This is a genomic window from Xanthobacter agilis (assembly GCF_021730435.1).
Lineage (GTDB): Bacteria > Pseudomonadota > Alphaproteobacteria > Rhizobiales > Xanthobacteraceae > Xanthobacter > Xanthobacter agilis.
In genome coordinates this window covers 113,511-170,051 of the sequence record NZ_JABWGX010000003.1, presented here as the reverse complement: position 1 = coordinate 170,051, position 56,541 = coordinate 113,511, and the positions used below count along the sequence as shown (strand labels likewise).

Sequence of the window (56,541 nt, the reverse complement as noted above, 5' to 3'; positions counted from 1 at the left end):
GCCGCCTCTGCCTGTCCGGCGGCGTCTTCATGAACGTGAAGGCCAACAAGCGGATCATGGAGATGGAGGAGGTGGACAGCCTGTTCGTCTTCCCCTCCTGCGGCGACGAGACCAACGCCATCGGCGCCGCCTATCTCGCCCGTGCGGAGCGGCAGGGCGGCGGCAGCGTGCCGGCCCTGAGCACCATGTATCTGGGCCCCGAGTGGGCGGACGAGGAGATCCGCGCCGATCTCGCCGAATGGATCGAGCGTGGCGACATCATCCTGTCGCAGCCGGACGCCATCAACGATGCCGTGGCCGATCTGCTGGTCGAGGGCCATGTGGTGGGCCGCTTCGCCGGGCGCGAGGAGTTCGGTGCCCGCTCGCTGGGCAACCGGGCCATTCTGGCCGATCCGCGCAATCCCGACGTCATCCGCGAGATCAACGAGATGGTGAAGAGCCGCGATTTCTGGATGCCGTTCGCGGCCTCCATCGCGGCCGAGCACGCCGACCTTTACCTGCGCAATCCCAAGCAGGTGTCCGCGCCCTACATGATCTTGTCCTTCGACACCACCGGTGCCGGCGCCGAGCAGTTGAAGGCCGGCACCCACCCCTACGACCGCACTTGCCGGCCACAGGTGGTGACGCAGGAGACGAACGCCGATTATTGGGATCTGATCCAGCGCTTCGCGTCCCGCTCCGGGGTCGGCGGCCTCCTCAACACTTCACTCAATCTTCACGGCCTGCCGCTGGTGCACCGCCCGCGGGACGCCGTGCATGTCCTGCTGAACTCGGGCCTCAATTGGGTGGCCATCGGGCCGTTCCTGGTGACGAAGCCGAAATAGAACTTCAGGTCCGGCCTCCATTTTTCAGGGGTGCGCAGACCTCGGCGTTTCCGCGCCGCGCCGTTCGCACCATTCGGCATGGTCAATGGGGGGCAGGGAGATCCGTCCCCCTCCATGACGAGAACGCCAGCCCCGGCGGCGCTTTTCTCGCCCTTCGGGCAAGAGATAGGCCCGGCCTGATTTTCGTCCGTGGGCGGGCTCTACATGCAGCGGCGGTCCAGGCCTGTGTTTTGGGTGTACCGCGCATGTCGGCAACATGTCATTCTCAGGTCCGCGCGCGGATGGGTCCGTGCTTTCCGTGGTCTTGACATCGCTGGGTTCTTCCCCTGTCTTCCTGCGGAGCGACCGCGGCGCCAATCTGGCGCCGCTCGCCCGCCCCACCCCGGCGTCGGAGGAGCCTCAGCAGGCCGCTCCCGCCGACACACCCACCCGAACACGACGTTCAAGCCGGAAAAGAGCGCAGGAGCGATGATGCTAAAGAGGATCAGGAAGCTTCTGAACGAGCCCGCGTTCCAGGAGGCGCCACTGGTGGTGCTGGCCCGCGTGGCACGGCTTGCCGTTCTGGTGGGCCTCGGCCGCAAGCCGGAGTTCGAACTCGTCTCCGGAGGCGCCCGCATGCAGGTGCCGGCGGACCTGCGCTACACCACCGTATCGGCCTTTCTGCTGCGCGATCAGGTGGAGCCGGAGCTGAAGCATCTCGACCAGTTCGTCGCCAAGGGCGACATCTTCGTGGATGTGGGCGCCAACATCGGCCTGTTCTCCTTGAAGATGGCGCCGCGCGCCGCCCGGATCGTGGCGGTGGAGCCGGGCAAGGAGGCGGGGGACCTGCTGCAGGAGAATGTCGGCCTCAACCGGTTCCAGAACGTGACGCTGGTGCGCAAGGGCCTCGCTGATGCGCCCGGCCGGGCCGCGCTGTTCCACAACCCGGTCGGCGACGACCCGCAGGCCTTCTCGCTGGTGAACGATGGCGCGGCGACCGAGGCCGAGGACGTGGAGATCACCACCCTTGACGCCCTCGTGGCGGAGCTTGGTCTGCCACGGGTGGACAGCATCAAGATCGACGTGGAAGGGGCCGAGCAGCGCGTGCTGGCCGGCGGGCTGAAGACCATTTCGGCTTATCACCCGCTCATCATCTTCGAGATGAACTGCCCGGCCTTGCTCTCCAGCGGCGGCGACCCGGCCGCGCCGTGGAACACGCTGGCCGGTCTCGGCTATCATTTCTTCCGGCTGAAATGGGATGGCACCCTGACCCCGCTCGGCGCCCGGCCCACGGAATTCTGCAACATCATCGCCCGCCACCCCCAGGGCCGCGCCACGGCAGCCTGAGCGGGAGGCCACAGGGTTCACGAAAAAGGCCGGAGGGTGGATCCACCCTCCGGCCTTTTTATTGCGCGGTCCAAAGCCCAGGAGCGAATGCCGCAGGCTCACATATTCGGATAGTTCGGGCCGCCGCCGCCCTCGGGGGCGGTCCAGGTGATGTTCTGGTTCGGATCCTTGATGTCGCAGGTCTTGCAGTGCACGCAATTCTGCGCGTTGATCTGGAAGCGCGGACCTTCGCCGCCCTCCTCCACCCATTCGTACACGCCGGCCGGGCAATAGCGGTTGGAAGGCCCCCCGAACACGTCGAGTTCCGATGACTTCTGCAGGCCCAGATCCTTCACTTTGAGGTGCACCGGCTGGTCTTCCTCGTGATTGGTGTTGGAAATGAACACCGAGGAGAGCTTGTCGAAGGTCAGCACGCCGTCCGGCTTGGGATAGGCGATCTTCTTGCACTGGGCAGCCGGCTTCAAGGTCGCGCAATCGGGCTTGCCGTGCTTCAGGGTGCCGAACAAAGAGAAGCCGAAGGTGTTGGTCCACATGTCGAGCGCGCCGAGGGGAACGCCCACATAGGTGCCGAGCTTGGACCACAGGGGCTTCACATTGCGCACCTTCTTCAGGTCGTCGCCCACCGCCGAGCCGCGCCACGCCGCCTCGTAGCTGGCCAGCTCGTCATGGCCGCGGCCGGCGGCCAACGCCTCCGCCAGATGGTCGGCGGCCAGCATCCCGGACAGCACCGCGTTGTGGCTGCCCTTGATGCGCGGCACGTTCACGAAGCCAGCCGCGCAGCCCACCAGCACGCCGCCGGGAAAGGACAGCTTGGGCACGCTCTGGAAGCCGCCCTCGGTGATGGCGCGGGCGCCGTAGCAGATGCGCTTGGCCCCCTCGAACGTGTCGCGGAACATGGGGTGGGTCTTGAAGCGCTGGAACTCGTCGAACGGCGAGAGCCAGGGATTTTGGTAGTTCAGGTGGACCACGAAGCCCACCATCACCTGCTCATCCTCCATATGGTAGACGAAGGCGCCGCCGCCGGTCTTGGAATCCAGCGGCCAGCCAAAAGCGTGCTGCACCAGGCCGGGCTTGTGCTTCTCCGGCTTGACCTTCCACAATTCCTTGAGGCCGATGCCGAACTTCTGCGGCTCGCGGCCGTCGCCCAGGCCGAACTTGGCGATGAGCTGCTTGGAAAGCTGGCCGCGCGCGCCCTCGGCGAACACGGTGTAGCGGCCGCGCAGCTCCATGCCGCGGGTGAACTCCGCCTTCGGCTCGCCGTCCTTGCCGATCCCCATGTCACCGGTGGCGACGCCGCGCACCGCGCCGGTGGCGTCATAAAGCACCTCGTTGGCGGCGAAGCCGGGGTAGATCTCCACCTCCAGCTCTTCCGCCTTGCGGGCGAGGTAGCGGGCGACATTGCCGAGCGAACCCACGAAATTGCCGTGGTTGTTCATCAGCGGCGGCATGGCGAAATTGGGCAGCTTCGCGCCGCCGGCCGGGCCGAGCAGGTAGAAATGGTCCTCCACCACCTCGGTGACGAGGGGACGGTCCTCCTCCTCGCGCCAGCCGGGCAGCAGGGCATCGAGGCCGCTCGGATCCACCACCGCGCCCGACAGGATGTGGGCCCCGACCTCGGAGCCCTTTTCCACCACCACCACGGAAATCTCGGCGCCGCGCTCGGCCGCCTGCTGCTTCAAGCGAATGGCCGTGGCGAGACCGGCAGGCCCCGCGCCCACCACCACCACGTCATAGTCCATGCCTTCGCGTTCAGGCAGTTCGGCCGCGTTCATCCCCTCAGCTCCCGCTTACGTCATCGTGCTTTCGTTGGAGTTCTTCCACGGTTGGCGCCATCTGACAATTCGCGAGATGGCCCCAGGGTGCGACGACTTGACCGATTGGCCGGTTGTCCCCATGTCCGTGAAAGCACATACCGCAATGCACTGCTTCACCGGCAGGCGTGATCGTGCCATAGGTTCGCTGTGCGGAATGCCGCAGGGCGCCCTTGCGCCCCGCCGTGCCCGTCCTGGACCCCCATGACCGACCTTCCACCGCTCGACTGGTCCGACCTCATCGCCTTCCACCTGGAGGCGGGGGTGGACGTGGCGCTGGGCGAAGCGCCCGTGGACCGCTTTGCCGAGACCGCGGCGGAACAGAAGACCGGCCGCCCGCAACCGGAGGCCGAAGGCCGGCCGGCGGAGGCGCCGCGCGCCCCGGCCCGGTTGGAGCCCCCCCCCCGGCCGGCGCCGCACAACCCGGCGGTCGCCCCCCATTCCCCCGACGCGGCGGTGATGGCGGCACGGGAGGCCGCCCGCGGCGCGGCCAGCCTCGACGAGCTGCGCGCGCTCATGGAGGCGTTCGAGGGCTGCGCCCTGAAGCGCACCGCAAGCCGCCTCGTGTTCGCGGACGGCAATCCGCAGGCGCGGGTGATGTTCGTGGGCGAGGCGCCGGGCCGCGACGAGGACCAGCAGGGATTGCCCTTCGTCGGCCGCGCCGGGCGGCTCCTCGACCTGATGCTGGGGTCCATCGGCCTCGACCGGTCCCGCGCCTACATCGCCAACATCATTCCCTGGCGGCCGCCGGGCAACCGCGCCCCGACACCGCAGGAAACGGCCATCTGCCTGCCCTTCATCTCGCGCCAGATCGAATTGGCCGATCCCGACCTTTTGGTCTGCCTGGGCGGGCAATCGGCGCAGGCCCTGCTTGCCACCACGGAAGGCATCACCAAGCTGCGCGGCCGCGTCCAGGATTACGAAACGGGAACGCGCACCATCCGCGCGGTGGCGACCTTCCACCCGGCCTATCTGCTGCGCACGCCCATCGGCAAGCGCCTCGCGTGGCGCGACCTGCTGGCCATCGAAGCGCTGCTGGCCAAGGCGGACGCGGGCAAGCCCTGAGGGCTCAGATCTCGCAAGAGGCGTCGCCGAGGGGGGCGCTGACCAGCGATGAATTGCGGTAGCGCGGATCGGCGGTGACCTCCTCCCCGGCCCAGGACGGCAGCTCCACCACCTCATCGGGATGATCGAGCTCCACTTCCGCCACCACGAGGCCGGCGTTGTCGGCGCCGAACACGTCCACGGTCCAGAGCTTTCCGGCGTGCGTCAGCGAATAGCGGGTCTTCTCGATCAGCGGCCGGGCACACAAATCCCGCAGCATGGCTTCCCCATCGGCAAGCGGGATCTCATATTCATATTCGGCCCGCGAGATGCCCTCGGTCTTGCTCTTCACGGTGATGAAGGCGGCGGCGCCGGCGATGCGGATGCGCACCGTTGTTTCGTCGCCGAGGCACAGATAGCCCTGGCGGATCGGGCACGCCACGGCACCCTCCCGCCAAGCCTCTGACGCGACCAGGAACTTTCGCTCGACTTCGACGGCCATGATGACACGGGGAGTTCAGTTGAGAGGCCCGCATCATCGGTGCAAATGCACCTCCGAGTCCAGCCCCACCTGAGAAACAAGCCGGCGAACGTCTCGTCAAGATCAGGTTTCCGTGAAGCCTTTCCGGGCGTTATGCAGATATAGCATGCGACGATACCGCGCACATGAGGAGATGCCGGCAGGAAATACCTTTCCTGCCGGACACGGGCGGCCCCTCCGCGAGAACAAGGCAGAGGAGCCACTTGATATTCCCAAGGGAATACAGCCTCTCAGGCGTGCGCTTTCCGGCCGTGGGTGCGAGCGGCGGCCGCGTCCACGTCATAGCGGGAGGGCGGGTCATCGGCGCCGATAATGGTGATGCGCATGATGTTGGTGGTACCTGGATGGGCGAAAGGCACGCCGGCGCAGATGGCGAGGCGGTCCCCCGGCGCGCCGAGCCCGTGCTGCACCGTAGTGCGCACCGCCGTGTCCACCATGTCGCCGAAGGAGTGGATGTCCTCCTTCATCTGCACCGCGTGCACGCCATAGGAGAGCGCGAGGCGCCGGGCCGTGCCCAGCTCGGGCGTGAGGCCGAGAATGGGGATTTCAGGCCGCTCCCGCGCGGCCCTGAGGCCGGTGGTCCCGGACATGGTGAAGGCCACGAGGGCGGCGGCGTCCACCGCCACCGCCGCCTGATAGGCGGCCTTGATGACGGCATCGCCGATGGTGTTGCCCCAATCCGCCTCGGAGGCGCCGAGCACCTTGCGGTAGCCGGGATCGTGCTCCACATGGCGGATGACTTCGTCCATGACCTGCACCGCCTCCAGCGGATACTGGCCGGCGGCGGTTTCGGCGGAGAGCATCACGGCATCGGTGCCCTCATAAACGGCGGTCGCCACGTCCGAGACCTCGGCGCGGGTGGGCACCGGCGCCAGGATCATGGATTCCAGCATCTGGGTGGCGACGATGACCGGACGGCCGTATTTGCGCGCCTCGGCGATCATCCGCCGTTGCAGGGCCGGCACCTCGGCCAGCGAGATTTCCACCCCGAGATCACCGCGCGCGACCATGATGGCGTCGGACAATTCCACCAGCTCGGTGAGATGCTCCACCGCCGAGGGCTTTTCCATCTTCAGCATCACCGCCGCGCGCCCCTTGATGAGCGCGCGCGCCTCGTGGATGTCCGCCGGCTTCTGCACGAACGACAAGGCGATCCATTCCACTCCGGCGGCGCAGGCGAACTCCAGGTCCGCCCGGTCCTTCTCGGTCAGCGGGGAGAGCGGCAGCACCACATCGGGAATGTTGAAGCCCTTGGTGTTGGACAGGCGAGTGCCCGCCACCACCTTGGCCTCCAGATAGCCGGGACCCTTCTCCACCACCTTCAGGCGCACCTTGCCGTCGTCGCAGAGCACGCTCGCCCCCACCGGCAACGCCTCCAGGATGTCGGGATGGGGAATGGGCACCCGCCGACCCTCGCCGAGCCGGTCGGTGTCAGCATCGAAATGCAGGATGTCGCCGGGGGTGATGGCGATGCCGCCGTCCTTGAAGCGGCCGATGCGCAATTTCGGCCCCTGCACGTCGGCGATGACGCCGATCGGACGCCCGACCGCCTTCTCCAGTCGGCGGATGCGGTCCAGCACCACGCCATGGTCGGCCTGGGTGCCGTGGCTGAAATTGAGGCGAAAGACATCCACTCCAGCCCGGAACAGCGCCTCCAGCTTCTCCTCCGATTGGGATGCGGGGCCGACGGTCGCCACGATCTTGGTGGCGCGGTCGCGCTTGGGCAGCGCTCGCTTATGGGGCATGACGGGTTTCCTCCGGTTCCGGGGTGAGCCCTCGGATTGGCGCGCGGCAGATCCTCGCTTAGCGGCATCATGCGACGACCGCGTCTCCGCATAAAGTCGCATAAGCGGCAGCCCCACTGTCCCATTCGGGATCGAAACCCCCTCCATTCACCCCCGATAGGGCGCAAACCAGCCCAGGCCGGCGTCGGTACCGGCGGTCGGGCGGTATTCGCAACCGATCCAACCGGTGTAACCGGCCGCATCGATGGCCTTGAACAGAAAGGGAAAATTGACCTCCCCCGTGCCCGGCTCGCCGCGCGCGGGCGCATCCGCGATCTGGATATGGCCGATGCGGGGCATGTGCGCGGTGAGGGTGGCGGTGAGGTCTCCTTCCATCACCTGCATGTGGTAAACGTCGTATTGTAGGAAGGCATTGTCCGCCGCGACCTCGTCCAGCAGGTCGAGGGTCTGGCGCGAGCGGCTCAGGGCGAAGCCGGGCATGTCGCGGGTGTTGATGGGCTCCACCAGCAGATCGAGGCCGGCGGCCTTGAGTTCGGCGGCGGCGAACTTAAGGTTTCGCACCAGGGTGGCGCGCACCGCGTCGGGCGGAACCGAGGCCGGGGCGATCCCGGCAAGGCAGTTGAGCCGGCGCGCGCCCTGCGCCCGCGCATAATCGATGGCGCGCCCGACGCCGTCCTGGAATTCTCCCTCCCGCCCCGGAAGGCAGGCGATGCCACGCTCGCCCGCCGCCCAGTCGCCGGCCGGCAGATTATGCATCACCAAAGCGAGGCCCTGCGCGGCCAAAAGGTCCGCGAGCCGTTCCTTCTCGTCATCATAGGGGAACTGGTATTCCACCGCGCGGAAGCCGGCGGCCCGCGCCCGCGCGAAGCGCTCGGGAAAGGGCAGCTCGGTCCAAAGCAGGCTCAAATTGGCGTCGAATTTCGGCATGGCGTCGACCTCCCGCCTCTCTTTGAGGTGTCGCGGACGTTAGGTTAGACTGGCTTTCGCCGTCGCGGGACAAGCTGCGAACGGTGATAGCGCTGCGGAGCCGCCCGATGACGATGCCTTCAAAGACAGCGCGTGGGTTCCAGCCCCGCCTCGCCCAGCCTGCTCTCGCCTTGGCCCTCGCGGCCATCGCCGCCGGCGGCAGCCTTGCACCGGTCCCCGCGGTGGCGCAGGACCTGAGCACATTGTCGTGCCGTGCGCTCTGGTACCAGCGCAACGCCGTGTATGCCGAGCAGGGCTATTGCTTCAAGACCGCGGACGCCATCGCCACGTTCGGCGCGCGCTGCTACCCGCCCTTCGGCAAGCTGACCGCCGAGCAGCAACGCTATGTGGACGAGGTGCGCGCGTGGGAAGCGCGCAAAGGCTGCAACTGACATCATGACGCAACCCGGCGGCCGTGACTTGAACCGCGCCTGCGCCACACCGGCTGTTTCCGTATCGAGACCGGGCGTTTCATCGCAGTGAAGCGCGCCGGATTGTATGCTATGCGTCCGCATCCGAGGCATCCCCGGCGGCGAGGACGGGCTTTGGGCGCGCCTGCGCCCGGCCGGAGCCACATGCGCCTTCCTCACCGATGCCCCCAAGAGCAACCGGAGGCATCGCCATCTCCACCCCGTCCGATCTCGACCAGAAGCCCGACAAAAAGCGCCTCTCGGCCTTCCTGTCCCGCTTCCGCGGGTCCGCCCGGCGCGACCTCAACACCACCCTGCTGCTGTCGGTGGCCACCGGTCTCATCATCATCGTCCAGGCCTTCCTGGTGGCGCGCATCCTGAACGGCGTGCTGTTCCAGGGGCGGCCGGCGCTGACCTTCACACCGGAGATCACCGGGCTCGTGGCCGCCATGGCCCTGCGCTTCGCCACCCAATGGGGCACCGAGCGCTTCGGCTTCGCCGCCGCGTCCCGGGTGATGCGCGCCATGCGCGCCGCCCTCGTCGACCGGGTGGAGGCCATCGGGCCGGTGGGCCTTGCCGAGACCCGCACCGGCGATCTGGTGGCGGCCCTCGCCGAGGGGGTGCGGGCGGTCGAGCCCTATTATGCGCGCTATATCCCGGCCTCGGTGCTGGCGGTGGCGCTGCCGGTCGCCATCCTGGTGGTGGTGTTCCCGCTCGATTGGATCTCGGGCCTCGTATTCCTGCTCACCGCGCCGCTCATCCCGGTGTTCATGATCTTCATCGGCAAGGGGGCGGAACGGCTCAACCAGAAGCAATGGCGCCGGCTCGCGCGCATGTCGGGCCATCTGCTCGACGCGGTGCAGGGCCTTGCCACCCTGAAGGCCTTCAACGCCGCCGGCCGCATGGCCGCCCAGGTGGCCGCGGTGGCCGACGGCTACCGGCGCGACACCATGGCGGTGCTGCGCATCGCCTTCCTCTCGTCGCTGGTGCTGGAATTCTTCGCCACCGTGTCCATCGCCATGGTCGCTGTGTTCATCGGCTTCCGCCTGCTGTGGGGCGAGATGGACTTTTTCACCGGCCTGTTCGTGCTGCTGCTGGCGCCGGAATTCTATGCGCCGCTGCGCGCCATGGGCACCGCCTATCACGCGCGCATGGAGGCGCTGGGCGCCGCCGAACGCATGGTGGCCCTGGAGGACGTGCCCGCCCTCGCCGAGCCCGGCGGCACCACCCCCCTGCCCTCCCCCGAGCGGATCGAAGTGCGGTTCGAGGATGTGCATCTCACCTTCGCCGACGGGCGCACCGCCCTTGACGGCATCAGCTTCACCCTGGCGCCCGGCGAGACGGTGGCCCTGGTGGGACCGTCCGGTGCCGGCAAGTCCTCCCTCATCCACCTGCTGCTCGGCTTCGTGGCGCCCACATCGGGCCGGGTGCTGGTGAACGGCGTGCCGCTCAGCGCGCTCGACATGGCCCAATGGCGCCGCCACATCGGCTATGTGCCGCAGCGGCCGCGCCTGTTCGCCGGCTCCCTGGCCGCCAACATCGCCCCCGGCGAGGCGGTGCCCGACCCGGCACGGCTCAAGCGCGCCGTCGCCCAGGCCGGCTTGTCCGACGTGGTCGCGGCGGTGCCCGGCGGCCTTGAGGGCCGGGTGGGCGAAACCGGCGGCGGCCTGTCCGGCGGCGAAGCCCATCGCCTGTCGGTGGCGCGCGCCTTCTACCGCGATGCGCCCATGGTGGTGCTCGACGAGCCCACCGCCCATCTCGACGGCGAAAGCGCCGCCAAGGTGGAAGCCGCGCTGCACCGCCTCATGCCCGGCCGCACCGGGCTCATCGCCGCCCATCGCCTGGCCAGCATCTCCGGGGCCCACCGCATCGTGGTGGTCAATCACGGTCGCATCGTCGAGGAAGGGGACGCCGCGAGCCTCCTCGCCCAGGATGGCCTTTACGCCCGCCTCGCCACCAGCGGCGACGCGGATTTCTGGGAGGCGGCCCAATGACGGATTTTCTGCGCCTGATCGCGCTCATGCGGCCGCAAGCGCTCTGGATGGTCGTCGCGGTGCTGCTGTCGGCGGTCGCCAGCCTCGCCCACATGGCGCTCATGGCCGCCTCGGGATGGTTCATCACCGCCATGGCCCTTGCCGGCGCCGCGGGCATCGCCATCGACGTGTTCGCGCCGGCCGCCTATATCCGCGGCTTCGCCATTGCCCGCACCGTCTCCCGCTATGTGGAGCGGCTCGTCGGGCATCAGGCGACATTGAAGTTCGTGGCGAGCCTGCGCCCCTGGTTCTTCATCCGCCTCACGCCGCTGGCCCCGGCGGCGCTGGAGGACCAGCGCAGCGGCGACCTGCTGGCACGCCTGAAGGGCGACATCGACCGGCTGGAATTCGCCTTCCTGCGCGTGATCTCGCCTTTGGCCGCGGCGGTGGTGGTGCTGGCCGTGGGGCTCACCTTCATCAGCGCCTTCGACCACGCCATCGCGCTCGTGGTGGCGCTCGCGGCGGTCCTGTCCGGCCTCGGCCTGCCGCTCCTGGTGCAGCGCCTCGCCGCGCCCGCCGCCCGCGCCGTCACCGCCCACGGGGCGGAGCTGAACGCCGCGCTGGTCGATCATCTGGAAGGCCGCGCCGAGCTCGACATCTACGATCCCGGCCGGCGCCACCGCGCCGCGCTGGAGGCCACCAGCGACACCCTCATCGCCGCCGAGGGACGGCTCGCGGGCATCGCCGGCTTCGCGGGCGCGGGCGTCGGCCTTGCCGCGCAGGCGAGCCTGCTGGCCGTGATCCTCATCGGCGCGCCGCGCGTCCTCGGCGGCAGCCTGCCGGGACCGGACCTGCCGATGCTGGCGCTGTTCGCCCTCGCCCTGTTCGAGGTGGTGGCGCCGCTGCCCCTCGCCATCCAGACCCTGCCCGGCACGCTCGCGTCCGCCCGGCGCATCTTCACCCTGGTGGACCGGCCGCCGCCGGTGGCCGAGCCCGCCGCGCCGCGGCCGGTGCCGGCCCAAGGGGCGCTCGCCTTCGCCCATGCCGGCCTCACCTATCCCGGCGCCGGCGCCCCGGCGGTGGACGATGTGAGCTTCACCCTTGAACCGGGCCGGCGCGTCGGCGTGGTCGGCCAGAGCGGCTCGGGCAAATCGAGCCTCGTCTCCCTCGCCCTGCGGTTCCGGGCGCCCACCACCGGCGCGGTCCGCTTCGCCGGGAAGAGCGTGGCCGCCTATGACGCCGACAGCCTGCGCGCGCGCCTCGCGGTGCTGGCGCAGGGGGACCACCTGTTTTCCGCCACCATCCGCGAAAACCTGACCCTCGCGGCGCCCGATGCCAGCGACGACGCGCTGAAGGCGGCCTGCGCCAAGGCCGGCATCCTCGCCTTCATCGAAGCTCAGCCGAAGGGGCTCGACACCTTCGTCGGCGCCCATGGGGCCAAGGTCTCGGGCGGCGAGGCGCGGCGGCTCGGGCTCGCCCGCGCACTGTTGAAGGATGCCCCCATCCTCATCCTGGACGAGCCCACGGAAGGCCTCGATACCCAGACCGAGCGTGACGTCATGGCCGCGGTGCTGGAGGCGACCGAGGGGCGCGCCCTTCTGCTCATCTCCCACCGCCACGCGCGGCTCGACGCCATGGACGAGATCATCGTGATGGCCGATGGCCGGATCACCGCCCGCGGCGCACCCGCCGAAATCCTGAAGACCATCGGCGGCAGGGGTCCGGGCGCCGGCGGATGATCGGGAGGCTGGCGCCGGACATGCAACCGGCCGCGTCAAACGCCTCCACCTGAACGGGAAAAGGGGCGCAAACACCGACGGAAAAACGCCTCTTCCGCGTCAAAGTCGGCTTCGCATCCATCATTTGGGGGATGTGGCGGGCGCCGCCGCCGTGAGATGAAGGCAGCACGCGGGACGAAGAGACCTCCGGAACCGCGTTCAGCCTGACGACCTCCCCCCGCAGGTCGTCAGGCTGATTTTTTGTGGGCCCCCAACAAGGGCGGGCGCAGGCGCCTCAGCCCTCGTCCCGGAAACGGTTGGTGATGGGATAGCGCCGGTCGCGGCCAAAATTGCGGGGCGTCACCTTCACCCCTGGCGCGGCCTGACGGCGCTTGTATTCGGCGATCGCCAGCAGGCGTTCCACCCGCTTCACCACCGCCGGGTCGAAACCTTCCGCGATCACGTCGCCCACCGGCATTTCCAGCTCCACCAGGCGGAACAGGATCGCGTCGAGGGTGGCGTAGGGCGGCAGCGAATCCTCGTCCTTCTGATTCTCGCGCAGCTCGGCGGTGGGCGGCTTGTCGATGAGGCGGTCGGCGATGACGATGCCGCCCGGCCCCGCCGCAAACGCCGGCTTCCACACGTTGCGCAGGCGGGAAAGGCGGAACACCTCGGTCTTGTAGAGGTCCTTGATGGGGTTGTAGCCACCGTTCATGTCGCCATAGAGGGTGGCGTAGCCGGTGGACATCTCCGACTTGTTGCCGGTGGTCACCACCATGCCGCCGAACTTGTTGGACACCGACATCAACAGCGTGCCGCGCGCCCGCGACTGGAGGTTCTCCTCCGTCACGTCCCGCTCCTTGCCGGCGAACAGGGGGCGCAGCGCCGCCTCCAGCCCCTCCACGGCGGGGCCGATGGGCAGGATGTCGTAGCGCAGGCCCAGCGCGTCAGCCACCGCCGCCGCATCGGACAGGCTCTCGTCCGAGGTGAAGCGATAGGGCAGCATGATGCAATGCACCCGCTCCGGCCCCAGGGCGTCCACCGCCATCACCGCGCACAGGGCGCTGTCGACGCCGCCCGAGAGGCCGAGCACCACGCCGGGAAAGCGGTTCTTGTTCACATAGTCCTTCAGCCCCAGCACGCAGGCCGCATAATCGGCCGCGTCGTCCTCGGTGCGGTCCACGATACCGCCCTCGGTCATGGCCCAGCCGGTGGCGAGCCGCTCCCAGCGTGTCACCCGCACCCGCTCCTCGAAGCTCGGGAACTGGAGGGCGAGGAAGCGGTCGGCATTGAGGCAGAACGAGGCACCGTCGAACACCAGCTCGTCCTGGCCGCCCACCTGGTTCACATAGAGCAGCGGCAGGCGGCTTTCCACCACCCGCGCCACCGCCACATTCTCGCGCTCCTCATAGACCGAGCGGCGATAGGGCGAGCCGTTGGGCACCACCAGGATCTCGGCCCCGGTCTCGGCGAGGCACTCCACCACGTCCGGCCCCCAGATGTCTTCGCAGATGGGCACGCCGAGTCGCACCCCCTTGAACGGGATCGGCCCCGGCAACGGCCCGGACGCGAACACGCGCTTTTCGTCGAACACGCCGTAATTGGGCAGGTCCACCTTGTGGCGCACGGCGGAAATGCCGCCATTCTCCAGCAGCAGCACCGAATTGTAGAGCTTGCCGCCCTCCACCCAGGGCGCCCCGATGAGCAGGGCCGGCCCCTCCGCCGTCTCCGCCGCCAGCGCCTCGACCGCGTTGCGGCAGGCGGCCTGGAACGACGGTTTCAACACCAGATCCTCGGGCGGATAGCCGGCGATGAACAATTCGGAGAACACGACGAGATCGGCCCCGGAGAGCTTCGCGGCGTCGCGGGTGCGGCGCGCCAGCTCCAGGTTCCCGGACACGTCGCCCACGATCGGGTTCAATTGGGCGACGGCGATGAAAAGAGTATTGGCGGGGCTGGTCATGGGAGGGGTCTACCGGGCCGCGTCGCGGGATGGAGGAAGAAACATGGGCGAGCGCTCACAGGCCGTAGCGGGCCCACAGGGCGCGCGCCTCGGCGGCGGCGAGCGCGCCGGCCGCCGCATCATGGGCCAGAGCCCCGGAAAAGCCGCCGGGGCGGCGCAGAAAGAAGGGCTTCGGCCCCTCCATCAGCGGCAGCTCCACCCCTTCGCCATACCGGGCGCGCAAGGTGGAACGCACGTCGCCGAGCCCGTCGAGCAGGCCAAGGCCCAGGGCCTGGGTGGCAAGCCAGAACTCGCCGGAAAACAAGGTGGCCTCGTCCGCCGTGAGGGTGACGCCGCGCCGGGCGCGCACCAGATCGGCGAACACCACATGCAGTTCCTTCAGCAGCACATCGAGCCGCTCCACGTCCTCCGGTCGCTCGGGCCGGAAGGGATCGAGCGACACCTTCTTCTCGCCGGCGGTGTAGACGCGGCGCTCGATGCCGAAGCGGGCGATGGCCTTGTCGAAGCCGAAGCCGGCGCTCACCACCCCGATCGAGCCCACCACCGAGCACGGATCGGCGAAGATCTCGTCGGCCGCGCAGGCGATCATGTAGCCGCCGGAGGCCGCCACATCCTCCACGAAGGCGAAGACGTGTTTTTCCCGCTCCTCCGCCAGCGCCCGGATGCGCTTGAAGATGAGGTGGGACTGCACCGGCGAGCCGCCGGGCGAATTGATGAGCAGCGCCACCGCCGGCGCATCCTTCACACAAAACGCCTTCTCCAGCGCCTTGGCGCAGCCGGCGAGGGTGAGGGACGCCGAAAACGGCGCGCTCATGCCGATGGTGCCGGACAGGCGCACCACGGGCACCACCGGCGCATCCTTGCGCCAGCGCTGGGGCAGAAGGGCGCGCACACGGCGCGGCAGGAAGGAGAGAGCATCGGCCATGGTTGAGATGTAAGCCCCCCGCGCGACGGCCTCAAGGCACAGCCGCGCGGCGGATGATCTCGCCACCGCGGGTGGCGCGCCCCGCACCGTCCCGCCGATCCCTCATCCCAAGGCGCCGGCGCCCCGCACCACCGCTTCCGCGGCGATGGTGGGCACGCCTTCGGCATCGGCCAGGACAAGACCGGGCAACAGGCGCGGCGCCGTGCGCCGGCCTTTCACCGCGCGCACCAGCAAGCGCACCGCCGGCGCCTCGGGGCGCGGATGCACCGGCAGCAGCTCCGCCGCGCCGAAGCGCCCCGCCAGCGCGGCGAAAATCGCCTCCATCTCTTCCGGCCGGTGAATCAGGCACAGCACGCCACCGGGCGCGAGGCAGCGATAGGCCGTCGTGACCCACGCCAGCAACAGCTCGGCGCCGCCTATATGGGCGCGGGCGCGTCCCGCGTGGGGGGAGGTCTGGTGCGCGCCCGCGGCATTGAAGGGCGGATTCACGAGCACGAGGTCGGCCATGCCCACCGCCGGCGCCGGGGGACCCGATGGACGCGCGAGCCGCAGCACATCGGCCACCACCACCCGGCAGCGGCCGCCGAAGTGATTGTCCGCCACGTTTTCCGTGGCCAGGGCGGCAAGCGTGGGATCGATCTCCACCAGCGTCCCGGTGGCCTCGGGCACCCGCGCGAGGAAGGCAAGGCCCGCCGCCCCCACGCCGGCGCCGAGATCCACCATGGCCCGGCACCCCGCCGGCGCGAGCGCCGCCAGCAGCACCGCATCGTGCCCCACACGATGGCCGCGCGCCTGCTGCCGCAGCGTCACGCGCCCGCCAAGGATGGCGTCGGCGGTGACATCGGGGCGCGCGGGCGGGGTCACGGCGCAGCTCCGCTCACGCCGGATCATGCAGGGCGTCGGAAAAACCCGCCTCCGCCAGCAGGCGCCAGGCGCGGGGCGCCTCATCGTCCACCACCAGCAGGCGGCGGGGCAGAATGCCGATGGAGCCCTCAAGCGCGCTGATGTGCGCATCCGCGACCAAATGGCCGATGCCGGCGGCATCGAGCAGGGCCGTGACGGCGCCGAGCAGCACCAGATCGTTGGTTCGCAGCAGCTCCCGCATCCTCGCCCGCTCCCGATGCCCGGCCGGCGCTTCGGCCTGCCCGCGTCGCCAAAGCGCGTGCGCGGGCCGCCAGACCCCTTGCGCCATGCCCATGGGCATCCCTATGGTGCGCCCGAAAGATTGACAAGCGGGAGCGTTTCTTGGCCGTCGTCCTTCCGTTCGAGCCGAATGAACCGTCCATCGATGCGCTGGTGCGCCTCGTGAAGGCGGACATGGAGCGCGTGAACGCCGCCATCCTGGCCCGCACAGGCTCCGACGTGGCGATGATCCCCGAGGTGGCCAACCACCTCATCTCCTCCGGCGGCAAGCGCTTGCGGCCCATGCTGACGCTCGCCTGCGCGGCGCTGAGCGGGTACGAGGGCGACGGCCACATCAAGCTGTCCGCCTCGGTGGAATTCATGCACACCGCCACCCTTCTCCACGACGACGTGGTGGACGAGAGCGACATGCGCCGGGGCAAGCTCGCCGCCCGCAAATTGTGGGGCAACGAGGCCAGCGTGCTGGTGGGCGACTTCCTGCTCGGCCAGGCGTTCAAGATGATGGTCGAGGTCGGCTCGCTGACGTGCCTCGACATCCTCTCGAATGCCGCCAGCGTCATCGCCGAGGGCGAGGTGATGCAGCTCGCCGCCGCCAAGAACACCCAGACTTCGGAAGACGATTATCTCGCCGTCATCCGCGGCAAGACGGCGGAATTGTTCGCCGCCGCCTGCGAGGTCGGGGCCGTGCTCGGCCAGCGGCCGAAGGCGGAGCAGGCCGCCTGCCGCTCCTATGGCATGAATCTGGGCATCGCCTTCCAGCTCGTGGATGACGCCCTCGATTACGGCGGCAACCAGACGAAGCTCGGCAAGAACGTCGGCGATGATTTCCGGGAGGGCAAGATCACCCTGCCGGTGCTGCTCGCCTTCCGCCGCGGCGACGAGAGCGAGCGCGCCTTCTGGCAAAAGTGCCTGGAAAACGGCGAGGTGACCGACGCCGACCTCAAGCAGGCCATCGCCCTGCTCATGAAGCACCGGGCGCTGGCCGACACGGTGGAGCGCGCCCGCCACTACGGCGCCATGGCCAAGGACGCCCTGGCCCTGTTCCCGGCAAGTCCCGCCAAGTCCGCGCTCAAGTCGGCCCTGTCGCAGGCCGTGGATTTCTGCCTCGCCCGCGCCCACTGATACGGGTATCCGCCGCGCGGGGCGCCCCGCGGCGGGCCCGGCCCGCGTCACCCCCCGCGCGGGCCGAGCACGATCACCGCCGCGCCGGCTAGGCACAACAAGGCGCCGGCGGCATCCCAGCGGTCAGGGCGCACGCCTTCCACCAGCCACATCCAGGCCAGCGACGACACGATATAGATGCCGCCATAGGCCGCGAAGGCGCGGCCAGCGGCTTCCGAATCAACGAACGTGAGCGCCGTGGCGAACGCGCCAAGGCTCACCACCCCCGCCAGCAGCCACCAGGGCGAGCCGCCGAGCCGCAGCACATGCCAGAAGGCAAAGCAGCCTGCGATTTCGCCAAGGGCAGAAAACAGAAAGGCGGGAAGCGTCATCGGGTTCTCTCGGCCTGCGGCACCCGCTTGGCGCGGCGTCCCATGCGTTCAAGAAAGCGCACCGCCCCCGGACTCTCAACCTCATTTCGCGACGCACGCCAGCGATGCACGCCATGGGTGTCAGCGCAGAACGGTCGGCCGCACCCACCAGCCGGGCCGGGCCGCCGCCACCCGCCGGGCCAGCGCAGCCGCGTTGCGGCAGGTGTCGGTGAGCGCGAACACCGTGGCGCCGGAGCCCGACATGCGCACCAGAAGCGCCTCGGGCGCGCCGGTGAGCCGCGCCATCACCTCCTGAATGATCGGCGCCACCACCCGGGCGGGGGGCTCCAGGTCGTTGGGCAGGCCGGCGAGCACGGCGCGCAGCGCCGACGCCTCGACCGGAAGGGTGGAGGGGTGGTCGGGACCCGGCAACGGGTCGCCGGCGCGCAGGCCGAGCGTGCGGAACACGTCGGCGGTGGGCACCGCCACGCGGCAGTTCACCAGCACCGCCGGCAGCACCGGCAGGGCGATGGGCGCCGACAGCTCGTGCCCCACCCCGCGCATGACGCGCGCCCTGGGATCGAGACACACCGGGACGTCGGCCCCAGTGGCACACGCCGCCGCGTGAAGACGCGGATCGTCGCCGGCAAGGCCATTGAGGCGCGCGAGCAGCCGCAATGCCGCCGCCGCATCGGCCGACCCGCCGCCGAGCCCCGCCGCCACCGGCAGGCGCTTCACCAGGCGGAAGGCGCCAAGTCGCGCGCCGGGCAGTTCCCGCGCGAAGGCGCGGGCGGCCTTGAGCACCAGATTGTCGGTGTCCGGCCCCGCGTCGGACGCCATCGGCCCGGCCACGGCCAGGCTGAGCGGGGCGTCCGCACGCAGCGACACCACGTCGCTGGCCCCGGCGAAGGCGACGAGGCTCACCAGATCATGATATCCATCGGTCCGCCGGCCCACCACCCGCAGGGTCAGGTTGATCTTGGCCGGGGCCTTGGCGACGAGCGGCTCCATGGCGCGCGTTATGCCGCGCCGCCCGAAGGCCCGCAAGGCGCCGCCGATGTCGTGACGTCATCAACACAGGATGACGCGTGCAAACTTGCGGCGCACTGGGAAAGCGGCCATCCTCCCGCCATCTCGCCGCGCTTGTATGGCGCGTTGCAACGGCCGCACAGGCTCTTCAGGATTCTCGATCGGTGAAGATTCCCCGCCTCTCCTCCTCCGTGGCCCTGGCTGCCGGGCTTGCCGCGGTGCTGCATCTTGCCCTGCCCGTTACGGCCCGCGCGGAGGCCCCCACCGATACGGACCTCACCATCTCGGGCAGCTATCTGGCCGCCCGGTTTGCGAGTGCCGAGCGCGATTCAGATGCGGCCGTGACGTATCTGCGCAACCTCCTGCGGCTTGATCCGCGCAATGCGGAGGTGATCGAGCGCGCCTTCTTCGCCACGCTGGTGGACGGGCAGATGGACGAGGCCATGAAGCTGGCCGACCGTCTGGTGAAGGTGGATCGCACCAACCGCATCGCCCGCCTCGCGCTGGCGGTCAAAGCCATCAAGAAAAGCCAGTACCAGACCGCCCGCACCAACCTGTCGCTGTCGGTGCGCGGCCCCATCGGCGATCTCACCGCCACCTTGCTCGCCGCCTGGACCTTCTATGGTTCCGGCAACACCAAGGGCGCGGTGGAGCTGATCGACCGCCTGCAGGGGCCGGACTGGTACGCGCCGCTGAAGGCGCTGCATACGGGCCTCATCCTGGACGCCGCCGGCAACAAGAAGGAGGCCGGCAAGCGCCTCGCCGAAGCGGTGAAGCTCGACCCCGGCTCCCTGCGCACGGCGGATGCCTATGCCCGCTGGCTCTCGCGCAACGAGAATGACGCGGCCGCCATCGCCGCCCTGTCCGAATTCGAGAAGGCGATGCCGAACCACCCCCTGGTGGCCGCCGAGATGAAGGAGCTGAAGGCCGGCAAGGCCCTGCCGCCGCTGGTGACCACCGCCCAGGAAGGTTCGGCCGAGGTGCTCTACGGTCTCGGCGCCACCCTGGGCCGGCAGGGCGGGGAAGACCTCGCCCTGGTCTATCTGCAACTCGCCACCTGGCTCGATCCGGAGCACCCCTTCGCCAGCCTGGCGCTGGCGGACCTCTACGAGCAGCTCAAGCAGCCGCAAAAGGCGATCGCGCTCTATGAGACGGTGCCGGCCGGCTCGCCGCTCCGCCGCAATGCCGAGGTGCAGCTCGCCATCAATCTTGACGCCATCGACAAGCCCGATGAGGCGCGCAAGCACCTGGAAGACATCATCGCCGCCGATCCGAAGGATCTTGAGGCCATCGTCGCGCTGGGCCGCATCCAGCAGTCGCGCAAGATGTTCGCGGAGTGCGCCGCCACTTACGGCAAGGCGATCGACCTGATCACCACGCCCGGCAAGGGCAATTGGGCGCTGTTCTACTTCCGTGGCATCTGCAACGAGCGCAGCAAGAACTGGCCCGCCGCCGAGGCCGACCTGAAGAAGGCGCTGGAGCTGAACCCCGATCAACCGCAGGTTTTGAACTATCTTGGCTATTCGTGGGTGGACCAGGGCATCAACCTGGACCAGGGGCTGGATATGATCCGCAAGGCGGTATCCTTGCGCCCCGACGACGGCCCCATCGTGGACAGCCTCGGCTGGGCCTATTACCGGCTCGGCCGCTACGACGAGGCGGTGAACGAGCTGGAGCGCGCGGTCGAGCTGATGCCCCAGGATCCGGTCATCAACGATCACCTGGGCGACGCCTATTGGAAGGTGGGGCGGCGCCTGGAGGCGGGCTTCCAGTGGGCGCATGCCCGCGACCTGAAGCCCGCGCCCGAGGACCTCGCCAAGATCGTGAAAAAGATCGACAACGGCCTCGACGCGGTCGACCAGCCCGCCCCCGTGCGCAAGGCGGAAGACGACAAAAAGGGCGGCTGAGCCCCCTTCTCGGTAGTCTTCCGCGACGAAGTGACCCAGACCGCACCGGCGGAGAACCTGCGGTGCGGCGCGGGTCTTTTGGCGTGAGCCGCTCCCGGCTGGCGAATCGCCCATGAGCCGCGCGCCCGGTTGTTGGGTACGCGGCCGTTGGGTACGCGGCTCATGGGTACGCAGCTCATGGGCTGCGGCGCCACGGGCGATGGCGGTACCACCGGTCGAGAGCGGGTGGTTCACCGGCTTCTCGTACCGGCTCGCGGCTTCCCCAATCCATCCCCGTTTGCCCGCCCCCCATGCACGATGCCCCAGTGCGTGACGCCGCACCCGGCGGACCCGCGATGTGCACGCCCAGCCCACGCCCCTGCGGCATTCCAGCGGGGAGCACCACCGCGCCACGGCCCCACATACCCGGCGTAGGACAAACCCTGGCACCGACGGCGCTCCGTGCGCCACGGCTCAGACGCTCGTCGGCATTGCGCGCCGGACCCGACACCCTTGGGGGAGCGCCGCCCGGCGGATGACGAAGGTTGCGAACGCGATCGACGCGCACCGCTGCACGCCCGCCTTCTGGCGCGCCGGCAGGGCGAGCGATACCCTCCACAGCCGACGATCTCGCGACGGCGCCGGATCTCTCCGGCAAGGCTGCTCGACAAGGATGAGACCACATGGATGAATGGGCCTGGCTGGTCGTCCTGATACTGGCCTTTCCGGTGATGGCGGTGGTGGCCCTGGTCCTCACCCTCCGGCAACGTGCACGCCTGCACGCCCTCGAAGCCCGGATGGCGACCCTGGAAGCCGCGCTCGCCGGAGCGCCGGCCGCCGCGCGCATGCCGGGCGCCGAGGCGCCTCCGGCCGCCCACGCCTTGTCCGCGCGCGCGGATATCAAGGATGTCAAGGACGCCGAGGACATCGAGGAACCGGAGCCAAACCCAGGATCAATCTCTGGGCCCGCTCTCGATCCTCGCGGGCGCGCGCCGCGCCGGCCGCTGGCGGTGCTGGGCAGGCTCGGCCGCCTCCGCGCGCACCTCGGCGGCCTGGAAGAAAAGATCGGGGCGCGCTGGACCGTATGGGTCGGCGGGCTGGCCCTGGCGCTGGGCGGCGTGTTCCTGGTGCGGTTCGCGGTGGAGCAGAATCTGATCGGCCCCGCCGGGCGCATCGGCCTCGGCCTCGCCCTGGCGGCGGCCCTGCTGGCGGCGGGCGAGGCCCTGCGCCGGCTGGATCGGCGGCAGGGCCTGCCAGAGCATGCGCCGGCCGGGATGCCGCAGGTGCCGGGCCTGCTGACCGCGGTGGGCACCATGACCGCGTTTGGCAGCCTCTATGCCGCCTATGATACCTATCACCTCATCACCCCGCCCCTCGCCTTCGCCCTGCTGGGGCTGACCGCCATCGGCACGCTGCTGGCGGCGCTGCTGCATGGCCCGGCGCTGGCCGCCCTCGGCTTCGCGGGCGCCGCGGTGACACCGCGGCTCATCAGCACCGACACCCCCGACGCCTGGGGCGTGGCCCTGCTCATCATGGTGGTGGGCGCGGCGGCGCTGGCGGTGGCGCGCATTCGGCTGTGGCGCTGGTTCGCGCTGCTGGCGGTGGCCGGTACGGCCGGCTGGGGCTTCATCCTGCTTGTGTTCACCATTCCGCAGGCGGTGCCAGCGGCCGGCGCGCTGGCGCTGGCGCTGCTGGCCCTCACCGCCGTGCTGCTGACCCCCGGCCATCTGCTCGGACCGCCGGGCGGGGACCGGCCAGACCCCATGTCCACCTATGGTGCCGCCCTGGCGCTCGCCGTGGCCGCCCTCGCCGCCAGCGAAGGACAGGCCGCGCCGATGCCGTTCGCGGTATTTCTCGTCGTTGTGTTCGGCGCTCTGCTGCTCGCCTGGCGCGCGGAGGCCGCCACCTTCGCTGCCCTGGCCGCCGCCGTGGCCGCTCCGGTCATCCTCACCGCGTGGGTGTTCCCGCCGGACGCCGACAGCGCCCTCGCCCCCGCCGGGCCGATGGCCGGCATCGTGCCGGAGCCGGCGCGCCTGTCGGTGGGTGCGTTCGCCCTCTATGGCTTCGGCATGGCCCTGGTACTGGCCACGGTCGGCCTCGCCGGCGCGCGCCGGGCGCAGCGGGGCCTTGCCGGCCTCGGCTGGGCGGCAACCGCGGCCACCGGGCCGCTGCTGCTGCTGATTGCCGCCTACGGTCGCCTGACCGCCCTCGACCGAAGCCTGCCCTTTGCGGCCTTGGCCCTGGCGCTCGCCGCGCTGTTCACGGCGGCGGCGGAATGGCTAAGCCGCCTGCGCCGACCGGCGCCGGCCGCGGCGCTCGCCGCCGGCGGCGTGGTGGGCCTGGCGCTCGCCCTCGCATTCGCCTTGGAAAAGGGATGGCTCACCGTGGGCCTGGCCCTCGCCACGCTCGGCGTGGCCTGGGTATCGACCCTGCGGCCCTTGCCCGGCCTGCGCCCCCTGTCCGCCGGCCTCGGCCTGGTGGTGCTGGCGCGGGTGGGCTGGGAGCCCACCATCGCCGGGGCGGATCTGGGCACCACCCCGGTCTTCAACTGGCTGCTGTGGGGCTATGGGCTGCCCACGCTTGCGTTTGCCGGTGCGGCGCGCCTGCTGGCACCGGCGGGCGACGATTGGAGCCGCCGCACGCTGGAGAGCCTCGCCCTCGTCTTCGCCGTGCTGCTGGCGGCTCTGGAGGTGCGCCACCTCGCCCATGGCGGCGATATGGAAACCCCGGTCACGAGCCTGTTCGAGACCGGCCTGCTGGCCTCCCTCTACGGCGCCTATGCCATCGGCCTCGAACGGCTCGCGGGGGTCACGGGACGCACCTTCTACCGCCTGTTCTCCAACCTTATGGCGACGCTGGCCGCCCTGTGCGCACTGGCCGCGCTCCTCACCGAAAATCCGTTCGTGACCGGCGAAAACGTGGGCGGCCCGGTCTTCAACGATCTCCTTCTGGCCTATGGCCTGCCCGCCGGGCTCGCCTTGCTCTATGCGGCCGGACTGCCGGCGGAGCGGGTCCGGTTGCGGCTGGTGGCCGGTGGGCTCGCGCTGGTGCTGGCGCTCGCTTACGCCACGTTCGAGGTAAGCCGCCTGTTCCAGGGTCCGGTGCTCGACCCGGAACGGATCGGCGCCACCGAATGGTATGCCTATTCAGCCACCTGGCTTGCCTTTGGCATCGCCTTGCTGGGCCTCGCCCTGTGGCGCGGCTCGCGAACTCTGCGGCTGGCGTCCGCGGCCGTGATGATGGCCACGGTGCTGAAGGTGTTCGTCTCCGACATGGCGGACCTGGAAGGGGTGCTGCGCGCGCTGTCCTTCATCGGCCTCGGCATCGTGCTGGTGGCCATGGGCTGGCTTTACCAGAGGCTGCTCGCCCGCAATGGAGGACACGGGGACACCGCGTGAGCCCCACTCGCGTTTTCTTCAATGCACTGAAATAATGGCGGCGGAGCCACCATGTCCGCAAGGATGCAACGCCGATGATCGCCTGGGACGATTTCCGCCTGGTGCGGGCCATTGCGGAAACCGGGTCGCTCTCAGGCGCCGCCGAGCGTCTGGCGGTGAATCACTCGACGATTTTCCGCCGCCTCGGGGCGCTCGAGGAGCAGATCGGCGCGCGGCTGTTCGATCGCTCGCGCGCCGGCTATGTGCCCACCCCCACCGGCGAGGAGATGGTGCGACTGGCCGAGCGCATGGGCGAGGAAGTGGCCGCCGTGGAGCGGCGCATCACCGGGCAGGATCTGCGGCCCTCCGGCGAATTGCGGGTGACCACCAACGATTCCATGCTCATCCACATGCTGACCCCAGTGCTGGCCAGCTTCCGCATGGCCTATCCCGAGATCCGGCTCGAAGTGGTGGTCACCAACTCGTCGCTCAGCCTGTCGAAGCGCGATGCGGACGTCGCCATCCGCGCCAGCGACCGGCCGGGTGATGCCCTGGTGGGGCGGCGCATCGCCAGCATCGGCTGGGGCGTCTTCGCCCGTCCGGACCTCGTGCCCGGCGGCCGGCTGGAACCGGGCGACCTGCGGCGGCATGACTGGATCGGCTTTTCCGATGCCCTGAGCGGCATCAAGCCGGCAAAATGGCTGCGCGAGCGGGTGGGCGAGGAACGGCTCGTCTATCGCGTCAATTCGGTGCTGGGGCTGGCGGAAGCCGCCGCCGCCGGCATCGGGCTCACGGTGCTGCCCTGCTTCATCGGCGCCCGCACGTCAGGCCTCGCGCGCTACCTGGGGCCTGAACCGGAAATGGCCTCCGGCCTGTGGCTGGTCACCCATCCGGACATCAAGACCACTGCGCGCGTGCGCGTGTTCATGGACCATGTGGGGCGGGAACTCCACCGCCAGAAAGCCAGCATCGAGGGCGTGGACGAAACGCCGCCTGCCGCGCACGAGCCGACGGCGGTGTGAGGGCGCGCAAAACAAGAGAAGACACGCCGGCTGAGACCGAACCGCCACCAACCGGAGCGCCACCGCCTATTCGGCCGAAGCCTCCTGCGCGGCGGGGCGGGAGCGGCTGCGGCGGGACGCCACCTGCGGACGGTCCTTGCCCGTGCGCTGGAAATCGCACCACATGGTCTGCACCCCGGCGAGGGTGCCGCGGAAGCTCGCCGGCCCGGTCTTCAGCACATCGAAGCAGGGCTCGAAGCTCATGCCCTTCACCGCGCCGCAGACGGCGCCGCCCTGCACGCGCAGGGTGTTCGGCGGCAGGCGGACAAAGCGGGCGGGCGCCTCGCGCAGCGAGATGATGCCCGCCACCGACCCGTCGGCATACACGCGCCCGGAGCCCTTGGAGCCCTCGAAGCAGGTGAAGGAGAAATCACGCCCGACCACAAAGGCCCGCGCCTGCTCGGCGCTGAGCTGCTCCTCGGCCCGGGCTGCGGCCGTCAGTGCCGGCCCCGTCACGATGGTGGCGAAGCCGACAGCCGCGAAAAGTGTGCTGCGCATGGCTGGATCGCGAAATGCCTGTCTATTGGCTTTCCAGTTGCTCAGACCCACCCCCGCGCTGTCAAGAGACGGCTCCGCCCCAAGGCCCGGAAAACGCGGCCACCGCGCCTTTTCCGCCCCACTGTGCCCGCCGAACCGCACCGGCGTTAAGTTTGCGTTCACACAACGGCCGCCACCGGCGACCGCGCCGGCTCCTCCCGGATCGGCAGATTGATGGCGGCCGAGGCGAAGGAGAGGGCCACAGCCAGCCACCACACCAGATCGTAGGAGCCGACCGCCTCATAGATCTCGCCGCCCAGATAGACGCCAATGAAGCCGCCCACCTGGTGCGAGAAGAAAGCGAAGCCGTAGAGCATGGCCATGTAGCGGGTGCCGAACATCAGCATCACCAGGCTCGAGGTGGGTGGCACCGTGGACAGCCACAAAAGCCCGATCACCGCCCCGAACACATAGCAGCTCAAGGGCGTGACCGGCAGCAGGATGAACACGGCGATGGCCACCCCCCGCCCGGCGTAGATCCAGGCCAGCAGCCACTTGCGCGACACGCGCCCGGTCAGGTAGCCGGCGCCGATGGAGCCGGCCATGTTGAACAGGCCGATCAGGGCAAGGGTCACCGCCCCGACCGACAGGCTCATGCCGCGATCCACCAGGAAGGCCGGCATGTGCACGGTCACGAAGGCGAGCTGGAAGCCGCAGGTGAAGAAGCCCAGCACCAGCATCACATAGCTCGGATGCCGGAATGCCTCGGACAGCGCCGCGCCCACACTCTGCTGCGGCGCCGCCGGGCCGCTCGCCGGTGCGGCGCCACGGGTGGCCAGCGCCAGGGAGAACGGCATCACCAGCAGCAGCGAAGCGCCGAAGACGATCAGCGTATCCTGCCATCCCACGCTCTGCAGCAGGCCGGTGGTCAGCGGCGGAAACAGGAACTGGCCGAACGAGCCGGCCGCGGTGGCCGCGCCGAAGCCCAGCGCCTTCAGCCGGTCGGGCAACAGCTTGCCGAACGCCGCCAGCACCAGGTTGAACGAGGCCGCCGAAAGCCCGAACCCCACCAGCACGCCGGCGGTCAGCTGCAGCGCGGTCGGCGTGCCGGAATAGGCCATCAGCACCAGTCCGGCGGCGTAGATCAGCGCCCCCGCCCACATCACGCGCACGGTGCCGAAGCGGTCGGCGATCGCCCCCGCGAACGGCGAGCCGAGGCCCCACAGGAGGTTCTGGATGGCCACCGCAAGGCCGAACACGTCCCGGCCCCAGCCGAACTCCCGCGACATGGGCACCAGGAACAGCCCGAACACCGAACGCGGCCCGAAGGTGAGCATGGCGATGGCGCAGCCGGCGACGACAATGAGAAGCGCAGGAAGGTGACGCCCAGGAGCCGAAGCCGGGGACGCGGGCGGGGGTGAAGCAGTCATGAGCCGTTCTCTTTGCGCGCCCCGATGAGGGGTCACGCTTCACGGTCATGGTAATGCCCGCCGCCGGGCTCTGAAAAATCAATAATAGAAAAGCCATCCATGAGATTGCTTCATGGATGGTCGCGGCGATACAGTGTCATCGTGGAGATCGCGCCGACCGCCCACCAGCGCGGCCGGCGGGGCTGGGGAGGCGGCGCGCGGGACGCGAGCCGCCTCGGGTACGGATCAACCGCGGTTCGGCCGCTCTCCCCGCGGCGGACGGGACATGCCGAAAAAGCCGCCCAAGCCCTTGCGCGCGGTCGTTTCGAAATACTTCTTCTGGGCCGCGTCAAAGCTCTGGTAGAGCGGATCGAGGGTATCCGCCACCTGGCGCAGTTCGCCGGCCATGGCGGTCATGCGATCGGAAGCCTCGCGCACGCGCGTCACCATGTCCGGACGCGCCGGGCGCTGGCCGGACTGGCGGGCCTCCTGCCGCATGGTGCGGAGTTCCGCCATGCGGGCCGTGCGATCGTTGGCCACGTTGCGCAACGCAGTCTCGAACGCCGGCCAGAGCTTCTCCTGGTCGGGGGTCAGCTTCAGCCCGCCCTTGAGTTCGGCGAGGTGGGCCTCGAAAGCGGCCGCCTGCTTGGCGGGCATGCCCTGCGGGGCAGCAGGAGCGGTAGCGGCCGGCGCGGATTGAGGGGCCGCCTGCGGCGCTGCGGACTGCGCGCTCTGGGGCGGGGTGGCATCGGCAGGACCGGCGGCATGGGCGATCGCCGATCCGGCAATGAGCGCGGCGGTGGCGGCGGCAATAACGGCTTTTTTCATCGTGATCCTCCTTAAAGGACGGCCGCACAATGGCCCGGCGACACCTGCGCCTCAACTTAAAGTTCCGTAATCATTCCTTTGTCGGAGACGCTTGGAGACACAGGGGAATTTAGCCGGCGGCCGGTGCCTGACCCAGGTGCCTGACCCAGGTGCCTGCCCCAGCTGCCTCACAGTTCCCAAGCCAAACCGCGCGGCCCCGAGAGAGGCCCCGTCCGCGCCGGTCGAAGACCCCGATCGGCGTCAGCCCGCGGCCGGGCGCGGCCACAGCAGCTGCGCCTCGCCCGCGTCGACACTGCGTCGGCCAGGCGCAAAGCCGCGCCGCTCCATCTCGCAGCGCCACGCGCCGGGATGGCCGGAAATCCGGTAGAGCGCATAGGCGCCCGCGCCCCGGTCGTCGTCCGGCCCCGCCGATGCGGAGGGCACGCCCACCACCGGGATGGAGCCACCGCCCGCGATCTCGATCTGGCCCAGAGCCGCGCGGTGGTCATGGCCATGCATCACCAGCTCTGCCCCGGCCTCGGCCAGCACCGCGCGGACCGCCGCCGCATCCTTGAGATCGCGGTGGAACGGTCGCGATCCCACCGGCGGATGATGGATCATCACCGCGCGAAACAGCCCCTCGGTCTTCAATTCCGCCAGCACCGCCCGGAGCCGGCCAAGCTGGCCCTTGCCCGCCTCCCCGCTCGCCAGGAACACCGCCGTCGGCACCGCCGTGGATACGCCCACCACCGCCACCGGCCCCCGGCGCCGCACATAGGGGAAGGCATCCACATCCACCGGCGTGTGAGGATGGGTGTCGTCGCCGGACAGGAACGGCGCCCAATGCTCCAGGTGGTAGTGCATGGCGGAGCGCACATAAGCGTCGTGATTGCCGGGCACCACGCTCACCCGATCGGGCGCGCCGAGGGAGGTCAGGAAGGTGGCGCCGGTGTCGAACTCCGCCGGCAGGCTCACATTCACGAGGTCGCCGGTGACGCAGATGTGGTCCGGGGCCTGCACCAGCAAATCGTCCATCAGCGGCCCGAGGGTGGAGGCGCCGAAGTTGCGCCGCCGCGCGCCGATCCAATTCATCATGCCGAAGAATCGCTTGCCCAGGAGCTCGGAGAGTTGAGCTTCCGGGATCGGACCAAGATGCGGATCGGACAAATGCGCGAGCGTGAACATGGCGGCGAGGAAACCCCCTGGACAATTCCCGCGGCAAGCGTGCACCGGCTTTCCGTCCGGAATTGCGACACAACGAAGAGCGCGCGCAAATTCCACCATCAGGGCACACGCGCGCCGGCGCGCGCCGCAGGCCTCCCCTCCTTTAGAGCATCCCGTGTGCGGCGCAACCGCGACCGCCGCCCGCGCCGCGCCCGCGACGTTGGCGAACCCGCTCCACCGCGCGAAATTCTGGTGCAATGCGGCGCGGCGCGGTATCTCTTCCCCCTGCCCTTCGGGCGCTCCCCCAGCGCCGATCAGGAGCCATTCTGTCCGTGCGTGCCTTCCGCTGCCTCCCCCTTGCCGCCCTCGCCCTTGCGATTCCCGTCGCCTTGCCCGCGCGGGCGCAGGCCGCCCAGGTTTCCGTGCGTGGCACGGACATTCTGGTGGACGGGCGCCCCTTCATCCCCAACGGCGCCAGCGGCGAGACCCGGCTGCCGGAGCTGAAGGCCCTCGGCGCCAATGTGGTGCGCACCTATGGCCAGGAGCCCGGCGAGATCCTGGATGCCGCCCAGCGCGCCGGACTGAAGGTGATCGTCGGCTTCTGGATGGGCCATCCCCGCCTCGGCTTCGACTATCGCAATCGGCAGGCGGTGGAGGCCCAGCTCGACGGCCTGCGCCACATGGTGGAACGCTACCGCAACCATCCGGCCCTGCTCATGTGGGGGGTCGGCAACGAGGTCGAGGTGGAGCTGCCGCCGGCGGAGGCCCAGGCGGTGGTCTGGCCCGCCATCGAGGAGGCCGCGCGCCTCGTGAAGACCCTCGATCCCAGCCACCCCACCCTCGCCGTGGTGGCCGAGGTGGGGACCGACAAGGCCCGGCATGTGAAGGAGCTGGCGCCTTCCATCGACGTGCTCGGCATCAACGGATATGGCGACGGCCTTCTGACCTCCGTCACCCGCGCCCGCATGCAGGGCTGGACCGGCCCGGTAGTGCTCACCGAGATGGGCGCACAGGGGCATTGGGAGGCCCCCAGGACCACCTGGGGCGCCCGCTTCGAGCCCACCTCGTCCCAGAAGGCGGACCTGATGCGGCGCTACCTATCCACCGCGAGCCACTCCGGTATCGGAACCATCGTCTTCCTATGGGGCCAGAAGCAGGAGGTGACGCCCACATGGTATTCGCTGCTGCTGCCCACCGGCGAATGGACCGAGACCGTAGAGGTCATGGCCGACCAATGGGACGGCAGTCCGCCCGGCGGCGACAACCACGCCCCGCGCATCCTCTCGCTGCGCCTCGATGGCCCCTCCGTGCTCACCCGCACGGGGACGACCCTCGCCCGGGTGGCCGCCACCGATCCCGACGGCGACCCGCTGAAGGTGGAGTGGCAAGTGATGGCCGAAAGCACCGCCCCGAGCTTCGGCGGCGACCGGGAACCGGTGCCGCCGAGCTTCCCGGACGCCGTGCGCGACACCCAGGCCAACGCCGCGCGCATCGGCCCCCTGCCGCCGGGCGCCTACCGGGTGTTCGTGACCGTGCGGGACGGCCGCGGCGCGGTGGCCACCGGCAACCTGCCGATCTATGTGCGATAGCCGGGAGCCCACATGCCGCCCCTCAGGCCCAGCCCGCGCGGCCCCTGGGCACCGCGCCGAAGCCGCTCAAAGGCGGGGCCGACGGCCTGAGACCAAAAACCCCGAGCCGCGGCGGCGCCCGAGCCTCAGGATCTCACCCCCGGACACGCGGCGCATCCTTTTCTGAAGCCCTTTTCATTCTTGAATTTTTGTGGAGAGCTTTGATGGCCAAGATCGACAGGCTGCTGGTGGGCGAGGCGCTGGTGGGCGACGGCAACGAGGTGGCCCATATCGACCTCATCATGGGGCCGCGCGGCTCGTCCGCCGAATACGCCTTCGTGACCGCCCTCACCAACAACAAGGACGGCTTCACCACCCTGCTCGCCGTGGTGGAGCCGAACCTGCTGGCCAAGCCCAACACGGTGCTGTTCAACAAGGTGACCATCAAGGACGCGCGCCAGGCGGTGCAAATGTTCGGCCCGGCACAATATGCGGTGGCCACGGCCGTCACCGACAGCGTGGCCGACGGCACCATCCCGATCGCGGAGGCGGATGACATCTTCATCTGCGTGGGCGTGTTCATCCATTGGGATGCATCCGACGACGCCAAGATCCAGAGTTTCAATTACGAGGCCACCCGCGAGGCCATCCGGCGCGCGGTGACCGGCACCCCCCGACCTGCCGATGCCATCGCGCAGGCGCATGATGCCCAGCATCCCTTCGCCGCGCCATAGGCTTCCGCCGGAACGATCGCGCGAGGGCGGCGCGCCAAGAGCCCCCGCAGAAAGAGCCCCCGCAGCAGCAGCCCCCGTCGCCCTCACACCGGCGTGCGCACGTCGCGGGGCACCTCGTCGAGCCGGCCGGTGGGAGCCAGATAGGTGATGAGCTGCACCGCCCGGTCGCCGGGACCGGCAAGCTTGGCGATGATGCCGCGCAGCGCCTTGAACTCCTGAGCGGACAAGGGCTCGAACAGGGAATCGTTGGCCGGCACCTGCACCACCACCAGCTCGGTCAGGCGCCGCTCGGCCTCCGGCGTCACGGTCAGCACCACGCGGCGGCGATCCTCCGGATTGACCGCCTTGGTTACGAGCCCCGCCGCCACCAGCTTGTTCACCTCCAGCGTGATGAAGGCGCCCGACAGGTGCAGGTGTTCCGCCACCTGGTTCACCCCGAGATCGGGGATGACCGCGCTCAGCCGGGCGATGGAGGTCAGGATCGTGTACTGGGTGCCGGAAAGGCCGATCAACCCGCCAAGCCGCTGCCGCACCTCCTCGATCACCGCCGAGAACGCCAGCATGTCATGCAGCAGGTCGCGAAACGCAATGTCGGTTCCGTCCATGAGGAGGGCCGGCCGCGAGACGGTGAGCGGGAGCGGCTTTCGCCCCTTGGCTGGCTTCAGCGACATGACACCGCACTCCCCTCGCGTCCGCGCCAACCCCGCAGCGCTGGCACGATACGTTTCCCGTGTGGATATTAGCTTTAGGTAATAGCTATCTGATACCGGCGTTTTGATTGATATAACATCAACCTAAGGGTGGCCGCCATTGAACTTTGCGGGGCATGCCGCTGCGTACAACGCAGAGCCGGAACGTCACCGGCGGTCTTCCGCTAAGGCATTCTCAGGCCCCCGTAGGTGTTCCAAGGGGTTGCCACCAGCCATCCGCAATCGACCGGCAGGTTCACCCCGGTGATGGCGGAAGCGCCAGCGCCGGCCAGAAACGCCACCGCCCGCGCCACCTCCTCCGGCTCCACGAGACGTTGCAGCGCCGCATTCGCCGCCAGCGCGGACACGTCGCGCTCGCCACGGGCGACGGCCTGCCGCAGCGCCGGCGTCAGCGTATAGCCGGGCGAGACCGCGTTCACGCGCACACCGGCCGGGCCCCATTCGGCGGCCAGGCACTCGGTCATGGCGATAACGGCGGCCTTGGCGGGTCCGTAGGCATGCAACGGCACCGCGCGCAATCCGGTGATGGATGCGATGTTCACGATGGCGCCGCGCCGCCGCTCCAGCATGGCGCGCGCGAACGCGAGCGAAGCCACATAAGTCCCGCGCTGATCGATGCGAATCACGTCATCCCATCGGGATAGCGGCAAATCATGGGGCCGCTCGGGAGGCTGCAACACGCCGGCGCTGTTCACCAGCACCGCCACCGGGCCGAAGTCCGCCTCGATCGCCGCGGCACAGGCGGCAAGCCCGTCCGCATCGCCGACATCGGCAGCGAAGGCACGCCCGCCGACCTCGCCCGCCAGCTGCTCCGCCGCATCCAGCGACAGGTCCAGCACGGCGACCCGCGCCCCCTCTTGCGCAAAGCGCCGCACGCAGGCCGCGCCGATGCCGCTGGCCCCTCCTGTCACCACGACCACCGGACGATCATCACTCCCCGACACGGACATCTTGTTGCCTCCGACTTTTGTCGCAAGCGAATGGATCCGCTCGAGGATCCCTGTCAACGGGGAAAATGGTAACAAAAAACCGCCCTGGTCGCGCCAGAGGCGGGATTGCCGCGCCACCCGGAACATCGGGCAAGAAGCGATGGGCTAAGGGCAGCGGGCTAAGGGCGTAACCACCACGCGCACGCCATCCATGCCGAAGCGTGGCCCCGGGCACCTTCGGGGCGCGGGAGAGGCACAGAAAAGCCGGGGTGCCGGCGGGAGGGGGTCCAGGGCAGCGCCAGGCGCACGCCCCGGACCCGGTCCTTACCATCCGGGCATCATTGTCCGGCTCTCACCGTCCAGTTCGCACTGTCCGGCTCTCACTTGCCCTTGGCGCGCTCGATGGCTTCCGCGATCAGCTTATGCGCCTCGGCCTTGTTGCCCCAATGCAGCACCTTGACCCATTTATTGGGCTCCAGGTCCTTGTAATGCTCGAAGAAGTGCTCGATCTGCTTGAGCAGGATCTCGGGCAGGTCGGTGTATTCCTCCACCTTCTCATAGCGCTTGGTGAGCTTGGAGACGGGCACCGCGACGATCTTCTCGTCCTGGCCGCCCTCGTCCTCCATCACCAGCACGCCCACCGGGCGCACCGCGATCACCGAGCCCGGCACCAGGGCCCGATTGTTGCAGATGAGCACATCGGCCGGGTCGCCGTCGCCGGACAGGGTGTGGGGAATGAAGCCGTAGTTCCCCGGATAACGCATGGAGGTGTAAAGGAAGCGGTCCACGAAGAGCGCGCCGGACTCCTTGTCCATCTCGTACTTGATCGGCTCGCCGCCGATCGGCACTTCGATGATGACGTTGACTTCCTCCGGGGCCTTCTTGCCAATTGGGATGGCTTCGATGCGCATATCAGTCTCGCTTCCAGCTTCTGATCGCGCGAGGGCAACCCCGCGCGGAGGCTACCGCTGCCAAGCGAAGGCGATCTTGTCCAGCGTTTTCGTGCCGAACCGCTCGTTGGACGATGCGACCGGTTGCCCCCCCAACGCCCGGTAGAAGCCCACGGCCCCTTCATTGTCCGCCAGCGCCCACACCACCAGCCCGCCGAGCCGCGCCAGCGCGAGATCGTGACGGGCCGCCGCGAACAGGCGGTGGCCGAAGCCCAGCCCCTGGAACTGGGGATGCAGATAAATCTCGTAGATTTCGCCGCCATAGGGCAGCGCCTTGGCGCGGTTGCCGCCGTAATTCACATAGCCGGCGAGATCGTCACCCACCTTCAGCACATGGAGCCGGCTGCCGCGCCGGATGGCTGCGTCCCACCAGGCAGGGCCGCGCCGCTCCACCATCCGCTCAAGCTCCAGTCCGGGGATGAGCCCGCGGTAGGTGGAGCGCCAAGCCGCATCATGGACCGCCGAAATGTCCAGGGCATCGGCGGGCTTCGCTCTGCGGATTTCGATCTCGAGCGTGCTCATGGGTGAATGGAAGCAAACCTTGCCCCATCCTTCAAGGGCCTTGCGCATCCAGAGACGGTCACGACATTTTCAGGTGACAAGCGGGGCCGGGCTTCCCCCGCCCCGCGGTCGCGGCTAGCATCGCCCCGCGCCGGCCCTGCCGGCGGCGCGGCAAGGGGCGTGCCTCCGCCGTGTGTCCTGCTTTGAGGTGTGGCGATCCCGTGCGGATGCTCCGGTTCCTTCTTCGCTTCGTCGGCTTCTGGCTGGTGGCCGGCGGATTCGTCGCCCTCATCGTCGACGGCACGCGCTCCATCGCCGCGTCGCGAATGCTGTTCACGTCGGCGGGGGATGCCTGGTACGCCATCGCTCCGCACGCTCTGGAGCGGACGGAGGCCGCCGCCTCCGGCGCGGCGTGGCTGTGGCCGCGGATCATGGTGCCGCTGCTGTCGCTGCCGGCCTCACTGCTGCTGGTGCTGGTCGGCCTCGCGCTGCTCGGGCTCGGCAGGGTGCGCGAGCGGTCCCGCTTTCAGGTGAGCTGAGCCCAAGCCCGCCGAATCACACGCCGGCGAGCCCCCTCCCGCCGCGCGCGCGGCGCTCCCATATGGGGGACACACAGCAACAGCGCGCGGGCCGCCGATCCGGCGGCACCCCGCGCATGGGAGCATTGCCATGTTCTTCACGCGGAAGCCCCTCGGCCTGCCCACCGCGGCGGAGGCCCTGCCCGGCCGCCCCACGGCCATCCCCACCGCTGCCCGTCATGTCGTCTCGGGCCACCCGCTCAAGGGGCCCTATCCGCCGGGACTGCGGACCGCCGTATTCGCCCTCGGCTGCTTCTGGGGGGCGGAACGCAAGTTCTGGCAGCAGCCGGGCGTCCATGTGACCGCCGTGGGCTATGTGGCGGGCCTCACGCCCAACCCGACCTATGAGGAGGTCTGCTCCGGCTATACCGGCCACACCGAGGCGGTGCTGGTGGTGTTCGATCCCGCGATCGTCAGCTACGAGGCGCTGCTCAAGCTGTTCTTCGAATCCCATGACCCCACCCAGGGCATGCGCCAGGGCAACGACGTGGGCACCCAGTACCGATCCGGGATCTATCTGACGGACGTCGATCAGGACGCCCCGGCAAAGGCCGCCAAGGCGGCTTATGAGAGCGCCCTGCGGTCGCGTGGCTTCGGCCCCGTCACCACCGAGATCGCGCCGCTTGAAACCTTCTATTTCGCCGAGGATGGACACCAGCAATATCTGGCGAAGAACCCGGACGGCTATTGCGGGCTCGGCGGCACCGGCGTCGCCTGCCCGATCGGCACCGGCATCGCGGCGCAATAGGCCCGCGGGCGTGGGCGGCAGAACCTTCGGTCAGCGGCCGACGCCGTAGCCGGCGAGAAACACCCGCACCGCCGCGGCGACGGTGGCACGCAGTTCATCCTGCGTCGGTGGGCGCTGGGTGCCGAACAGCAGGCCCTTCACCAGATTGCCCTGGCAGAGGTTGAAGAACTGGAAGGCCGCCAGCTCGCAATCGTCCACCTTCAAATGACCCAGCGCCGTCTGCCGGGCCAGGAGATCGGCCAGGCGGCGCCCACCCTGGCAGGGCCCGGCCTCGAAGAAGGTGCGACCGATAGCGGGAAACTGCTCCGCGGCGCCAATCACCATGCGGATGAGCCGGATATGCTCCGGCGACACCATCATGGCCATGAAGCTCTCGCCGATGCGCTTCAGCAGGCTTTCCACATCGGCATCGGCGGGGTCGTATTCAAACAGGCGCTCGGCCGATTTGCGCCGGTCCACCTCGACCAGGGCCTGGAACAGTTCCACCTTGCCGGCGAAATAAGAATAGATGGTCGCCTTGGAGACGCCGCTCGTGCGGGCGATCTCGTCCATGCTGGCACCGTCGAAGCCCTTGTCGAAAAAGACCCGCCGCGCGCCGTCGATGATGGTGCGGCGCTTGCCGCTTTCATGCTCGGCGCCGACCGGGGCGCCGGTCCCGGCGCTCCTTGAGTCCGTGCTCGCGTCACTCATGTGTGTCCACCTTCCCGCCAGTGCGTCTGTGCTAAAGCACCTTGCGGCAGGTCGTCAAAGCAATTGACTGAACAGTTTAGTTTATTATACTCCACCCACGATCAGAACTGAACCGTTTAGTTGCCATCCAGGGCGGAGAGACGCTGTGTCCCACACGACGAGGCTCGACACCGCGGAACGCGACACGGATCCCACCGCCGGCATCGCCCTTCTGAAGCCCCTCTCGCCCGCCGCTCCGGCGGCTCAGACCGAGGCCCCCCCCGCGCCCAAGGCGTCGCGCAAGCGCCTGGTGCTTGGCGCCGTTGTCGGCCTGCTGGCGGCGGGCGCCGGGTGGTACGGCCTCCATTGGTGGCAGGTGGGCCGGTTCGAGGTGTCCACCGACGACGCCTATGTGGGCGCCGACACCTCGCTACTGGCGGCCAAGGTCGGCGGCTATGTGAAAAGCGTGGAGGTCGAGGCCAACCAATGGGTCAAGGCCGGCGACGTCATCGCCCGCATCGACGACGGCGACTATCGCCTCGCCGTGCAGGCGGCATCCGACAAGATCGCCACCCAGCAGGCAGCCCTTGTCCGTTTCGACGAGCAGGCGAAGGCGGCGGCGGCGGCCGTGGACCAGGCCCGGGCCCAACTTGCGGCCACCGACGCGGACCAGAGGCGGACCGCGCTTGAATTCGAGCGCCAGGACAAGCTCGCGAGTTCCAACTTCGCCAGCCGATCGGCGCTCGACAATGCCCGTGCCGATCGCGACAAGGCGGCGGCCAACGTCCTGTCCGCCACGGCGGCGGTCGCCTCCGCCGAGGCCGCGCTCGCCGTTCTGAAGGCACAGCGCACCGAGGCGGAGCGGGTGCTCGCCGAATATCGCACCGCCCGCGACCAGGCCCAGCGCGACCTCGACTTCACGGTGGTGCGCGCGCCGGTCGAGGGGGTCGTGGGCAATCGCGCCGTGCAGGTGGGCCAATTGGTGCAGCCGGGCACGCGCCTCGCCGCCATCGTGCCCCTCGGCGCGGTCTATGTGGACGCCAACTTCAAGGAAACCCAGTTCGATCGGCTCCATCCGGGCCAGAAGGTCAAGGTCCATGTGGACGCCTATCCTGACCGCGACTTCACCGGGCAGGTGGCGAGCGTCTCCCCGGCCTCGGGCGCGGTGTTCTCCCTGCTGCCGCCGGAGAATGCCACCGGCAACTTCACCAAGATCGTGCAGCGCATCCCCGTGCGCATCGGCCTCGACGCGGATGCACGCGAGGGTCATGCGTTGCGGCCCGGCATGTCGGTGACCGCGGTGGTGGACACGCGCGGCGGCGACACCAAGGTCGCGGCGCGGGACGCGGATGCCGGCGCTCGGGAAAAAACGCACTGACACGGGAATGCGGAGCGACCGCTGGCGGCGTGACGCGCGCGGTCGCGACCAAAGGCCGATCCCCCACCGTCGGATCCTGCCCCAGGCCAGAAAGCAAAGCGGATGTCCATCGCCACCACCCATCCCGCACAGGGGGCCCGGTCCGGCCTGGAGGCAAGGCGCATGTTCGCCTTCCTCGCCATGGTGTTCGGCATGTTCATGGCGATCCTGGACATCCAGATCGTCTCGGCCTCGCTGGCGGAGATCCAGGCCGGGCTTGCCGCCTCCTCCGATGAAATCTCGTGGGTGCAGACGAGCTATCTCATCGCCGAGGTGGTGATGATCCCGCTGTCGGGCTTCCTGTCGCGGGCGCTGTCCACCCGCTGGCTGTTCGCCGCCTCGGCCGCCGGCTTCACGGTGATGAGCTTTCTATGCGCCACCGCCACCTCCATCGAACAGATGATCGTCTATCGCGCGCTTCAGGGCTTCCTGGGCGGCGGCATGATCCCCACCGTGTTCGCGGCGGCTTATTCGGTCTTCCCGCGCGAGAAGCAGCCCATCGTCGCCCCCATGATCGGCCTGGTGGCGACGCTTGCGCCCACCATCGGCCCCACCGTGGGCGGCTATCTGACCGACCTGTTCTCCTGGCACTGGCTGTTCCTGGTGAATGTGGTGCCCGGCATCTTCGTCATTGTCGCCACGGTGACGCTGGTGGATTTCGACGAGCCCGACTTCGCCCTGCTGGAGCGGTTCGACTGGTGGGGCCTCCTGTTCATGGCCGGCTTCCTGGGCAGCCTCGAATATGTGCTGGAGGAAGGGCCCACCAAGGATTGGTTCGAGGATGGCGCCATCCTCGCCTTCGCCATCGTGTGCGCCGCGTCGTCGGTGGCCTTTTTCGCGCGCGTTCTCCTGGCCTCCCATCCGGTGGTGGACGTCCGCGCCTTCGTGAACCGCAACTTCGCCATCGGCTCGGCCTTCAGCTTCGTGCTGGGCATCGGCCTTTACGGGCTCACCTATCTTTATCCCATCTTCCTCGGCCGGGTGCGGGGCTATTCCGCGCTCCAGATCGGCGAGACCATGTTCGTGACCGGTATCGCCATGTTCCTCACCGCCCCCATCGCCGGGCGGCTGATGACGCGACTCGATCCGCGGATCATGATGGGCGCCGCCTTCGCCGGCTTCGCCCTGGGCACCTGGTGGATCACCTTCATCACCAAGGACTGGGACTTCTGGGAGCTGGTCATTCCGCAGATCCTGCGCGGCACCGCGCTGATGATGGCCATGATCCCCATCAACAACATCTCGCTGGGCACGCTCCCGTCCGATCAGCTCAAGAATGCCTCCGGCCTGTTCAACCTCACCCGCAACCTCGGCGGCGCGGTCGGGCTCGCGCTCATCAACACCGTCCTGAACAATCGCTGGGACCTGCACCTCGCGCGCCTGCATGAGAGCGTGCAATGGGGCTCGGCGACCGCCATCGAGCGCATCGAGGGGCTCACGGCCACCTTCGCGGGGCTCGGCTCGGACGCCGCCGACGCGGCGCTGAAGCAATTGGCGCTCATGGTGCGTCAGGAGGCGCTGGTGATGGCCTTCGCCGACGTGTTCGCCTTGCTGACCGTGCTGTTTGCGCTCCTCATCCTCGCCACCCCCCTGATGCGACGTCCGAAGCCCGGCTCGGGAAGCGGCGGGCACTGACCCCCACCGCCTCCCGCCACGGTCAGAACTGCCAGCGCAATTGCCCGGTCACGGCGTTCTCGGTGTTGCCGGTGGCGATCTGGCCGGCGTATTTCAGGGCGAACTCCGCCCCCGGCGCCACCGCATAGCGCAGCCCCGCGCCGACCAGGGCGGTGTCACGCGCCACCGGCACGCCGGCGATCGAGGCCGGCAGCGTGCTGCCGGCCAGAATCACGTCCGCGAACGGGGTGGTGTCGCCGAACGCGTGCTGCCAGCCCAGCGCGGCGCTGACCGTAAGCGCTTGGCCGAACAGCACGGTCGGCACCGCGCCACGCAGACCGAGGGTGGAATAACCCACGTCCTGCGCCCCCGTGTCGACCGCCAGCGCCACCGCCGTTCCAGTCTCGCCGAACGACACCCCCTCCACATGCACATAGGCGAGGCCGGCGAACGGCTCGAACTGCACCGCCGCCACCGGGAGCGCCGCGCTCACCTCGCCGAAGACCTGGGCCGTGCCGGCGCTGTAGTCGCCCGAGGCGGTGCCCCAGTATCCCGGAAACGCGATGGTGCGGTCCGCGCTCACATCGTGCCAGCCATAGGCGGCACCGAAGGTGAAGCCGAGCGGCCCCGCCTGGGTGCCCGCGTAGAGGCCGATGTCGTAATTGTCCATGGTTCCGGAGGAACCGCGCGCGGAGGCGGAGAATGACGACTGGCTGATGCCGCCCACCGCGCCGACGCGCCATCCGGCGATCTCAGCATCGAGGCCGAACAGCATGCCGCCGATGGAATCATTGACCGAAGTGGCATTGCCGTCCGCCGACAACCGCCCCCAGCCGCCGAAGCCCTGGGCCCAGACCGCCGGCGTCAGCTTATCCGACAGCGGTGCGGCGGAGGGACCGAACAGCGGCCCCGCGCCGGCCGTCGCATCACCCGCGGACTGGCGCAAGCGCGCGCCCACGGCATCGCGCAGAAAGATCGACTGCTGCTGCATCACCGTCTGCGCCGAGGCGTAGATCTCGCCGGACAAGGCGTCGAAGGCGGCCGGCGCGGTGGCGGCGTTCAGGCTGGCGAGGGCGGAGAGCACCCCAGTGTCGACCGCCATCGCGTCCGCTGAACGGGCGACGGCGGCCTCGTTGGCGGTGCGGGCGGCGGCGGTGAAGCGCACGTCGGAACGCACCATCTGGAGGGTCACCGCGTCCGATCCCGTGACCAGTTCCGGCGCCAGGAACGGAAAGGCCGCGTCGAGCACCCCGAAGTCCTTCGCCGAGACCGACGAAAAGGCCCCGGTGACGCCGGAGCCGGCGGTCAGGATGGTGTAGCTCAGGCCGAGGACCGGGGTGGCGCCGTCGGTGAGGCTCACCACCACCTCGCCGCCGGCCAGCATGGCGCTGCCGAGCACGGACATGAGATCGCTCTTGTCGCCGGAACCGAGTTCCACCTTGTAGGTCGAGCCCGCGCCGAACACCGCGCCGCCGTTCACGGTCAGGGTGCCGACGGAATGGCCGGGCGCGATGGTGGCGCCCTGCGCCACCGCCACGTCGCCGACGATACCGCTGCCGGCCAGGGTGGAGCGATCGAGCAGGAGGCTTGCCGCCAGGCTGCCATCCACGATGAGCGTGCCGCGGCCCGAAACGGTCATGGCCCCATCATAGGTGCTGACGCCGGACAGGGTGAGGCTCTTTCCCGTGGCGATCTTCACGGTGGTGTCGACGCTGCCGGACAGGGTGCCGGACAAGGTCGCGTCCGCCTTCACATGCAGCTTGGCCCCGGTACCCAGGGCGATGGCGCGGTCCGAGGACAAGGCATCCTCGATCACCAGCTTGCCCATCAGCAGCACCGAGCCGTCGTCCACCCCGAGGTCGGCGTCGGACGAGGCATGGATGGTGCCGAGCAGCACATTCTGCAGCGGGGCGAAGCCGATCTTCCCGCTCACCGCATCATAGGCCACCACATAATAGCGGAAGACCCCGGCGCCGGAATTATAGCCGGCCACCGAGCCGTGAGCCGGATCGTAGTAATAAAGGTTCTCGTTTTCGTCCTTGCCGGCGCTGGTGGAGAATTCGATCAATCCCGGCACGGTGGTGGTGACCTGGGAGCCCGTATCCACCCGGCCCTTCTTGTCGCCGGAATCCCCCGTCTCGAACGATCCGGCCGAGGCGCCGGTATCGAATATGGTCTTGTAGCAGCCCGGCGAGCCCTTGTTGACGGTGAAGCAGGTATAGATGCTCTTGGTGTTCCAGGCCTTGAGACCGGCCGGCTGGGTGCCCTTGTCGTCGGCCGTGAAGGAGGCCCAGACGAAGCCCGCCGTGTTCTTTGCCGTGAGCCCCACCACGAGGTGCGGTGACAGGCTCGAATCCGCGAGATCGTTGGAGAGCACCATGAATCCGTTGCCGTAATTGCCCGACAACTGCGCCAGCGGATTGAAAATACCGTAGGGCTCGGCCGAATAGGCGACCCCCATCACGCCTTTCTGGCCGGTCTGCCAGCCGGGGCAATCAGGCTTCGACGACTTGCAGGTGAGCTTGGTCACCACGCCCACCACGATGTCGTCGGTGGACAGGACGGTGCTCGCCTCGGGAAACGCCACGGTAGCGGTGGCATAGTAGCCGCGCACCTCGTTGCCGCTCGAATAGCCGTATTTGAACTTGATCTTCTTGCCGTCGTCGTCCGTGAGCGGCACCGCGCTCGCGCCCACATCCTTCTCGCGAATGTAGAGGCCGGTCGAGCCCGTATCCAGCAACACCGAGCTGTTCTTGCCGCCGGCGACCGACACCACCACCATGTTGCTGAAGCCGCTGCCGTCGCCATTGAGATGCAGCGGAATGGTCGCGCTCTCCTGCGCCAGCGCGCCGAGCGGCGCGAGCGTCAGCGCCAGAACGGCGGGCAGCGCCCCGGCGCGCACCCCGATCGCAAGGACACGGACGCCCCCCACCGCGCCGGAACGCCGGCGTCGGATGGTTTTTTGATACCACCCGATACACGCATTGCCCCCGCCCTTCACACCCGTTCCCCGCCCCGGCATGTCCGCCCCCGATACCACCCCATTCGCGCAGAAAGATGATGACATCGGCGCGCCACCACCTCAAGACCCGCGACCACCGGGCGAAACGTTCGCCGGCGGTGTGGCGTCAAACCCGCACTTCAGCGGACAAGAGGTCGTAATTTTCCACCACGAGGCATTGCCGGCTCACCGAGATGAGGCCCCGCTTCTGGAACTTGTCGAGGGTCATGGTCACCCATTGGCGGGTGGCGCCGACGATGGCGGCGAGCTGGTCGTGGGTGAGCTTGCGCTCGATGACGAGGCGGTTGCCCTCGCGCCGGCCCGAGGTGTCGGCGAAGATGATGAGCAATTGCGCCAGCCGCTCCGTCACCGAGCGGGTGCCGAGCATCTGCACCAGGGCGGAGTAGCACTTGCCCTTGGCCACCAGCCCCTCGATCAGGCAGATGGCGAAGCGCGGCATGGTTTCCGCCAGCATCCGGATCCTGGCGCCGGTGAGATAGAGCACCTCGGCATCGTCGTGCACGTCGGCGGACCACACATGGCTGCCGCCGCCGAACACTTCCGGCCCGCCCACGAAATGCCCCGGCGTCCACAAGGCGAGGGTGATCTCGCGTCCGGTCGGGCTCACATAGAAGGTGCGCACGGTGCCGCGCTCGATGAGCCAGATGCCGGCGTGGGTGTCGCCCTGGCGGAACAGGCTCGCGCCGGCGGCGATGGCGCGCGGCGCGCCGGCCGCGCGCAGCTCGGCGATCTCCTCCGGCCTGAGGCGCTGGAGGAAATCCGCCCCGGCATTGAGGTCCGTGGGCTCCTCGCTCAGGAACACCGCGGAGCCGGTCGCCGCGTGCCGCCGGAGGGCGCCGATGCGGCGGTCCATATCGCTCACCACGCCCTCACTGGCTCTGCTGGGCGAAAGCCTTCAGGCTCTCGGCGCGGATCCGCTCATGGCAGGCGCGCTTCAGCTCCATGAAGGCATCGGTGGTGGCCATGTCCTGGCTGCGGGGCCGGGGCAGCGTCACCTTGAGGTCGGCGATCACGGAGCCTGGGCTCGCGCTCATGATGACAATGCGGTCGGCGAGGAAGATGGCCTCGTCCACGTCGTGGGTCACGAACACCACGGTGATGCCGAAGGCGCTCCAGATCTCCAGCAGGCTTTCCTGCATCATCAGCCGGGTCTGGGCGTCGAGGGCGCCGAACGGCTCGTCCATCAGGAGCACGCTGGGCGAATTGGCGAGCGCCCGCGCGATACCCACCCGCTGCTGCATGCCGCCCGACAATTCGGCCGGGTAGGACTGCGCGAACTTGGCGAGACCCACCATCTCCAGGAAGGTCGCGCCGATGGCCTCCAGCTCCGCCTTGGGCCGCCCGGCCACCTTGGGGCCGAACACGATGTTCTCGCGGATGGTCTTCCAGGGAAACAGCGAATACTGCTGAAAGACCATGCCGCGCTCGGGTCCTGGCCCGCGCACCGGCACATTGTCCACGATCACCTCGCCGCTGGAGGGGCGCACATAGCCGGCGATGGAGGACAGCAAGGTGGACTTGCCGCAGCCCGATGGGCCGAGGATACATACAAATTCGCCGGGCTTGATATCAAGGCTGGTCTCCATCACCGCATGGTGCGCCTTGCGCCCGCTGCCGAAGGTGATGGCCACGCCGTCCACGCGGATATGCCCACGCCCCGCGCTGGAGCGTCGGCCGCCGATGCTGGCGAGCCGATCGGTGAGGGACACGACGTGTTCCATGGTCCTGGCTCCGAATGCTGTTGCTTCTGGCTCGGTTCGATCAGAGCGTGTTCCGTTGGCACGGGCTCACGTCATCCGCTCTCATGTATTGCATTGACGCATGTTCTTCACGCGAACTGGACTCCACTTCGCTTGAAAGCTCTATCTACTTATTTTATCGCAATTTCAGACGCGAAACCGCTGCACACTTTTGCTGAAATTGCTCTAGCGCGCGCGGCGCTGCCACTTCAGGAACGGATGCGCGGCAAGGCGCACCAGAGCCGTAGAAAGGGTGCCCAGCGCTCCGGTCACCAGCATGCCGACGATGATGTCCGGGTAATCGACCAGCGAATAGGCGTTCCAGGTGAAGTAACCGATGCCGTACTGGCCGGAGATGATCTCGCCCGCGAGCAGCGAGAACCAGCTCACCCCCATGCCCACCGCAAGGCCGGTGACGATGCTCGGCAGCGCCGCCGGCAGGATCACGTTCCAGAAGATCTGCAACGGCGAGGCGCCCAGCGACTTCGCCGCCCGCACCAGCACCGCCGGGGTCTGCTCCACCCCCTGCATGGTGTTGATGACAATGGGGAACAAGGCGCCGAGAAAGGTGATGAAGGCGATCGAGGCTTCATCGGTGGGCCACATGAGAATGGCGAGGGGAATCCAGGCCACCGCCGGGATCGGCCGCATGATCTCGATGTAAGGCGCGAACAGCGCCGCGCCGAACTTCGAGCGCCCCATCAGCGTGCCCAGCGCGATGCCAATCACCGCCGCGGTGAGAAAGCCGGCGGCGATGCGCAGCACCGACACCTCGATATGCACATAGAAGACCGGGTTGAACGCCTGCTTTACGAACGCCTCGAACACCAGGCCGGGCCGTGGCACGTTCGAGAAATTGATGAAGGCGTTCACCTTGTTGACGCTCAGCACCTGCCACAGGCCGAGGCCGAGGGCGAGGCCGATGGTGCCCACCACAAGGCCGTACGCCTTCGCCTGGAACCAGGCGGTGACAGCATTCAGCCCGGTGCGCGCGGCGCCGATACCGGGAGGCCGCCCGCCCGCGCGGGTTTCGCGCGTCTCTTCGCGTGCCCCAGGGTGTGCGCGCGGGGGCGACGGAGCGGCGGGCGGAGTGGCGGCGGAAGCGGGCTCGACGGAAACCGACGCCGGGCCGGCGTAAGCCACCTTGTGTTTCAATGCGTCTTGCATGGAACGATGAGTCCTGAAACGAGATCCTGAAATGGGAGGTGCGGGCCGCGCGGGCCAGCCGGGAGCGCGGCGCAGCAAACCCGCGCCACGCCGTCCGTCACGAGGCGATGGCGTCCCAGCCCACCACCTTGCCGCCGGAGCTCTTGGCGAACGCCTCGGCCTCGCCCTTCTTCATGAAGGCGGTGAGCGCGCCGTCCCTGGCCTCCACGAAGAAGGCCACGTTGCCGAACAGCTTGAGCCCGCTCGCATGGTCGTAGACATAGGTGGCGAGAACCGGCTTGCCGGCCCCCTTCGCGGCCTTGGCCGCGTCTGTCATCGCCTTGATGCTGTCGAACGCCGTGATGCCGGCGCCATCGATCCAGATCTCGGCGGGCTTGAGGCCTGGCGCGCCCGGCTTGGAGACGACCACCTGCCGCACCGCAGCGTCATAATCTTTGCCACGGGCCTTGAACGCCGCCTTCACGAAGGCGGGGTCCACCCAGCGGTCGAAGTCCAGCGGTGAAAGATTGGTCTCCTTGGCGAGCAAGGCGTGATCATATTTCAGCGCCTTCACCCACTCGGGCTTGATCGAGGCCTCGAAGGTGGAAATGCCGCCGGGACTGAAATAGAGGTAAAGCACCTCCTTTTCGATGCCGGTCCATTCGGAAACCTTGATGGCGGCCTCCACCGGATTCTTGGCGATCCAGTCCTGAGCTTCCATGGTCGCTTCGATATAGGCCTGGACCAGTTCCGGATACTTTTCGGCGAAGTCCTTGAGCACCACCGTGCCGTGGAAGGTGGGAATGTCGGCCTCGCTGCCGTCGAAGATCTTGCGGCCGGTGCCGCGGAACTCCATCACCTCCGACCAGGGGCAGAAATCGGCGTGGGCGTCGATCTTGTCCTGGGCGATGGCGGCGACGCCCACCGGCGGCGACTGGTTCTGGATCTTCACCTCGTCGAACATCTTGGCGTCGCGCAGCGCCTTCAGGGTCATGCCCCATGCCGCGCTGCCCACCGGCGTCGAGATGATCTTGCCCTTGAGCTGCTCCAGGGAGAAGACATCCGACTTCACCGGCACCACGATGCCGTTGCCGGTGCCCTTCAGATTGTAGCCGGTGACGGCGATGAAGCGGGTTTCCGCATTGCCGCCGGCCTGGAACTTGGCGCCATTCACGATCAGCGGGTAATCGCCCATGACGCCGAAGGCGAGCTTGCCGGCCAGCATCTGGTTGGTGATGGGCGGGCCGGACGTGTAGTCCTGAAACACCACCTTGTAGTCGGCATCCTTGTACTTGCCGTCGTGGGGCAGGTGCTTTTCCAGAAGGCCCAGCTTCTCCAGGATGATGCCGCCGGGAACGGTATTGGTCACGGTGCTCTGGTGGCCGATGCCGATCTCGATCGTCTCGGCGCGGCCGGGGGCGCCCATGAGCGCCGAAAGGGCGACGCCCAGGAGCATCGTATGAAAGGGCATCGAATGATGTCGCATGTCTGATCCCTCGAAAGCTGCCACTTGTCCTAAAACGCCCGTTGAGGGCCGCAACTGCCGTGCCAGAGCCCCCTTGCATGCCGATGCTGGAGTTGGAAAACGTCCAGAAAACAACGGAAAATGGAGATATGCGCCCCGGTGACGGCGCGGCTTTGTCCGCGAATTCATCGCTGCCCGTTGCTCAAGCATGGCGCAGTTGGTGTCCGCGTGGGCAGAGCGATCCCCGCCCCGATAATACAAGTTCCCTGGGTCCCTCCGCCGCTCGCCCAGGATCGCTCCAGGTCCGCGGCGGCGTTTTCGCCGCGGTCCGCGCGCCAGTCGCAGACGCGTTTGCGGGCCAAAGGCAAGGCCGGCACCGGGTCACGCGCCGAGCGCTGCGCGGGAGGTCGCCCGCAACCGTCGCCCGACCATGTCCTGCCGCTGGCCAATTGTCAATTATATCTATAAATTTAGTGTATTATAGGCGCGCACACGCAACCGAGCCTTGCTCACCAGCGCGGGATGCGGGCCTTGAAGCGATGGCTTCCGGCGGGGGCGTAGAGGTTCTCGAAATCGATCGGCCGCCCATCCATGGCGTGGGTCAGCCGCTCGATATGGATCACCGGGGCGCCGGGCTTCAGCGGCAGGTCCGCGCACAGCTCCACATCCGCCTCTACCACGCTCATGGTGATGTCGGCGAAGCCGATTTCGATCTTGAGATCGGTCTCGATCAGCTTGAACACGTCCACCCGCTGGAGGTCGAGCGCGAGCAGCGGGCGGCCCACATCAAGGGGAAAATAACTGAGATCGACCGACATGGTGACGCCGGCGGCGATCCTGAGGCGTTCGATCTTCACCACCTCTTCGCCGCGCTTGACATTGAGCGCGCGCGCCACCTGGGCGGGGGCCTCCACCATGGCCGCGCTCAACACCTCGGAGCGGGTGGCGATGCCCAGCGGCTCCATCATCTCGCCGAAGCCCTGGAGCCGGCCGAGATCCTGCAACGCGCTGATGCCGCGAACGAAATAGCCCTTGCCCTGATGGGAGGTGACAAGCCCGGTCGCGCGCAGGAGGTCCAGCGCCTGACGCACGGTGATGCGGCTCACCTGGAAGGTCTGGGCGAGCTCGTTCTCGCTGGGCAAGGCGCTGCCGGCGCAAAACCGCCCCTCCAACACGCCGCGCAGCAGCCACTCCTTCAACTCAAGATACTTGGGCACCCGCGGCGCCTTGGCCGCATCGGCCCGCCCGCGGACCCCGAAGCCCTTACGCTCTTCCGCGCAGGTCTGCGCGGCCGCGCCGCGGCGTTCCGAGACCGGTTCAGATGGGGGCATTTTCGGTCCGGAGGGCGGTATGGCGGGTCTCCCGATCCTCGCCCCGTGGGGCCGTCACACGCGGCGCCAAGCCGGCCGCCTTGCGGCACCGCGCGCGCCTCCATCCGGCGGGGCGCGGGCGCGCCGCAGACGCAGAAGCCGTTCCCGCCATATCATGGCGAAGGCGCCGGACCTCGGGCGTTTGGCTATTCTATCCGACCGAGGGCCCAACGCACGTTCTTTCGCACGTCGGGATCGGGATCATCGACAAAGCCTTCCAGATACGGGCGGCATGCCGGCACCGCGATCTCGCCCAAGGCGGCGGCGGCCTCCTTGCGCAGATTGGAGATCTCAGCCTCCAGCGACCGGCCGATGAGAGGCACCGCCTCCGCCGCCTTGAGCTGGCCGAGGCTCCGCATGATCTTCACCTGCACCTGCCATTCGGGATCCTCGAACGCGGCCATGAGCGGGGCGACGGCGCGGGCGAAGCGGCCCTTGCCCAGAATCTCAGCCGCCGCCGCGCGCACCGACCAGTCGCTGTCCGAAAGCGCGCGGATCAGCGCTTCAGCGGCGTGGGCGGAACGCGAGAAGCCGAGCGCGCCCACCGCCGTGCGCCGCACCTCGGCATGGGCATCGCGGGAGGCGGCGATGAGCGCCGGCAGCGTCTCCTCCACCTTCAGGTAGCCGACGACGCCCAGCGCCTCCACCCGCACCTGTGGATCGGCATCATCGAGCGCACGCAGCGCCAGCGGCAGCGCATCCGGCCGCCGCAATTCCTTGATGCCGCGCAGGGCGCCGGCCCGCACCGCCGGCGCGGCATGGGCGATGAGCGGAAAGATGGGATCGGCCGCCGCCGGGTCCTTCAGCTCGGCGAGGCTGTCGGCGGCGGCGCGAGCGACCCGATGGTCGGCATCCACGAGGCCCACCACCAGCATCTGCGCGCAGTCGCGCCCGTCGAACTCCCCGAGCGCGATCGCCGCCTGAAGGCGCACTTCGGGCACACCGTCGTGGAGCGCGGAGCCGATGAGCGCCACCGCCCCCGGCTCGGCGGTGTCGGCCAGATCCATCACCGCCACCCGACGCACGCCCGGATCGGCGTCACGCAGCTTTTCGGCAAGGTCATCGAGGTCGCAGAACGCCTCGAACGGCTCGAAGGTCATGGCAGGCCTCACTTCAACAGATAGGGGATGTTGACGGTGACGGCGCCGGTCGGGCAATCCGCCTCGCACGGCATGCAGTACCAGCACTCGTCGAACTTCATATAGGCTTTCCCGGTCAGTTCGGAGATGCGCAGCACGTCGAGCGGGCACACATCGACGCATACGGTGCAGCCCTTGTCGGCAATGCACTTGTCTTCATCAACGACGACCGGAACGGAGGTGGACGTATTGGCCAAAGGCATGGGGCAGTTCCTTCGATGACTTCAGTTTTGCGTCCAATCACGCCTCGGCCGTGATGCGCTGCTTGTAATAGGCGTCCTTCTCGTCGTCGGAGATCGGGACGATATAGGGCTGGACCGCGCGCTTCTCGCACCCCATCGTGCCATCGTCCTGCTTGCCCAGGAGCACATGACACTTCCATTCGTCGTCGTTGCGCTCGGGATAGTCGGTGCGCCAATGGTAGAGGCCCCAGCGGCTTTCGGCGCGGTAGAGCGAGGCGCAGGCCGCCATGTCGGCGCAGTCGAGGATGGACGACACCTCCAGGGCGCGCATCAGTTCGTGGGCGTCGCGGGCCACCATGACCTGTTCCATATCCTCGCGGGCTTCCGCAAAGCGCTGCTGCGCCAGCTCGTATTTCTTGCTCACCTTCGGCGGCTGCAAGTAATCATTAACGAGGCGGCGCACCTTATACTCGATCTGGTTCGGCGGAATGCCATCTTCGCGCCGGGTGGGGGCCAGAACCCGCTCCTGCTCCGCCAGCACGTCGGCGCGATCGTAGGCGTCGAAATCCACCTCCGCCGCGAAGTCGATGGCATCCTCGCCGGCGATGGCGCCATTGGTGAAGGCGCCCAGCATGTAATTGTGCGGCACGCTCGCCATGTCGCCGGCGGCATAGAGGCCGGGCACGGTGGTCCGGGCGCATTCATCCACGAACACGCCGGAAGCCGAATGGCCCGAGCAGAAGCCGATTTCCGAGATATGCATCTCGATCATGGTCTGCGCATAACGGGTGCCGCGCGCCTCATGGAAGCGCCCGCGGGAGGGGCGTTCCACCGTGTGCAGAATGTGCTCGATATGGTCGGCCGTCTCCTGGCGCAGGTGGTTGAGGCGTAGGAACACCGGGCCGTTGCCGGACTGGAGCTCCTTGTAGAACTCCTGCATCATCTGGCCCGACCAGTAATCGCACTCGATGAAGCGCTCACCCTTTGCATTGGCCGTGTACCCGCCGAACGGACCGGCCACATAGGCGCAGGCCGGGCCATTGTAATCCTTGATGAGCGGGTTGATCTGAAAGCATTCGAGGTTCGCCAGCTTCGCCCCGGCATGATAGGCCATGGCATAGCCTTCGCCGGAATTGGCGGCATTCTCATAGGTGCCGAACAGATAGCCGGAGGTGGGCAGGCCGAGGCGCCCGGCGGCCCCCATGCTCATGATGACGGTCTTGGCGCGCACCACCAGGAACTCGGCGGTGCGGGTGTTGACCGCGATGGCCCCGGCGATGCGCCCCGACTTACCGGTGAGGAGGCGGGTGGCCATGTAGCGGTTGGAAATGAGGATGCGGGCGCGGCGGAGCTGGCGATAAAGCGCCTTCTTCACCGTCTCGCCATTGGGCATGGGCAGCACATACGTGCCCATGTGGTGCACTTTCTTAACGTCGTAGTCGCCGTTCTCGTCCTTCTGGAAGCGGATGCCGAAGCGGTCCAGCTCCTGGATCATCTCGAAGCAGTTTTCCGCGTATTTCAGCACCGCCGCCTGATCGACGATGCCGTCATTGGCGATGGTGATCTCCTTGGTATACTGCTCGGGCGTCGAGTGGCCGGGAATGACGGCGTTGTTCAGCCCGTCCATGCCCATGGAAATGGCGCCGGACCGCTTCACATTGGCCTTTTCCAGCAGCACCACCTTAGCGTCTGGATTTTTCATCTTGGCCTTGTAGGCGGCCATCGGGCCGGCGGTGCCGCCGCCGATGACCAGCACATCGCAGTCGATTTCCGAAAGTCCGGCCGTGATCTCGTCCACGCGAGCCTCCTTCAAGTCCAAGTTGGCGCACAGTTGAACCGTTCCAGGCTCCGGCGTCGGTCAAGGAATTGCATTGCGGAACGCGATCGGTGTTTTTCCTGCGGTCTGAAGGCTTTGCCCGATCTCCTTCAAAAGCCCCCAGGGGTAGATGCCCCGGTCGTGGCCGTCGGAGAAGGACAGGTTGAGGCCATAGCCGCCGAGCAGGCGGACACCGGTCAGGGTCAGGTCGGAGCGCACGGGCGCGTCGAGCCCGGCAAGGCGCAGGCGCTTCTCGCCGGCCGCGGGCGAGCGGGCGCGCAGATCGCACGCCGGCAGAACGTCCTCGGCGCCCTCCTGCCACACCAGGGTCAGCCGGCTCTTGTCCGCGGACAAGCGGATCTCCACCGGAGGGGCGGGGTTCACATGGGTCATGGGGCAATTCTCCGCATCGGGTGGGAGAAGATCACCACGCGCGAGGGCTGCCGATAGCAACAACTTGACAGACCCCGTGCCTCCCTGGGCGCTAAGCGAAGGGCCATCCTCACCACGTCAGGACGCGATCATGGCCTTCGTCGTCACCGAGAACTGCATCCGCTGCAAATACACCGATTGCGTCGAAGTCTGTCCGGTGGACTGCTTCCACGAGGGCGAGAACATGCTCGTCATCAATCCTGAGACGTGCATCGACTGCGGGGTGTGCGAGCCGGAATGCCCGGCCGACGCCATCGTCGCCGACAGCGCCGAGGGCGCGCGGCCCTGGCTGGAGATCAACCGCAAATATGCCGCCGTGTGGCCGGCGATCGCCGAGCGCATCGACCCCCTCGGCGACGCCGAGGACTGGAACGGCCGCCCGGACAAGATGCCCCTGCTCAGCGACAAGGCCGCCGAGGCCCGCTGACCGCCCGCGATCCGAAGGACACCGCCATGACCCTGCCCCTATCCGCCGAAGCCCTGGCCCGGCAAGCGCCCGACGGCCTCTTCATCGAGACCGTCACCAGCGTGACCCATTACACCGACCGCCTGTTCCGCTTCCGCGCCACGCGGCCCGCGAGCTTCCGCTTCCGCTCCGGCGAATTCGCCATGATCGGCCTCTTGGCGGACGGCAAGCCGCTCTACCGCGCCTATTCCATCGCCAGCCCGGCCTGGGCGGAGGAACTGGAGTTCTTCTCCATCAAGGTGCCGGATGGCCCGCTCACCTCCCGCCTGCAGATGATCCGCCCCGGCGACGGCCTGCTCATGCGCAAGAAGGCCACCGGCACGCTGGTGCTCGACGCCCTCACCCCCGGCCGACGGCTTTACATGTTCTCCACCGGCACCGGCATCGCCCCGTTCGCGAGCCTCATCCGCGACCCGGAAACCTATGAGAAGTTCGACGACGTCATCCTCACCCACACCTGCCGTGCGGTGGCCGAGCTGCAATACGGCTTCGACATCGTCGCGGAGGCCCTGGCCGATCCCCTGGTGGGCGAAGTCGCGCGGGGCAAGCTGCGCCACTATGCCAGCGTCACCCGCGAGGATTATGCGCGGCGGGGCCGCATCACCGATCTCATGGGGAGCGGCAGGCTGTGCGCCGACCTCGGCGTGCCGCCGCTCGACCCGGCCGTGGACCGGGGCATGATCTGCGGTTCGCTCGCCATGCTGAAGGACACGCGCGGGCTGCTCCTCGCCGCCGGCTTCACCGAGGGCGCGAACGCCGCGCCGGGCGCCTTCGTCACCGAGCGCGCGTTCGCGGAGTAATCCCGTCCCGCCGCCGGTGGAAGCGGAGGCCGATGACGCGCGGGCGCCGCGTCCCTCAATCTTCCGGCAGCATCTCGCGGAACAGCTCGCGCACCTTACGGCGGGCGACGGCGAGGGCCTCGCGGCCCAGCGGCGTGGCGCTGTAGAGCCGGCGGGCGGAACGCCCCTGGCGCTCCTCCCGCGCGGTCAGGTAGCCCTTGCGCTCCATGGCGTGCAGCATGGGATAAAGGGTGCCGGGGCTCAGCCGGTAGCCGTGCCGGGCGAGTTCCTCGATCATCCACTGACCGTAGACCTCGCCCTCCACCGCATGATGCAGGATGTGCAGCCGGATGAGCCCGGACAGAAGCTCCTGATGCTCCACCCGCGCCTCCCGTGCGCTCTCGCCCCGGCTACAGAAGGTCCAACACCCGGCAAAGGCCGTCCACCGCCCGCGCCCGGCAGCCGGGATTGACCCGCGCCACCGTGCGCATCGCGGTGGTGATGTTCTGCGGCAGATTTTCAACCCACATCACCGTGCTCCAATTGCCGCTCCGGCTCTGGAATTGAGCCTGCACCTGCTCGAACGCCCCCACCATGCCGCGCACCGTCATATCCAGCGATATAGAGGACCAGCGTGGCGCGACATGCAAGTACCGCCCACGCGCCGCCCCTCAGCCGATCTTGAACGCGCGCACCTCGGGCGGCATCTCCACCCCCGGCAGGTTCCTGGGGTCGGCCACCGGCGGGTCCACCACCAGGCGCACCGGCACCACGCCCGCCCAGGCCGGGAAAGCGTAATCCTCCGCCTCGTCTTCCGGCTGGCCGGTGCGCACCTTGGCAGAGGCTTCGGTGATGGGCAGCGACAGCACGGTCGTGGCCTTCAGTTCCTGCGCCTTCACCGGGCGCAGACGGTCCCACTGGCCGGGGATCAAGCCGTCCACGAAGCGCTGAAGCTGGGCCTTCTTCTGGTCCGGGTCGGTGACCACCTCGGCCTTGCCGAAGATCATCACCGAGCGGTGGTTGATGTTGTAATTGTAAGCCGAGCGGGCCAGCACCAGCCCGTCGATGAGCGAAACGGTGACGCACACCTCCTGGCCCGCCACCGCGCGAATCATGCGGCTCGCCGCCGAGCCGTGCCAATAGATGCGGTCGCCGTCGCGCCATTGCAGGGTCGGGGTGACGATGGGGCGGCCCTCGTGCACATAGGCCACATTGCATACGGGCATGGCGTCGAGAACGGCATGGATGGTCGCGCTGTCGTAGTGCGCCAGCCGGTGATAGCGCTTGACGCGGGTACGTTCGCTCGGGGCGCCGGATTCGCGCGCATCAGACTCAGGAGCATCAGACTCGGGGACATCGGACATGGAAAGGAACTCGCCTTCGGAACAGGAATGGCGCACCATCGGCCGCCGGTGCCGGCGCGCATAGGTCCGCCGTCGCGCGCGCGAATGGTGCCACGGCAGAGGACCGGCCGCGCCGCCGGGTCCCGCGCCCATCGCCGATGTCCACCGCCCGAAGCGTCCCATGCCTCTGCTCCCCGTCTTGTCCCTCCCCGCCTTGCCGCTCCCGATCTTGCCGCTGCCGCTCGACCGGGCCGGCGCGGTCACGCTGCAGGAGCAGATCTACCAGGCGCTGAAGTCCCGCATCGTCGCCGGCGCGCTGCCCGCCGGGACGCGGCTTGCGGCGACGCGGGAGGCGGCCCGCGCCCTCGGCGTGTCGCGCAACACGGTGATCCTGGCTTACGAGCGGCTGGCGAGCGAAGGCTATGTGGAGGTGCGCGCCCACGCCGGCGCCTTCGTCGCGCGCCTGCTCCTCGATCCTCGGCCCCCACCGACGACCCTGCCGGCTCCACTGCAATTTGAGGATGATCCGCCGCCGGCGGTGAACGGCCCCCATCTCATCACCCGCGACGCGACGCGCCCGGTATTCGACCTGTGGTATGCCCGCCCCGACCCGCGCCTGTTTCCGGCCGCGCAATGGCGCCGGCTCGGCAACGCGGCGCTGGGCGCCTGCGCCGTGGGGCTCAGCGCCTACGGCCCGGTGGGGGGCGACCCGCGCCTGCGCCGGGCCATCGCCACGCACATCGCGGTGCACCGCGGGATCGCCGTGCAGCCGGAGCAGGTGGTGGTGACAAGCGGCGCGCAGGACGCGCTCAACCTCATTTCCCGCCTGTTCCTCACTCCCGGCGACCGGGTGGTGGTGGAGGACCCCGGCTATGCGGCGGCCGCCCAGGTGTTCGAGGCCCACGGCGCCCGGCTCCACCCGGTCCCGGTGGACGCCGAGGGGCTGGATGCGGCCGGTGTCGAGCGCCTCGGGCCGCGCCTCGTCTATGTCACACCGGCCCGCCAGTTTCCCACCGGCGCCCGCATGAGCCCGGCCCGCCGGACCGCCCTCCTCGCCGCCTGCGCCGCCTGCGGCAGCCTGATCGTGGAGGACGATTACGACGGCGAAATCGTGTTCGATCGCCCCCCGCCGGCCGCCCTCGCCACCGGGGAGGGGCGCGAGCGGACCCTGTTCGTGGGCTCCTTCTCCAAGACCCTCGGCAGCGGCCTGCGGCTCGGCTACATGGTGGTGCCGCTCCGTTTCGCCGCCGCCGCCGAGGCCACCAAGAGCCTTATGAGCTATGGCCAGTCGTGGCTTGACCAGCAGATCCTCGCCGCCTTCCTGGAAGGGGGCCATTATCAGCGCCATCTCAATCGCCTGCGGACCGCCTATCGCGCCCGCCGCGACGCCGCCCTGGCTGGACTGCGCCACATCTTCGGCGACCGCCTCGCGGTGCCCGCAACCGATGGCGGGCTCCATCTCTGCTGCGTTTTGCCCGATGACGGCCCGGATGCCTCCAGCGTCGCGGCAGCCGCCCGCGCGGTGGGTGTGGGGCTGCATCCGGCGGCCGAATGCGGGGTGCGCAGCGCCGGCGCGACCCTCGCGCGCACCCTCCTCGTCGGCTTCGGCGCCCTGACCCCCGACGAACTGGCCTTGGCCTTCACGCGCATCGGCCAATCCCTGGAGGCCCGCCGCGCGGGAAACTGACGCCAGCCCCTTGCCGGAAGCCCCCGCGCGCGACACAACTGCGGCCAAAGCGGCGGCATCGAACGCCGTGCTCCCGCGAGCTTTAAGGATACCTCCCATGGCGCCGGTGAATGATCGCGATCCCTTCTCCGCCCCGGCGGACAGCTATTGGAAAGAGTTCTGGATCGGCGAAATTCCCCATCTCGTCATTCTCGCGCTCACCATCGGCGGCGTCGCCTACATCAGCCTCATGCGCCGGCCGCTCGAATATTATTGGGACGTGGTGGCGGTGGTGATCGCCCTCGTCTCCATCTCCGGGGGCTGGCCGCGGGCCACCACCAGGCAGCAACGCTGGCATCTCATCTGGACCCAGGCCCTGCACTGGGCGGCCTTCCTCATCGCCATGCGGCTGGTGTTCCTGCCCTCGGTGCAGGCGATCGCGGATGTGGATTCCACCAATCTCGTGGTCCTGCTGCTGCTGGCGCTG

At 68.7% G+C, this 56,541-nt stretch carries 52 protein-coding genes (2 of these 52 running past the window's edge); 20 read left to right on the top strand and 32 right to left on the bottom strand.

Translation table 11 applies throughout. From position 1 onward, the window contains the following. On the top strand, nt 1-824 hold the 3' portion of the coding sequence (locus tag HUW53_RS03130; protein ID WP_307499554.1) for a carbamoyltransferase C-terminal domain-containing protein. It extends 883 nt beyond the left edge of the window; 824 of the gene's 1,707 nt are visible here — the last part of the coding sequence; its start codon lies off the left edge, out of view; its stop codon occupies nt 822-824. A 468-nt stretch (nt 825-1,292) separates the two neighbouring features. Further along, nucleotides 1,293-2,150, top strand: coding sequence for an FkbM family methyltransferase (locus tag HUW53_RS03125; protein ID WP_237344279.1), 858 nt, complete (start codon nt 1,293-1,295; stop codon nt 2,148-2,150). Nucleotides 2,151-2,248: 98 nt separating this feature from the next. Here HUW53_RS03125 and HUW53_RS03120 read toward each other — a convergent pair whose 3' ends face one another. Then, nucleotides 2,249-3,922 (bottom strand): electron transfer flavoprotein-ubiquinone oxidoreductase, encoded by a 1,674-nt coding sequence (locus HUW53_RS03120; protein WP_237344278.1) that lies wholly within the window; start codon nt 3,920-3,922, stop codon nt 2,249-2,251. Nucleotides 3,923-4,165: 243 nt separating this feature from the next. On the opposite strand from HUW53_RS03120, the gene HUW53_RS03115 reads away from it, so the two are divergent. Continuing rightward, complete coding sequence (locus HUW53_RS03115) at nt 4,166-5,026, top strand: uracil-DNA glycosylase (protein ID WP_237344277.1); 861 nt, start codon at nt 4,166-4,168, stop codon at nt 5,024-5,026. A 4-nt stretch (nt 5,027-5,030) separates the two neighbouring features. On the opposite strand, the gene HUW53_RS03110 is transcribed toward HUW53_RS03115, so the two are convergent. The 3 genes from HUW53_RS03110 to hyi form a co-directional block, all read right to left on the bottom strand. Then, nucleotides 5,031-5,507: a CYTH domain-containing protein gene (locus tag HUW53_RS03110; RefSeq protein WP_272903732.1), complete on the bottom strand. Its 477-nt coding sequence runs from the start codon at nt 5,505-5,507 to the stop codon at nt 5,031-5,033. A 269-nt stretch (nt 5,508-5,776) separates the two neighbouring features. Next, complete coding sequence (pyk, locus tag HUW53_RS03105; RefSeq protein ID WP_237344275.1) at nt 5,777-7,291, bottom strand: pyruvate kinase; 1,515 nt, start codon at nt 7,289-7,291, stop codon at nt 5,777-5,779. 147 nt (nt 7,292-7,438) lie between these two features. Beyond that, nucleotides 7,439-8,218 carry a hydroxypyruvate isomerase gene (hyi, locus tag HUW53_RS03100; RefSeq protein WP_237344274.1) on the bottom strand — a complete coding sequence of 260 codons (780 nt, stop codon included), beginning with the start codon at nt 8,216-8,218 and terminating at the stop codon, nt 7,439-7,441. 107 nt (nt 8,219-8,325) lie between these two features. On the opposite strand from hyi, the gene HUW53_RS03095 reads away from it, so the two are divergent. The 3 genes from HUW53_RS03095 to cydC all read left to right on the top strand — a co-directional run bounded on the left by HUW53_RS03095 (nt 8,326) and on the right by cydC (nt 12,379). Next, nucleotides 8,326-8,649 (top strand): YARHG domain-containing protein, encoded by a 324-nt coding sequence (locus HUW53_RS03095; RefSeq protein WP_237344273.1) that lies wholly within the window; start codon nt 8,326-8,328, stop codon nt 8,647-8,649. 200 nt (nt 8,650-8,849) lie between these two features. Next, on the top strand, nt 8,850-10,661 hold the full coding sequence (gene cydD, locus HUW53_RS03090; RefSeq protein ID WP_237344272.1) for a thiol reductant ABC exporter subunit CydD: 1,812 nt from the start codon (nt 8,850-8,852) through the stop codon (nt 10,659-10,661). Next, nucleotides 10,658-12,379, top strand: a complete 1,722-nt coding sequence (gene cydC, locus HUW53_RS03085; protein ID WP_237344271.1) for a thiol reductant ABC exporter subunit CydC — start codon at nt 10,658-10,660, stop codon at nt 12,377-12,379. Before cydD ends, cydC begins: the two co-directional genes overlap by 4 nt. A 274-nt stretch (nt 12,380-12,653) precedes the next feature. Here cydC and HUW53_RS03080 read toward each other — a convergent pair whose 3' ends face one another. The 4 genes from HUW53_RS03080 to HUW53_RS03065 all read right to left on the bottom strand — a co-directional run bounded on the left by HUW53_RS03080 (nt 12,654) and on the right by HUW53_RS03065 (nt 16,351). Next, nucleotides 12,654-14,321 carry an NAD+ synthase gene (locus HUW53_RS03080; protein WP_237344270.1) on the bottom strand — a complete coding sequence of 556 codons (1,668 nt, stop codon included), beginning with the start codon at nt 14,319-14,321 and terminating at the stop codon, nt 12,654-12,656. A gap of 55 nt (nt 14,322-14,376) precedes the next feature. Then, on the bottom strand, nt 14,377-15,246 hold the full coding sequence (locus tag HUW53_RS03075) for a S49 family peptidase (RefSeq protein ID WP_237344269.1): 870 nt from the start codon (nt 15,244-15,246) through the stop codon (nt 14,377-14,379). A gap of 102 nt (nt 15,247-15,348) precedes the next feature. Then, nucleotides 15,349-16,110, bottom strand: coding sequence for a tRNA1(Val) (adenine(37)-N6)-methyltransferase (locus HUW53_RS03070; protein WP_237344268.1), 762 nt, complete (start codon nt 16,108-16,110; stop codon nt 15,349-15,351). A 13-nt stretch (nt 16,111-16,123) separates the two neighbouring features. Further along, nucleotides 16,124-16,351: a putative signal transducing protein gene (locus tag HUW53_RS03065; protein ID WP_237344267.1), complete on the bottom strand. Its 228-nt coding sequence runs from the start codon at nt 16,349-16,351 to the stop codon at nt 16,124-16,126. Nucleotides 16,352-16,491: 140 nt separating this feature from the next. Between HUW53_RS03065 and HUW53_RS03060 the strand changes: the two genes are divergently transcribed. Then, on the top strand, nt 16,492-17,511 hold the full coding sequence (locus tag HUW53_RS03060; RefSeq protein WP_237344266.1) for a polyprenyl synthetase family protein: 1,020 nt from the start codon (nt 16,492-16,494) through the stop codon (nt 17,509-17,511). 47 nt (nt 17,512-17,558) lie between these two features. On the opposite strand, the gene HUW53_RS03055 is transcribed toward HUW53_RS03060, so the two are convergent. Next, nucleotides 17,559-17,882: a YnfA family protein gene (locus tag HUW53_RS03055; RefSeq protein WP_237344265.1), complete on the bottom strand. Its 324-nt coding sequence runs from the start codon at nt 17,880-17,882 to the stop codon at nt 17,559-17,561. A gap of 120 nt (nt 17,883-18,002) precedes the next feature. Continuing rightward, nucleotides 18,003-18,872 (bottom strand): 4-(cytidine 5'-diphospho)-2-C-methyl-D-erythritol kinase, encoded by an 870-nt coding sequence (locus HUW53_RS03050; RefSeq protein WP_237344264.1) that lies wholly within the window; start codon nt 18,870-18,872, stop codon nt 18,003-18,005. A gap of 182 nt (nt 18,873-19,054) precedes the next feature. Between HUW53_RS03050 and HUW53_RS03045 the strand changes: the two genes are divergently transcribed. The 3 genes from HUW53_RS03045 (at nt 19,055) to HUW53_RS03035 (ending at nt 25,175) form a co-directional block, all read left to right on the top strand. Further along, on the top strand, nt 19,055-20,797 hold the full coding sequence (locus HUW53_RS03045) for a tetratricopeptide repeat protein (RefSeq protein WP_307499562.1): 1,743 nt from the start codon (nt 19,055-19,057) through the stop codon (nt 20,795-20,797). A 662-nt stretch (nt 20,798-21,459) separates the two neighbouring features. Next, complete coding sequence (locus HUW53_RS03040) at nt 21,460-24,174, top strand: DUF2339 domain-containing protein (protein ID WP_237344263.1); 2,715 nt, start codon at nt 21,460-21,462, stop codon at nt 24,172-24,174. A gap of 74 nt (nt 24,175-24,248) precedes the next feature. Further along, nucleotides 24,249-25,175 carry a LysR family transcriptional regulator gene (locus HUW53_RS03035; RefSeq protein ID WP_237344262.1) on the top strand — a complete coding sequence of 309 codons (927 nt, stop codon included), beginning with the start codon at nt 24,249-24,251 and terminating at the stop codon, nt 25,173-25,175. A gap of 66 nt (nt 25,176-25,241) precedes the next feature. Here HUW53_RS03035 and HUW53_RS03030 read toward each other — a convergent pair whose 3' ends face one another. From HUW53_RS03030 to HUW53_RS03015, 4 genes are all read right to left on the bottom strand, one after another. After that, nucleotides 25,242-25,712 (bottom strand): hypothetical protein, encoded by a 471-nt coding sequence (locus tag HUW53_RS03030; RefSeq protein WP_237344261.1) that lies wholly within the window; start codon nt 25,710-25,712, stop codon nt 25,242-25,244. Between the two features lie 158 nt (nt 25,713-25,870). Further along, nucleotides 25,871-27,121 (bottom strand): MFS transporter, encoded by a 1,251-nt coding sequence (locus tag HUW53_RS03025; protein WP_237344260.1) that lies wholly within the window; start codon nt 27,119-27,121, stop codon nt 25,871-25,873. 225 nt (nt 27,122-27,346) lie between these two features. Beyond that, nucleotides 27,347-27,928 (bottom strand): Spy/CpxP family protein refolding chaperone, encoded by a 582-nt coding sequence (locus tag HUW53_RS03020; RefSeq protein WP_237344259.1) that lies wholly within the window; start codon nt 27,926-27,928, stop codon nt 27,347-27,349. A gap of 240 nt (nt 27,929-28,168) precedes the next feature. Further along, on the bottom strand, nt 28,169-29,092 hold the full coding sequence (locus HUW53_RS03015; RefSeq protein WP_237344258.1) for a metallophosphoesterase family protein: 924 nt from the start codon (nt 29,090-29,092) through the stop codon (nt 28,169-28,171). 311 nt (nt 29,093-29,403) lie between these two features. Here HUW53_RS03015 and HUW53_RS03010 point away from each other — a divergent pair, with 311 nt between their 5' ends. Both HUW53_RS03010 and fae read left to right on the top strand, forming a co-directional pair. Beyond that, nucleotides 29,404-30,660: a glycoside hydrolase family 2 TIM barrel-domain containing protein gene (locus tag HUW53_RS03010; RefSeq protein ID WP_237344257.1), complete on the top strand. Its 1,257-nt coding sequence runs from the start codon at nt 29,404-29,406 to the stop codon at nt 30,658-30,660. Nucleotides 30,661-30,863: 203 nt separating this feature from the next. Continuing rightward, nucleotides 30,864-31,373: a formaldehyde-activating enzyme gene (gene fae, locus HUW53_RS03005; protein ID WP_237344256.1), complete on the top strand. Its 510-nt coding sequence runs from the start codon at nt 30,864-30,866 to the stop codon at nt 31,371-31,373. An 83-nt stretch (nt 31,374-31,456) separates the two neighbouring features. Here fae and HUW53_RS03000 read toward each other — a convergent pair whose 3' ends face one another. The 4 genes from HUW53_RS03000 to HUW53_RS02985 all read right to left on the bottom strand — a co-directional run bounded on the left by HUW53_RS03000 (nt 31,457) and on the right by HUW53_RS02985 (nt 34,484). After that, nucleotides 31,457-32,044, bottom strand: coding sequence for a MarR family winged helix-turn-helix transcriptional regulator (locus HUW53_RS03000; RefSeq protein ID WP_237344255.1), 588 nt, complete (start codon nt 32,042-32,044; stop codon nt 31,457-31,459). Between the two features lie 203 nt (nt 32,045-32,247). Continuing rightward, a complete protein-coding gene (locus tag HUW53_RS02995) occupies nt 32,248-33,027 on the bottom strand; it encodes an SDR family NAD(P)-dependent oxidoreductase (protein ID WP_237344254.1) in 780 nt (259 codons plus the stop codon). Nucleotides 33,028-33,392: 365 nt separating this feature from the next. Then, nucleotides 33,393-33,923 carry an inorganic diphosphatase gene (ppa, locus tag HUW53_RS02990; protein WP_237344253.1) on the bottom strand — a complete coding sequence of 177 codons (531 nt, stop codon included), beginning with the start codon at nt 33,921-33,923 and terminating at the stop codon, nt 33,393-33,395. A gap of 51 nt (nt 33,924-33,974) precedes the next feature. Then, nucleotides 33,975-34,484, bottom strand: a complete 510-nt coding sequence (locus tag HUW53_RS02985) for a GNAT family N-acetyltransferase (protein ID WP_237344252.1) — start codon at nt 34,482-34,484, stop codon at nt 33,975-33,977. A gap of 206 nt (nt 34,485-34,690) precedes the next feature. Here HUW53_RS02985 and HUW53_RS02980 point away from each other — a divergent pair, with 206 nt between their 5' ends. Then, nucleotides 34,691-35,002 carry a hypothetical protein gene (locus tag HUW53_RS02980; protein ID WP_237344251.1) on the top strand — a complete coding sequence of 104 codons (312 nt, stop codon included), beginning with the start codon at nt 34,691-34,693 and terminating at the stop codon, nt 35,000-35,002. A gap of 130 nt (nt 35,003-35,132) precedes the next feature. Continuing rightward, nucleotides 35,133-35,789, top strand: coding sequence for a peptide-methionine (S)-S-oxide reductase MsrA (msrA, locus tag HUW53_RS02975; protein WP_237344250.1), 657 nt, complete (start codon nt 35,133-35,135; stop codon nt 35,787-35,789). A 30-nt stretch (nt 35,790-35,819) separates the two neighbouring features. Here the strand turns inward: msrA and HUW53_RS02970 are convergent, their stop codons facing one another. Next, a complete protein-coding gene (locus tag HUW53_RS02970) occupies nt 35,820-36,479 on the bottom strand; it encodes a TetR/AcrR family transcriptional regulator (RefSeq protein ID WP_237344249.1) in 660 nt (219 codons plus the stop codon). Between the two features lie 145 nt (nt 36,480-36,624). Between HUW53_RS02970 and HUW53_RS02965 the strand changes: the two genes are divergently transcribed. Together HUW53_RS02965 and HUW53_RS02960 are read left to right on the top strand one after the other, a co-directional pair. After that, nucleotides 36,625-37,836 carry an HlyD family secretion protein gene (locus HUW53_RS02965; protein WP_237344248.1) on the top strand — a complete coding sequence of 404 codons (1,212 nt, stop codon included), beginning with the start codon at nt 36,625-36,627 and terminating at the stop codon, nt 37,834-37,836. Between the two features lie 102 nt (nt 37,837-37,938). Continuing rightward, the gene (locus tag HUW53_RS02960; protein ID WP_237344247.1) at nt 37,939-39,510 is read left to right on the top strand and encodes a DHA2 family efflux MFS transporter permease subunit; all 1,572 of its coding nucleotides are present in this window, start codon (nt 37,939-37,941) and stop codon (nt 39,508-39,510) included. A 22-nt stretch (nt 39,511-39,532) separates the two neighbouring features. Here HUW53_RS02960 and HUW53_RS21940 read toward each other — a convergent pair whose 3' ends face one another. From HUW53_RS21940 to HUW53_RS02910, 10 genes are all read right to left on the bottom strand, one after another. Continuing rightward, nucleotides 39,533-42,421 (bottom strand): autotransporter family protein, encoded by a 2,889-nt coding sequence (locus HUW53_RS21940; protein ID WP_237344246.1) that lies wholly within the window; start codon nt 42,419-42,421, stop codon nt 39,533-39,535. A 196-nt stretch (nt 42,422-42,617) separates the two neighbouring features. Next, nucleotides 42,618-43,364: a Crp/Fnr family transcriptional regulator gene (locus HUW53_RS02950; protein WP_237344341.1), complete on the bottom strand. Its 747-nt coding sequence runs from the start codon at nt 43,362-43,364 to the stop codon at nt 42,618-42,620. 16 nt (nt 43,365-43,380) lie between these two features. Then, on the bottom strand, nt 43,381-44,232 hold the full coding sequence (locus HUW53_RS02945; RefSeq protein ID WP_237344245.1) for an ABC transporter ATP-binding protein: 852 nt from the start codon (nt 44,230-44,232) through the stop codon (nt 43,381-43,383). Nucleotides 44,233-44,436: 204 nt separating this feature from the next. Beyond that, nucleotides 44,437-45,186 carry an ABC transporter permease gene (locus HUW53_RS02940; protein WP_237344244.1) on the bottom strand — a complete coding sequence of 250 codons (750 nt, stop codon included), beginning with the start codon at nt 45,184-45,186 and terminating at the stop codon, nt 44,437-44,439. A 328-nt stretch (nt 45,187-45,514) separates the two neighbouring features. Further along, the gene (locus tag HUW53_RS02935) at nt 45,515-46,882 is read right to left on the bottom strand and encodes an ABC transporter substrate-binding protein (protein WP_237344243.1); all 1,368 of its coding nucleotides are present in this window, start codon (nt 46,880-46,882) and stop codon (nt 45,515-45,517) included. Between the two features lie 488 nt (nt 46,883-47,370). Further along, entirely contained in the window at nt 47,371-48,192 is an 822-nt protein-coding gene (locus HUW53_RS02930; RefSeq protein ID WP_237344242.1) for a GntR family transcriptional regulator, read from the bottom strand. 185 nt (nt 48,193-48,377) lie between these two features. Beyond that, nucleotides 48,378-49,331, bottom strand: a complete 954-nt coding sequence (locus HUW53_RS02925; protein WP_237344241.1) for a HEAT repeat domain-containing protein — start codon at nt 49,329-49,331, stop codon at nt 48,378-48,380. An 8-nt stretch (nt 49,332-49,339) separates the two neighbouring features. Then, nucleotides 49,340-49,573, bottom strand: a complete 234-nt coding sequence (locus HUW53_RS02920) for a 4Fe-4S dicluster domain-containing protein (protein WP_237344240.1) — start codon at nt 49,571-49,573, stop codon at nt 49,340-49,342. Nucleotides 49,574-49,610: 37 nt separating this feature from the next. Continuing rightward, complete coding sequence (locus HUW53_RS02915; RefSeq protein WP_237344239.1) at nt 49,611-51,350, bottom strand: fumarate reductase/succinate dehydrogenase flavoprotein subunit; 1,740 nt, start codon at nt 51,348-51,350, stop codon at nt 49,611-49,613. Between the two features lie 60 nt (nt 51,351-51,410). After that, nucleotides 51,411-51,761 (bottom strand): gamma-butyrobetaine hydroxylase-like domain-containing protein, encoded by a 351-nt coding sequence (locus tag HUW53_RS02910; RefSeq protein ID WP_237344238.1) that lies wholly within the window; start codon nt 51,759-51,761, stop codon nt 51,411-51,413. 130 nt (nt 51,762-51,891) lie between these two features. On the opposite strand from HUW53_RS02910, the gene fdxA reads away from it, so the two are divergent. Further along, complete coding sequence (gene fdxA / locus HUW53_RS02905) at nt 51,892-52,227, top strand: ferredoxin FdxA (protein WP_237344237.1); 336 nt, start codon at nt 51,892-51,894, stop codon at nt 52,225-52,227. A 26-nt stretch (nt 52,228-52,253) separates the two neighbouring features. Then, on the top strand, nt 52,254-53,066 hold the full coding sequence (locus HUW53_RS02900) for a ferredoxin--NADP reductase (RefSeq protein ID WP_237344236.1): 813 nt from the start codon (nt 52,254-52,256) through the stop codon (nt 53,064-53,066). A 55-nt stretch (nt 53,067-53,121) separates the two neighbouring features. On the opposite strand, the gene HUW53_RS02895 is transcribed toward HUW53_RS02900, so the two are convergent. From HUW53_RS02895 to HUW53_RS02885, 3 genes are read right to left on the bottom strand one after another with little or no spacing between them, the layout of a single operon-like run. Further along, on the bottom strand, nt 53,122-53,427 hold the full coding sequence (locus HUW53_RS02895; protein ID WP_237344235.1) for a PadR family transcriptional regulator: 306 nt from the start codon (nt 53,425-53,427) through the stop codon (nt 53,122-53,124). A gap of 28 nt (nt 53,428-53,455) precedes the next feature. Continuing rightward, a complete protein-coding gene (locus HUW53_RS02890; protein ID WP_237344234.1) occupies nt 53,456-53,656 on the bottom strand; it encodes a hypothetical protein in 201 nt (66 codons plus the stop codon). A gap of 60 nt (nt 53,657-53,716) precedes the next feature. Continuing rightward, the gene (locus tag HUW53_RS02885) at nt 53,717-54,409 is read right to left on the bottom strand and encodes a pyridoxamine 5'-phosphate oxidase family protein (RefSeq protein WP_237344233.1); all 693 of its coding nucleotides are present in this window, start codon (nt 54,407-54,409) and stop codon (nt 53,717-53,719) included. 160 nt (nt 54,410-54,569) lie between these two features. On the opposite strand from HUW53_RS02885, the gene pdxR reads away from it, so the two are divergent. After that, on the top strand, nt 54,570-56,075 hold the full coding sequence (gene pdxR, locus HUW53_RS02880; RefSeq protein WP_237344232.1) for a MocR-like pyridoxine biosynthesis transcription factor PdxR: 1,506 nt from the start codon (nt 54,570-54,572) through the stop codon (nt 56,073-56,075). Nucleotides 56,076-56,172: 97 nt separating this feature from the next. After that, nucleotides 56,173-56,541, top strand: the 5' portion of a protein-coding gene (locus HUW53_RS02875; protein ID WP_237344231.1) for a hypothetical protein. 192 nt of this gene lie beyond the right edge of the window; the window shows 369 of its 561 coding nt (coding positions 1-369); the start codon lies at nt 56,173-56,175; the stop codon falls past the right edge of the window.

Bases quoted from the DNA above. Each gene is read 5' to 3' on its own strand.
- HUW53_RS03095 (WP_237344273.1), top strand. From the start codon at position 8,326: ATGACGATGCCTTCAAAGACAGCGCGTGGGTTCCAGCCCCGCCTCGCC.
- HUW53_RS03125 (WP_237344279.1), top strand. From the start codon at position 1,293: ATGATGCTAAAGAGGATCAGGAAGCTTCTGAACGAGCCCGCGTTCCAG.
- HUW53_RS03115 (WP_237344277.1), top strand. From the start codon at position 4,166: ATGACCGACCTTCCACCGCTCGACTGGTCCGACCTCATCGCCTTCCAC.
- pdxR (WP_237344232.1), top strand. From the start codon at position 54,570: ATGCCTCTGCTCCCCGTCTTGTCCCTCCCCGCCTTGCCGCTCCCGATC.
- HUW53_RS03110 (WP_272903732.1), bottom strand. From the start codon at position 5,507: ATGGCCGTCGAAGTCGAGCGAAAGTTCCTGGTCGCGTCAGAGGCTTGG.
- HUW53_RS03075 (WP_237344269.1), bottom strand. From the start codon at position 15,246: ATGGCCGATGCTCTCTCCTTCCTGCCGCGCCGTGTGCGCGCCCTTCTG.
- HUW53_RS02890 (WP_237344234.1), bottom strand. From the start codon at position 53,656: ATGACGGTGCGCGGCATGGTGGGGGCGTTCGAGCAGGTGCAGGCTCAA.
- HUW53_RS02925 (WP_237344241.1), bottom strand. From the start codon at position 49,331: ATGACCTTCGAGCCGTTCGAGGCGTTCTGCGACCTCGATGACCTTGCC.
- HUW53_RS02945 (WP_237344245.1), bottom strand. From the start codon at position 44,232: ATGGAACACGTCGTGTCCCTCACCGATCGGCTCGCCAGCATCGGCGGC.
- fdxA (WP_237344237.1), top strand. From the start codon at position 51,892: ATGGCCTTCGTCGTCACCGAGAACTGCATCCGCTGCAAATACACCGAT.
- HUW53_RS03015 (WP_237344258.1), bottom strand. From the start codon at position 29,092: ATGTTCACGCTCGCGCATTTGTCCGATCCGCATCTTGGTCCGATCCCG.
- HUW53_RS02985 (WP_237344252.1), bottom strand. From the start codon at position 34,484: ATGAGCACGCTCGAGATCGAAATCCGCAGAGCGAAGCCCGCCGATGCC.
- HUW53_RS02910 (WP_237344238.1), bottom strand. From the start codon at position 51,761: ATGACCCATGTGAACCCCGCCCCTCCGGTGGAGATCCGCTTGTCCGCG.
- cydD (WP_237344272.1), top strand. From the start codon at position 8,850: ATGCCCCCAAGAGCAACCGGAGGCATCGCCATCTCCACCCCGTCCGAT.
- HUW53_RS03000 (WP_237344255.1), bottom strand. From the start codon at position 32,044: ATGTCGCTGAAGCCAGCCAAGGGGCGAAAGCCGCTCCCGCTCACCGTC.
- HUW53_RS03065 (WP_237344267.1), bottom strand. From the start codon at position 16,351: ATGCGGGAGCTGCTGCGAACCAACGATCTGGTGCTGCTCGGCGCCGTC.
- HUW53_RS02935 (WP_237344243.1), bottom strand. From the start codon at position 46,882: ATGCGACATCATTCGATGCCCTTTCATACGATGCTCCTGGGCGTCGCC.
- fae (WP_237344256.1), top strand. From the start codon at position 30,864: ATGGCCAAGATCGACAGGCTGCTGGTGGGCGAGGCGCTGGTGGGCGAC.
- HUW53_RS03080 (WP_237344270.1), bottom strand. From the start codon at position 14,321: ATGACCAGCCCCGCCAATACTCTTTTCATCGCCGTCGCCCAATTGAAC.
- HUW53_RS03025 (WP_237344260.1), bottom strand. From the start codon at position 27,121: ATGACTGCTTCACCCCCGCCCGCGTCCCCGGCTTCGGCTCCTGGGCGT.
- hyi (WP_237344274.1), bottom strand. From the start codon at position 8,218: ATGCCGAAATTCGACGCCAATTTGAGCCTGCTTTGGACCGAGCTGCCC.
- ppa (WP_237344253.1), bottom strand. From the start codon at position 33,923: ATGCGCATCGAAGCCATCCCAATTGGCAAGAAGGCCCCGGAGGAAGTC.
- HUW53_RS02930 (WP_237344242.1), bottom strand. From the start codon at position 48,192: ATGCCCCCATCTGAACCGGTCTCGGAACGCCGCGGCGCGGCCGCGCAG.
- HUW53_RS02970 (WP_237344249.1), bottom strand. From the start codon at position 36,479: ATGAGTGACGCGAGCACGGACTCAAGGAGCGCCGGGACCGGCGCCCCG.
- HUW53_RS03020 (WP_237344259.1), bottom strand. From the start codon at position 27,928: ATGAAAAAAGCCGTTATTGCCGCCGCCACCGCCGCGCTCATTGCCGGA.
- HUW53_RS03040 (WP_237344263.1), top strand. From the start codon at position 21,460: ATGGATGAATGGGCCTGGCTGGTCGTCCTGATACTGGCCTTTCCGGTG.
- cydC (WP_237344271.1), top strand. From the start codon at position 10,658: ATGACGGATTTTCTGCGCCTGATCGCGCTCATGCGGCCGCAAGCGCTC.
- HUW53_RS02960 (WP_237344247.1), top strand. From the start codon at position 37,939: ATGTCCATCGCCACCACCCATCCCGCACAGGGGGCCCGGTCCGGCCTG.
- HUW53_RS03030 (WP_237344261.1), bottom strand. From the start codon at position 25,712: ATGCGCAGCACACTTTTCGCGGCTGTCGGCTTCGCCACCATCGTGACG.
- HUW53_RS03050 (WP_237344264.1), bottom strand. From the start codon at position 18,872: ATGGAGCCGCTCGTCGCCAAGGCCCCGGCCAAGATCAACCTGACCCTG.
- HUW53_RS02920 (WP_237344240.1), bottom strand. From the start codon at position 49,573: ATGCCTTTGGCCAATACGTCCACCTCCGTTCCGGTCGTCGTTGATGAA.
- HUW53_RS02950 (WP_237344341.1), bottom strand. From the start codon at position 43,364: ATGGACCGCCGCATCGGCGCCCTCCGGCGGCACGCGGCGACCGGCTCC.
- HUW53_RS03120 (WP_237344278.1), bottom strand. From the start codon at position 3,922: ATGAACGCGGCCGAACTGCCTGAACGCGAAGGCATGGACTATGACGTG.
- HUW53_RS03035 (WP_237344262.1), top strand. From the start codon at position 24,249: ATGATCGCCTGGGACGATTTCCGCCTGGTGCGGGCCATTGCGGAAACC.
- HUW53_RS02980 (WP_237344251.1), top strand. From the start codon at position 34,691: ATGCTCCGGTTCCTTCTTCGCTTCGTCGGCTTCTGGCTGGTGGCCGGC.
- msrA (WP_237344250.1), top strand. From the start codon at position 35,133: ATGTTCTTCACGCGGAAGCCCCTCGGCCTGCCCACCGCGGCGGAGGCC.
- HUW53_RS02900 (WP_237344236.1), top strand. From the start codon at position 52,254: ATGACCCTGCCCCTATCCGCCGAAGCCCTGGCCCGGCAAGCGCCCGAC.
- pyk (WP_237344275.1), bottom strand. From the start codon at position 7,291: ATGCCCCATAAGCGAGCGCTGCCCAAGCGCGACCGCGCCACCAAGATC.
- HUW53_RS03055 (WP_237344265.1), bottom strand. From the start codon at position 17,882: ATGACGCTTCCCGCCTTTCTGTTTTCTGCCCTTGGCGAAATCGCAGGC.
- HUW53_RS02885 (WP_237344233.1), bottom strand. From the start codon at position 54,409: ATGTCCGATGTCCCCGAGTCTGATGCTCCTGAGTCTGATGCGCGCGAA.